Raw genomic sequence first — 48,596 nt, 5'->3', positions numbered from 1 at the left:
GACAGGGGCGATCAGTCATACCGGACCTGGCGACCAGGAACCCCCTCGACGAGGGAGCGCGAGGAAGGTAACGGGGGACGACCGCGAGGACGACCACGAGGGCGACCACGGGGACGCCGCGGGCCGCGGCCGGGGCCGGGAGGTCGGTCGCGACCTCGCGCTCGTCGTCGCCGGCGTCGCGCTCCTCGTCGGGGGCTCCCAGGCCCTCGTCACGTCGGCGGGCTCGATCGCCGCGTCCCTCGGCGTCAGCGACCTCGTCGTCGGCCTCACGGTCGTGGCGGTCGGGACGTCGCTGCCCGAGCTGGCGACGGCCGTCATCGCGATCGTCCGCGGACAGCGGGACCTCGGCATCGGCAACGTGGTCGGGAGCAACCTCTTCAACGTGGGCGGGGTCCTGGCGCTCACGGGCCTCGTGACGCCCGGGGGCGTCGCCGTGGAGGCCGGCGCCCGGACCGTCGACCTGCCGCTCATGCTCGCCTCGACGGTGCTGCTCCTCGCCCTGGCCCTGTGCGCCTCCCGGGTGTCGCGCCGCGACGGGGCCCTGCTGCTCGGCGGGTACGTCGCCTACCTCTCCTACGTGGTGCTCGACGCCACCGGCAGCGCCCTCCTCGAGCCCTACGTGCGGGCCGTCCTCGTCGCGCTCGCCGTCGTGGCGGTCGTCGTCGGGGCGTCCGTCGCCCGCGAGGTCCGGGGCCGGGTCCGCCCGGCCGCCGCCTGACGCCCGCCCCGACCTCCCGCCCCGAGCCACCCGCCCTGAGCCACCCGCCCGACCGGACGCCCCCCAGGAGCCCCCGTGGTCGCCCTCGTCGCCCTCCTCGTCCTCGGCGTCGCCCTGCTCGTGGCGGGCGGCGAGCTGCTCGTGCGCGGCGGCGGCGGCCTGGCGCGCGCCGCGGGCCTCTCCCCGCTCGTCGTCGGCCTCACGGTGGTCGCCGCCGCCACGAGCGCCCCGGAGCTGGCCGTCACCCTCGGGGCGGCGCTCGACGGGTCCCCCGGGCTGGCGGTCGGCAACGTCGTCGGCAGCAACATCGCCAACGTCCTGCTCATCCTCGGGCTCTCCGCCCTGGTGCTGCCCCTCCTCGTCGGCCGGCAGCTGCTGCGCGTCGACGTCCCGGTGCTCCTCGCCGTCAGCGCCCTCGCGTGGGCGCTGGCCCTCGACGGCGACGTCGGGCGCCTCGACGGCGCGCTCCTCCTCGTGCTCCTCGTCGCCTACGTGGCCCGCTCCGTCGTCGTCTCGCGGCGGGCGGACGCGGCGGGCCAGGCCCCGGCGCCTGACTCCACAGCACCGGACGGCGCAGCACCGGACGGCGCAGCACCGGACGGCGCGGCACCGGACGGCACGGGCGGCGGCGGGCGGCCCGAGGGCACCTCGGCGACCCGCGCCCACGGCGAGCTCCATGCGCGCGCCGCGGCGCCCCGCTCCCGGGTCCTGCGCGACGCGCTGCTCGTGGTGGCGGGCGTCGCGCTGCTCGTCGGGGGCGCGCAGGCCCTCGTCGGCGCGGCCAGCACCATCGCCGCCGACCTGGGCGTGAGCGACCTCGTCGTCGGGCTGACCGTCGTCGCGGTCGGCACCTCGCTGCCCGAGCTGGCGACGTCCGTCGTCGCCGTCGTCCGCGGCGAGCGCGACATGGCCATCGGCAACGTCGTCGGCAGCGGCGTCTTCAACCTCGGCGCCGTCCTCGGGCTGACCGCCCTCGTCAGCCCCGGGGGCGTGCCCGTGGAGGCGAGCGCCCGCACCGTCGACCTGCCGGTGATGGTGGGGGCGGCCGCCGTGCTGCTGCTCCTCGGCGCGCTCGCGGCCGACGTCAGCCGCCTCGACGGCGCGCTGCTCCTGCTCGGCTACGCGGCCTACACGACCCACCTCGTCCTCGGCGCCACGGGCGGCACCCCGCCCGTGGCGCTGGACCGTGTGCTGCTCGTGGGCGGCGCGCTCGCGCTGCTGCTCGTCGTCGCCGTCGAGGCGCGGCGCCGCCGCCGCGCCGCCGCCGGGTAGGTCCCACTCAGCCCCGGACGTCCCCACCCGGCGCGGGACGCCGCCGCACCCGGTCGGGCACGGCGGCACCGGGCCGCAGGTCGGGCGCGGGCACCGGGGCGCCCCAGGCGGTGACGAGCGGCAGGACGCCCGCCCAGTCGTGCTCGTCGGAGGCGAGGTCGGCCTCGTCGTCGGCCGGGCCGCCCTCCCGCACCTTCACCGCGGCCTCGGAGAGGTCCAGGGCGAGGACGGCCGTGGCCGCCAGCTCCTTGCCGGTGGGCCGACGGGTCGCCCTCCACGACCCGGGCGCGAGGTGCTCGGTGAGCGCCTCGAGCGCCCGCTCGCGCTCCGCGTCGTCCTCGACGACCCGGGCGGCGCCGTGCACGACGGCGCAGCGGTAGTCCACCGAGTGGTGGAACGCCGACCGCGCGTAGACGACGCCGTCGAGCAGCGTCACCGTGAAGCAGACCTGCGCCCCGGTGGCCTCGCGCAGCGAGCGCGCGCCCGTCGAGCCGTGGAGGTACAGCACCTCGCCGACGCGCCCGTAGCCCGTCGGGAGCACGCGCGGGGCCCCGTCCACGACGACGCCGAGGTGCCCGACGAGGCCCGCGTCGAGCACGGCGTGCAGCGCCGCGCGGTCGGGGCGGGCGCGGTGGGCGCCGCGCCGCACCGTGGAGCGCTCCGTGGGCGACAGCGGTCCAGGGGAGGTCGGGGGAGCCGCCGCGGGCGGGGCGGTGGCGCTGCTGGCGGTGTCAGGGCGGGCGGTGTCGTCGCGGGTGGGGGCGCTGCGGGGCGGGGCGTCGGCGGGGGTCACGACGACGAGCGTGTCGGGGCCAGTGGCATCCTGCGAGGGCCAGGACGCGAGGATCGCAGCAGGCCACCGGGAGGTCGCGTGGAGGTCCCACCGCTCGTCGTCGACCGCGGTGCGCCGGAGCCGCTCGCGGTGCAGGTGGCCTCGGGCCTGCGCGCCGCCGCGGCGCGGGGCGTGCTCGCGGCCGGCGCGCGGCTGCCCTCGACGCGCGAGCTGGCCCGTCTGCTCGGGACCAGCCGCACGGTCACGGCGGCGGCCTACGACCAGCTCCTCGCCGAGGGGTGGGTAGCCGCGCGGCGCGGCGTCGGCACCTTCGTCGTGGGCCTGCCGGCCGCTCCCAGGGGCGGGGAGCGGGTGGTCAGGGGCGCGGGAGGCCCGGGGAGGCCGCGAGGTGCGGGCGGGGAGGAGGTGCTCGGGGGAGCGGCCGGCGAGGACCTGCTCGACCTGCGGGCGGGGGCCCCGTGCACCGAGGCCCTCGACCGGACGGCGTGGCGCCGCGCCTGGCGGGCCGCGGGCGGACGGCCGCCCGACCACCTGCCGGACCCGCGGGGGGACGGCGCCTTCCGGGCGGCGGTCGCCGAGCACCTGCTCCGCCACCGCGGGCTGCCCGCCGGGCCCGACGACGTGACGGCCACCACGGGCACGTCGGCCGCCGTCGCCGAGGTGGCGGCCCTGCTGCCGCGGGGGGCGCGGGTCGCGGTCGAGGACCCGGGCTACCGCCGCTCCACCGGGGCGCTGCGGGCCGCCGGGCTCGTCCCGGTGCCCGTCCCCGTCGACGACGACGGCCTCGTCGTCGACGCCGTGCCGCCCGGCGTCGCCGCGGTCGTCTGCACCCCCGCGCACCAGTTCCCCACCGGGGGGCGGCTTCCCGTGGCGCGACGGGCGCAGCTCGTCGCCCGGGCGCGGGCCGAGGGCCTCCTCGTCCTCGAGGACGACTACGACGGCGAGCTGCGCTACGACGTCGCGCCGCTGCCGCTGCTCGCCTCCCTCGGCCCCGACGTCGTCGTCCACCTGGGCACCACGTCGAAGACGGTGAGCCCCACGCTGGGCGCCGGCTGGCTCGTGGCGCCGGAGGAGCTGCGGCACCGGCTCCTCGCGGCGCGGACCGAGGTGGGCGCCCGGCCCCCGCGGGCCGGGCAGCGCGTGCTCGCGGAGCTGGCCGCCTCGGGCGACCTCGCGCGCCACCTGCGGCGCCTGCGCCGCGAGCTGGTGGCCCGCCGCGCGCTCGTCCTGGCCGCCGTCGAGGCGGCCGGCCACCGGGCGCAGGGCGGGGCGGCCGGTGCCCACGTCGTCGTGCCGCTGCCCTCGCGCGAGGAGGAGGAGGACGTGGTGGCGCGGGCGCGGTCGGCGTCGGTCGCCCTCGGCGGCCTCGCCGAGAGCTGCCTCGCCTCGGACCGGGCGGGCGTCGTCGTCGGGTGGGCCGCCCCGCGCCGCAGCGACCTCGAGCGCGGGCTCGAGCGGCTCGTGGCCGCCCTGCGCCCGACCTGACCCGCTCGTGCGCGCCGGGTGCCGAGGTCGTCAGGGGGCGGGTGTCGTCACAGTGCGGGTGTCGTCGCGGTGCGGGTGTCGTCCCGGCGTCGTGCCGCCCGGGCGTCCTGCCGTCCGGGACGGTGGTCGTCAGGTGCGCCGGTCGTCGGGTGCGCTGGTCGTCAGCCTCCCGCGCGACGGGCTCGCTCGCCGCGGACGGCCGTCAGCTCGTCGCGCGACCAGGCCGCCTCCTCGTAGCGGCCCTCGGCGGCGAGAGCGCGCATCTCGGCGTCCAGCTCGGCCTCCAAGGCCTCGAGGCGGTGCGCGGTGGCCGCCGTGAGCTGCACGACGGAGGTGCGCGTCGTGCCGCGCGAGCCGTCCGGCCGCAGCACCGGCATGCGTTCCGGGACGGCGCCCATGTGGTGGCGGCGCCCGCCGGGGTCGGGGGAGCGGGCGGCGCGGCGGCGTCCGCGGACGAGGTCCCGCGCGCGCCCGGCTCCCGCGGACGGGCCGCTGCCGACGTCGTCTGCTGCCGCCTGCTCGTCGGGACCCGGCTGCTCCGGCCCCTGCAGCTGCTCCGGCCCCTGCAGCTGCTCCGGCCTGTGCGACTGCTCCGGCCCGTGCGACTGCTCCGGCTGCTCCGGCCCTCGCGGCTGCTCCGGCGACCCCGGTCCTCCCTCCGGCCCGCTCACGCGGCGCTCAGGGTGCCGGGGTGGCGGGCGCGGGAGTCGAGGGCGCGGGCGTCGCGGCGCCCGTCGGGCCCGGCGTCGCGCACCCCGGCGGCAGCGTCGCCGGGTCGGGTGTCACGACGGCCGTCAGCGGGACGTCGGCCGGGGCCAGCTCGGACCACGCCTCGCCGAGCACGAGGTCGACGGCCGGGCCGGCGCGCTGGTCGTCGCGGACGAGCTCCGCGCCCGGGGCGATGCTCGCGAGGCCCTCCGCCGCGCGGGCGCCCTCCGGGCCGTAGCGCACCTCGGCGGTGCCCGGCACCACGACGCCGTCGGGGGCGTTGGCGACCGCGCCCACGACGAGGCCGCGCGCGGTCAGCTCGTCGGCCACGCCGCCGGCCAGGCCGGGGCGGTCGGTCGAGTTGAGCACCGACACCTGCACCCCGGGGGCCTCGACGGGCACGGTCGTCGGCGTGGGGCAGGCCTGCGTCGGCGCCGGGGTGGCGGCGTCGTCCGCCGCGGCGAAGGGGCCCTCCCACCAGCCGCGGTTGACGCCCGCGGCGCCGATGCCGATGCCGACCACGACGAGGAAGATGGCGACGAAGACGAAGCTCTGGCGGGCGCGGGTGCGACGGCGGCGTCGCTCGGCGCGCAGTAGCGCCGCGACCTCGTCGTCGGGCGCCTCGCCCCCGGGCGGTCCCTGCGCGTCAGCCATCTCGCTCCTCCTCCGGCGCGAGCGCTCGTGACCCGGCGCCCGTGCCCGTCCCCGTCCCGTGTCCCGCGTCCGGCGTCGTCACGGCGCTCGGGCCGGGCGGGACCGCCACTGTAGGGCGCCCGCCCTCGGCGGCCCCGGAGGTCGCTGCTCGGGCGCGGGCGTCGAGGCGTCAGGTCCCGGGCTTCAGGTCTGGGTCGTCGCGGTCTGGGTCGTCGCGGTCTGGGAGGTCGGCGTGCGGCGCCGTCAGGCCGTGCGGCGCAGCGCCAGGGGGGAGGGCCCGACGACGACGACGGCGCCGCACGCGGTGCACACGCGGTCGGGGCACTCGTCCCCGTGGCCGTCGAGGCACTCGAGCAGCTCGTGCGGCACGGAGCGCCCGCAGACGGCGCAGTCGAGGTCGTCGAGCGAGGTGGAGGTCCACGGGTCACGGGGGGCCCGAGGGGCGGGGGAGGTGCGGGAGGCTCGAGAGGCGCGCGAGGTGGCCATGCGACGACGGTGCCACGGGGGTCCGACAGCGGCGCGGACCTCGCGCGGCGGGTCCCCTGGCCGGCCCGCCGACGCCCCCCGCCGACGTGCCCGGACGTGTCCCGCTGCCGTCGTCCGCTGCCGTCCCCCGCTGACCCGGCCCGCCGGAGACGCCGCAGGCCCCCGCCCGGTGGGCGGGGGCCTGCGGTCGGCCGGACGCTGCCGGCCGGCGGCGGAGGATGGGGGATTCGAACCCCCGAGGGTTTCCCCAACACGCTTTCCAAGCGTGCGCCCTAGGCCACTAGGCGAATCCTCCGTGGGCGAGCCTAGCGGAGGACGGTGGCGGGGGAGTGCACGGAGGGGGTGGCCCCCGGGCCGGTCGATGGTCGGGCCGGTCGGTGCTGGGGCGGGTCGGTCGTCGGGCGGGTCGGGCGCCGGCCGGCGAACGGGAGCGCGGGCGGCGACGGGCGCGGGGCAGTCCGCACCCGGTCGGGAGCCCGGTCGCCGTCCCCTACAGTGGTGGGCGGCCCCTCGCGCGGCGCCACCCTGCTGAACTCCCCCAGGGCCGGAAGGCAGCAAGGGTAGGTGGGCTCTGGCGGGTGCGCGGGGGGTCCTCGTCGTCTCCCGCCCCCTCGCGCCCATGCCCCCGGGGGTCCTGCGGTCGTGCGTCGGCGGCGTCGCCCGCCCCGGTGGGCGGGCGCGGCGGGGTGTCGGCGCTCGCGGCTACTGTCGTGGCGTGGCCGGACCGACGCTCGCGCTGTACCGCCGCTACCGGCCGGAGTCCTTCGCCGACGTCATCGGCCAGGAGCACGTGACCGACCCGCTGCGCCAGGCGCTGCGCACCGGCCGCGTCAACCACGCCTACCTCTTCTCGGGCCCGCGCGGCTGCGGCAAGACGACGTCGGCCCGCATCCTGGCCCGCTGCCTCAACTGCGCCGGGCCGGACGGCACGGCGGAGGGCCCCACCGACACCCCCTGCGGCGTCTGCCCCAGCTGCGTCGAGCTGGCGCGCGGCGGGCCCGGCAGCCTCGACGTCGTCGAGATCGACGCGGCCAGCCACGGCGGCGTCGACGACGCCCGCGAGCTGCGCGAGCGGGCGACCTTCGCGCCGGCGCGCGACCGCTACAAGGTCTTCGTCGTCGACGAGGCGCACATGGTGAGCCCCCAGGGCTTCAACGCGCTGCTCAAGCTCGTCGAGGAGCCGCCCGAGCACGTGATGTTCGTCTTCGCGACGACGGAGCCCGACAAGGTGCTGGGCACCATCCGGTCGCGCACCCACCACTACCCGTTCCACCTCGTGCCGCCGGAGGCGCTGCTCCGGTACCTCGAGACCCTCTGCGAGGCCGAGGGCGTCCCCGTGGGCAAGGGCGTCCTCCCGCTCGTCGTGCGGGCCGGCGGCGGGTCCGTCCGCGACTCGCTGTCGGTGCTGGACCAGCTCATCGCCGGTGCCGACGACGGCGGCGTCGACTACGAGCGCGCCATCTCCCTGCTCGGCTACACGCACGCCAGCCTCCTCGACGACGTCGTCGACGCCCTCGCCGCGGGCGACGGCGGCAGCGTCTTCCGGGTCGTCGATCGCGTCGTGGAGTCCGGCCACGACCCGCGCCGCTTCGTCGAGGACCTCCTCGAGCGGCTGCGCGACCTCGTCGTCGTCCGCGCCGTGGGGGAGGGGGCGCGGGCCGTGCTGCGCGCGGTCCCCGACGACCAGCTCACCCGCATGCGCCGCCAGGCCGACTCCCTGGGCGCCGCGGAGCTGAGCCGGGCCGCCGACGTCGCCAACGCCGCCCTCACGGAGATGGTCGGCGCGACGTCGCCGCGCCTCCACCTCGAGCTGCTGTGCGCGCGCCTGCTGCTGCCGGTCGCCGACGCGGGCGAGCGCGGCCTCGGGGCGCGCCTCGACCGCCTCGAGCGGCGCCTGGGCGTCCCGGCCACCGGCCCCGCGGGCGTCCGCCCCACGGCGGCGCCCGCAGGGGTCCCCGAGCCCGCGGCGCCTCCCGCTCCGACCCGCGGTCCCGAGACCGTCGCCGCCCCGCCGGAGGACGCGACGACCCGCGCGGCAGCCGGCCCGGCTGCCGCAGGTGCCGACGAGCACGTGCAGGACGCCCGCGGTTCCGTCGGTCCGGGCACCACGAGCCCCGCGACCGCCGGCCCGGCGAGCACCGAGCCCACCCGCACCGGGCCCACCAGCACCGGCCTCACCGGCCCCGCCCCGACGCGGGACGGCGACGGGCGTCCCGGTGGCGACCGGGCTCCGGTGGAGCACCCGCGCGCGGCGCAGGCGTCCGGGCGGCCGCAGCCGGGCGACGGCGCGGCGCCCGCCGGCGCGGACGTCGACACGGTGCGGCGGATGTGGGTCGACGTCCTGGAGCGCGTGTCGTCGCTGCGCCGCGCCACGTGGTCGCTCGTGAGCCAGCACGCGCGGGTCCACGAGGTCTCGGGCGGAGCCGTCCGGCTCGCCTTCTCCTCCTCGGGCCTCGCCGACGCGTTCCGCCGCGGCCCGCACGGCGACGTGGTGCGGCGCGCGCTCGTCGACGTCATCGGGCTCGACCTGCCCGTGGAGCCCGTCGTCGACGGCGGGGGAGCGCCCCCGGAGGCCCCGCGGGGCGGTGGTGGACCGGGACCCGCCTCCACGGCGCCGGCGGCCCCGCGGTCCGGCGGTCCGGCGGTCGCCGTGGGGCCGCCGTCCGACGCTCCCGCCCGGGACCGGTCCCCGATCCAGGACCGGCCCCGGAGCCAGGACCGGTCGCAGGGGCAGGAGCGCGAGCAGGGGCAGGACCGGCCCCGGAGCCGGGTGGAGGACCAAGGCCGCCCCGCCGCTCGCCGGCCGGAGCCGGCGGACGACGAGGACGACTGGCCCGAGCCCGCGACCCCGGGCGGCGGGCGCCCCAGCGGTGCCGCGAGCGTGCGCCCGGCGACCGACGAGCAGGACGGCGGTGCGCCCACGGGCGGGGAGGCCGGCGGTCCCGCCGGCGGTCCCGCCGGCGGTGCCGTGCCCGCTCGTGCGCGGGAGGCCGGGGCGCGCGCGGAGGACGGCCCGACCGCGGAGCCCGGGCGGCGGCAGGAGCAGCAGCGTGGCCAGGGCCGTGGCCGGGGCGGTGGGCGCGACGCCCGCGGGAGGGCGGCCGGCGAGGGCACCCCGGCGCCGCCGTCGGACTGGGACGACCTGCCGCCCGCGGAGCCCCCGGACGACGACGCGCCGCCCGAGCCGGACGACGCGCCGGCGCGGCGGCGACCCGCCGACGCCGCGGCTCGCCCGACGGTCCCGGACCGGTCGGAGGCCGCCCCGCCCCAGCGCTCCCCCGGGGAGCCGGGGTCGTCCGACCGTCCCGGGTCGGAGCGGGGGGCGTCCGGGCGCACTGCGGGGCGGGGACCGTCCGAGGGTCCCGCGTCGGAGCGGCCGTCCGAGCGCCCTGCGCCGGAGCGGTCCGGCGACGCCTCCGCGAGGGCTCGGGTCCCCGACGCCGCCGCTGCGCCGGCGCACGCCCCGGCTCCGAGCACGGGTCAGGGCACGAGTCAGGGCGCCGGGCCGGGCGCAGGACCGGGCGCGGGTCCGGGCTCCTCCGCCGCCCTGTCGGGCGCCGCGGCGGCGCGCGCCGCCGCGGCGGCGTCGCGGGCGCGGGCGGGTGCGGCACCGACCGGGGGGCGCTCGGCGGAGGCGCCGGCCGCGGACCGGGCCGGCGCTGACGAGGCGCCCGACCCGGAGGACCTGCCCAGCCGGGACGACGCCGACGCCGAGGACGAGGGCCTCGTGGGGGCGCGCCTCGTGGAGCAGCTGCTCGGCGGGCGCGTCATCGAGGAGACCGGGCGCTGAGGGCCTCGGCGCCATCCGCGGCGTGGCGCGGACGTCTCGGCGTCGCCGCGTGCCGGTGCTGCTGAGCGCCGACGACGTCGAGCGCCGACGACGTCGAGCGCCGACGGCGTCGCGTCCGTGTCGAGCGGACACGGGCTCGGCGGGCGTCTCGCGCGACTGGTCCGGGACGACCATGCCCACGACGACCGCCCCGGGACGACCGGGTCCACGACGGGCGCCCAGCGCGGGCGTCCGGGCGCCGTCGCCGCCGCGGCGTAGGCTCGCCGCGTGTACGAGGGAGCGGTGCAGGACCTGGTCGAGGAGCTCGGGCGGCTGCCCGGCGTCGGCCCCAAGAGCGCCCAGCGCATCGCGTTCCACCTGCTCGCGTCCGACGCCGAGGACGTGCAGCGCCTCGCGACGGCCCTCACCGAGGTCAAGCGCCGCGTCCGCTTCTGCGAGGTGTGCGGCAACGTCGCCGAGGCCGAGCGCTGCCGCATCTGCCGCGACGACCGCCGCGACGGCACGGTCGTCTGCGTCGTCGAGGAGCCGAAGGACGTCGTCGCGATCGAGCGGACCCGCGAGTTCCGCGGCCGGTACCACGTCCTCGGCGGCGCCATCAGCCCGATCGAGGGCGTCGGCCCCGACGACCTGCGCGTCCGCGAGCTCATGACGCGCCTGGCGTCCGGCGAGATCACCGAGCTCATCCTCGCGACGGACCCCAACCTCGAGGGCGAGGCCACGGCCACCTACCTCGCGCGGCTGTGCAAGCCCATGGGCCTGCGCATCACGCGCCTGGCCTCCGGGCTGCCCGTGGGCGGCGACCTCGAGTACGCCGACGAGGTCACGCTCGGCCGGGCCTTCGAGGGGCGCCGGCTCCTCGACGTCTGAGGCGCCTGGTCCCGGGCGTCCCCCCCCGGAGGCCCCCGGGCCCGGTCTCCAGGCCCGGGTCCTCGGCCCAGGACCCGCCCCCCGTCTCAGCGGCGGAAGCTGCCCACGAGGGCGCCGAGCTCGTCGGTCAGCGCGCCGAGGTCGCCGGCCGCCTGACGCGCCTGGGCGGCGCGCTCGTCGGTCGCGCTCGCGGCGCGCGAGACCTCGCGCAGCCGCTCCGCGATGTCCGCGGCCGCCCGGGCGGTTCCGGTGAGGCGCTCCTGCATCCCGCCGGTCGTCGCCGTCTGCTGCTCGACGGCGCCCGCGATGCCCGTCTGGTGCGAGCTGATGCCGGCGACGACGCCGGCGAGGCGCGACATCTCCGCGGTGACGTCGCCCGTGTCGTGGCGGATGTCGGCGACGCGGCGGCCGATGTCCTCGGACGCCTCGGCGGCCTCGCGGGCCAGCTCCTTGACCTCCCCGGCGACGACCGCGAACCCCTTGCCGGCCTCCCCGGCGCGCGCGGCCTCGATGGTGGCGTTGAGGGCCAGGAGCTTGGTCTGCTCCGCGACGGCGGAGATGACGGCGACGATCTCCTCGATGCGGGTGCTCGAGGTCGCGAGCTGCTGCGCCCGCGCCATGGCCTCGTCGAGGGAGCGCACGGCGTCCTCGGCCATGCCGGCGGCCTCGCCCGCGTTGCGCGAGATCTCCAGCACGGCCTCGGACATCTCCCGGCCGCCCGAGGCCAGCTCGGCGACGTCGCTGCTGATGCTGCCCGCGGAGCCGCCGGCGCTGCGCGCCTGCTCGCTCGCCGCGTGCGAGGTGGTCCCCAGCTCGTCGGCGATGGACGCGACCTGGCGGGAGGTGCCCTGGAGGCGGCCCGACACGCGGACGACGCCGTCCACCGTCGCCCCCACGCGGGCGGCGAAGGCGTTGAAGGCGCGGGCCAGGGCGCCCGCCTCGCCGGGCGCGTCCTCGTCGAGCCGGGCGGAGAGGTCGCCCGTGCCGGACGCGAGGTCGTCCATGCTGCGGCGCAGGTGCTCCAGGGGCCGGGTCATGCGGGCGCCCACGACGCCGGCGACGGCGGCGGCCGCCAGCAGGACGAGGAGCCCGGCGAGGGCGATCGTCAGCACGAGCTGGCGGGTCCCGTCGCCCACCCGCTCGGCCGCACCGGCGAAGTCGCCGTCCTGCGCGTCGACGGCGATGACCCAGTCCCACGGCTCGTAGTAGGCGAGCCGGACGGTGTGGTCGCCGGTGGCGGCGTCGCGGTAGGTGAGGGTCGCCGTCTCGTCGGGGCCCAGCGCGGTGGCGGTGGCCAGGGCGTCCACGAGGTAGGGGCGCCCGTCGGCGTCGAGGACGTCGGCGGCGCTCGTCGCGCCCTCGCGGTCGGTCACGAGGAGGGTGCCGGCGCGGTCGCCCGTCCCGGCGAGCACCTCGACGTGGCCGTTCTCGCCGGGGCGGGTGCTGAGCAGGGACTCGCGCAGCGCGGGCACGGTCTCCTGCTGGACGCCGACGTAGAGCATGCCGACGAGCTGGCCCTGCTCGTCGAGGACCGGCTCGTAGGCGGTGGCGTAGTAGGCGTTCACGACGAAGGCGGTGCCGCGGTAGGTCTCGCCGGACTCCACGGCCGCGATGACGGGGTTGGGAGTGCCGTCGGCCCCGACGGCGGGGATGTAGGTGCCGATGGCGCGCCGGCCCTCCGTGGTCTCCACGGTCGTGGCCACCCGCAGCATGCTGCCGTCGGGCATGCGCTGGAACAGCGTCGTGCTGCCGCCGACGAGGCGCACGACCGCGTCGACGACGGGCGTCGGGACGGCGGGGTCGGCGTTCTGCCCGAGCGGCGTCGCGCCGGCCAGCGCCGTGGGCAGGCGCACCGTCGTCTCCTCCTTCGTCACCTGGTCGACGGCCTCCCACGTGGTGGTGCCGCCGCCGGTGCGCAGGCCCCCGGCCCGCGTGAGGACGTCGCGAGCGACCTCGAGGTCGCTCGAGACCTTCTGGTAGACGGCGTCGCCCTGCGTGGAGACGACGTCGATAACGCCGTCGGTGACGCGGTCGAGCTGCTGGCCGGTGAGGGCGTCCACCTCGTCGCGGACGGCCGCGCCGGTGCGCTCGGCGGCGAGCGCCCCCACGCCGCCGACGACGAGGGAGGCGGCGCCGACGCCGCCGACGAGCAGGAGGGTCACGCGGGCACGGATGCCCCCGGTGCGGGCGCGCAGGGACGACATGCCCTCCTGTCGGCGGGAACGGCGGGGTGCTGAGGGGAGATCACCCGGACGCCCGGGGGCTGGACGCTCCCGGGGCGGCCGCAGCGGTCCCCCTAGACTCCGGCCCCGTGGCGCTCGTGGTGCAGAAGTACGGCGGCAGCTCCGTCGCGGACGCCGAGGGCGTCAAGCGGGTGGCGCGCCGCATCGCCGAGACCCGCCGCCGCGGTGACGACGTCTGCGTCGTCGTCTCGGCCATGGGCGACTCCACCGACGAGCTGCTCGACCTGGCCCGCCAGGTCTCGCCGCTCCCGCCGGCCCGCGAGCTCGACATGCTGCTCACCTCGGGCGAGCGCATCTCGATGGCGCTGCTGGCCATGGCCATCGCCAACCTGGGCCTCGAGGCGCGCTCCTTCACCGGCAGCCAGGCCGGCGTCATCACCGACTCCGTGCACGGCCGGGCGCGCATCATCGACGTGACGCCGGGCCGCATCCGCGACGCCCTCGACGACGGCCACGTCGCCATCGTCGCGGGCTTCCAGGGCGTCAGCCAGACCTCGAAGGACATCACGACGCTGGGCCGCGGCGGCTCGGACACCACGGCCGTCGCGCTCGCCGCGGCGCTCGAGGCCGACGTCTGCGAGATCTACACGGACGTCGACGGCGTCTTCACCGCCGACCCGCGGATCGTCCCTAGCGCCCGCAAGCTCGACACCGTCACGTACGAGGAGATGCTCGAGCTCGCCGCGTGCGGGGCGAAGGTCCTCATGCTGCGCTGCGTGGAGTACGGCCGCCGCTCCGGCGTGCCGATCCACGTGCGCTCCAGCTTCTCGAGCAAGACCGGCACCACCGTCACCGGATCGATGGAGGACCTCCCCGTGGAGCAGGCGATCATCTCGGGCGTCGCGCACGACCGCAGCGAGGCGAAGATCACGGTGGTGGGGGTGCCCGACAACCCGGGCAAGGCCGCCGAGATCTTCGAGGCCGTGGCCGCCGAGGGCGTCAACATCGACATGATCGTCCAGAACGTCGCCGCGACGACGGGGCGGACCGACGTGTCCTTCACCCTGCCCAAGGACGACGGCGCGCGCGCCGTCCAGCGCCTCACGGCCATCCAGGAGCGCGTCGGCTTCTCCTCCCTGCAGTACGACGACCAGATCGGCAAGCTGTCGCTCGTCGGGGCGGGCATGCGCAGCAACCCGGGCGTCTCGGCGCAGTTCTTCCGCGCGCTGAGCAGCGCCGGCATCAACATGGAGATGATCTCCACCTCGGAGATCCGCATCTCGGTCGTGACGCGCGCCGACGACCTCGACACGGCGGTCCGCGCGCTGCACACGGCCTTCGACCTGGACAGCAGCGACGGCGAGGCCGTCGTCTACGGAGGGACCGGCCGATGAGCCAGAGCACGGAGAGCACGCGCGCGGGAGGCACCAGCGGGCGGCGCCCCACCCTCGCCGTCGTGGGGGCCACGGGGGCCGTCGGCACCGTGATGCTCGGGATCCTGTCCCAGCGCCAGGACGTCTGGGGCGAGATCCGCCTCGTCGCGTCGGCCCGCTCGGCCGGCACGGTGCTGCGGGTCCGCGGCGAGGACGTCGTCGTGCAGGAGCTCACCGCCGAGGTCTTCGACGGCGTGGACGTCGCCATGTTCGACGTGCCCGACGAGGTCTCCGCGCGGTGGGCGCCGGTGGCCGTCGAGCACGGCGCCGTCGTCGTCGACAACTCGGGCGCCTTCCGCATGGACCCCGACGTCCCGCTCGTCGTGCCCGAGGTGAACCCCGCGCAGGTGCGCAACCGCCCCCGCGGGATCATCAGCAACCCCAACTGCACGACGCTGACGATGATGGACGCGCTCGGCGCCCTCCACCACGGGTGGGGCCTCACCGAGCTCGTCGTCGCCTCCTACCAGGCCGCTTCCGGCGCAGGTCAGCCCGGTGTGGACCGGCTCTACGACGAGCTCGCCGTCGTCGGCGGCGACCGGACGCTCGGGCAGCGCTCGGGCGACGTGCGCGGCGCGCTGGAGGAGAAGCTCGGCTCGGCGCCGTCGCCGTTCCCCGCGCCGCTCGCCCTCAACGTCGTGCCGTGGGCGGGCTCGCCCAAGGAGGGCGGCTGGTCGAGCGAGGAGCTCAAGGTCCGCAACGAGTCCCGCAAGATCCTCGGCATCCCCGACCTCAAGGTCTCGGCCACGTGCGTGCGGGTGCCCGTCGTGACGACGCACTCCCTCGCCGTGCACGCCGTCTTCCAGCGGGCGCTCACGGTCGAGGACGCCCGCCAGGCCCTCGTCGAGGCGCCGAGCGTCGTCGTCGTCGACGACCCCGAGCAGGGCGACTTCCCGACGCCGGCCGACGTCGTCGGCGCCGACCCGACCTTCGTCGGCCGGCTGCGCCAGTCGCTGGACTTCCCGCACGCCATCGACCTCTTCGTCTGCGGGGACAACCTGCGCAAGGGCGCGGCGCTCAACACGGCGCAGATCGCGGAGCTCGTGGCCGCGGAGCTGTCGGCCGCCTGACGTCGCGGACGCCCCGCCACCGGGTGTGCGGGGCACCCCCCGGCCTCGGCTAGGCTTGCCCCGCTCCACCGGGGTGTGGCGCAGCTTGGTAGCGCGCCTCGTTCGGGACGAGGAGGTCGCAGGTTCAAATCCTGTCACCCCGACCACCAGACGGCCGGTCTCCCACCAGGGAGGCCGGCCGTCGTCGTCCCCGGAGCGGTCGTCGGTCCCGGGGGCGGCGAGCGGCGCGGGTCTCAGCCGGCGCGCGGCACCAGCCGCAGCAGCGTGGCCTCCGGCGGGCAGGCGAAGCGGACGCGCGCGTACGGCGACGTGCCGAGGCCCGCGGAGACGTGCAGCCAGGTCTCGCCCGTCCGCTCGTCCGTCCCGACGCCGTCGGTGGCCGGGGGATCGACGGGCCCGGTGCCGGCGCGCCAGCGGTGCAGGCCGCTCGCGCAGCGGCGGGGGAGGTCGCAGTTCGTCACCAGCGCCCCGAGGAAGGGGACGCAGACCTGCCCGCCGTGCGTGTGGCCGGCGAGCAGCAGGTCGAGGCCGTCGCGCGCCATGGGGTCGAGCACGCGCCGGTAGGGGGCGTGCATCACGCCGAGCGAGAGGTCGGCGGAGGGGTCGGCGGGCGCGCGGACGACGTCGTAGTGGTCGAGGCCGATGTGCGCGTCGTCGACGCCGACGAGGTCGACGCGCAGGCCGCCCAGCTCGAGCGTCGTCCGCGCGTCGTCGAGGTCGACCCAGCCGCGGTCGACGAGGCCCCGCACGAGGTCCTCGGTGGGCAGGGGCTGCCGGCGCGGGGCGAGCCGGGAGGGGCCGCCGAGGTAGCCGAGCGGGTTCACGCGCCCCGGCACGTAGCGGTCGTTGCTGCCGAGGACGAAGACGCCCGGCCGGTCGAGGAGGCGGTCGAGGGAGCGCAGGACCGCCGGCACCGCGTCGAGCGCCGCCAGGTTGTCGCCGGTGTCGACGACGAGGTCGGGCTCGAGGTCGGCGAGCCCCGCCACCCAGCGGGGGACGGCGCGCTGGTCCGGCGTCATGTGCAGGTCGGACAGGTGCAGCACCCGCAGCGGCCGGGCCCCGGGCGGCAGGACGGGCACCTCGACGCGCCGCAGGCGCGGCGCCCGCACCTCGTACCCGGCGCCCCACGCCAGGGCGGCGACGCCCGCGCCCGCGACCCCGGCGAGCCCCAGGGCCGCTCCTCGCGCGGCGGCCGCCGCCCCGGAGCGGGGCCGGCCGGAGGAGAGGGGCATCGAGGAGGACGTCACGCGGGCCAGTGTGCTGTGATCACCACCATGAGCGCACCCAGCGAGGGGACCACCGGCGGCGCCGACGGCGGGGGCACGGCGGCGCGCCTCCGCGAGGACCTGACGACGTCGATGCGCGCCCGCGACGAGCTGCGGACGACGACGCTGCGCTCGGTCCTGACGGCCCTGCGGACCGCCGAGGTGTCCGGCACGAGCGCACGCGAGCTGTCCGACGACGAGGTGCTCGCCGTCCTGCGCTCGGAGGCCAAGAAGCGACGCGAGTCCGCCACCGCCTTCGCCGACGCCGGCCGGGCCGAGCGCGCGCAGCGGGAGGCGGCCGAGGAGGCCGTCATCGCCGAGTACCTGCCGGCGCAGCTCGACGACGCGGCGCTCAGCGCCCTCGTCGCCGAGGAGGTCGCCGCGGCGGCAGCCGCCGGTCGCACCGGCATGGGAGCCATGGGCTCCGTCATGGGAGCCGTGCGGCCCCGCGTCGGCCAGCTGGCCGAGGGCGGCCGGGTCGCCGCCGAGGTGCGGCGGCAGCTCCAGGGCCGCTGACGGCCCCCTCGGACGCCGTGAGGGCGCCCCACCCGTGGGTGGGACGCCCTCGGCGTGCCGGTCGGGCCCGGCTCAGTCGTCGCCCTCGTCGCCGGAGCTGCTGGAGGAGGACTGGTCCTCGCCGCCGTCCGAGGAGCTGCTCGAGCTGCTCGAGCTGTCGGAGCTCGAGAAGGTGCCCACGAGGTCCCACGCCGGCGGCCCGAAGTCCTCCTCGGGCAGGCCCTCGAGCGCCTGCTCCATGTAGTCGCGCCACATGGGCGCCGCGTAGGTGGACCCGTAGACGGTGCGCCGGACCCCCTTGATGCGCTCGTCGCTGAGCGACGTCGCGGTCTCGTCCGGGTGCCCCACCCACGCCGTGGTGGCCAGCTGGGGGGTGTACCCGGAGAACCAGGTCTGCACCATCTTGTTGGTCGTGCCGGTCTTGCCCGCCGCGGGCCGGCCGTCGGGACGGCCGACGCGCTCCGCCGTGCCACGGGTGAAGACGTTCTCGAGCGCGTACGTCACCGTGTTGGCGATCTGCTCGCTCGTGTGGTCGTCGCTCGCGAGGGGCTGGGTGCAGGACTCGACCGTGGGCTGGATCGGCTGGCCGTCGCGGTCGACGACGCTCTCGATCGGACGCGGCGGGCAGTAGGTGCCGCCGCTGGCGAAGGTGGCGTAGGCCGCTGCCATGGTGAGCGGGGCGACGGGGTCCGAGCCGAGGACGTTGGCGGGGTTCACGCCCAGTCGCCCGTCCTGCGACGCGGGCACCGACTCGGGGGACGCCGGGTGGGCGCCCAGGCTCTCCCCCGTCGCGCGGATGTCGCAGAGGTCGAGCTCCGTCGCCATCGAGGCGTAGGCGGTGTTCACGGAGTCGTAGGTGGCCTGCAGCACCGTCATCCGGCCCGTGCCCGTGCCCTCGCTGTTGCGGACCTCCCAGTCGTCGACGAGGCGGTTGCCGCACGCCCGGAAGTCCGAGGCGGGGAACACGGTCCGGCGCGGGGCGGCCGTCACGGACTCCCGGAGGGTGTTGTCCTCCTTCAGCCACGTCGCGAGGGTGAAGGGCTTCCAGTTCGAGCCCGGCTGGAAACCGCGTCCGCCGCCGAGGTCCTCGTCGACGTTGTAGTTGATGTTGGTGTAGCCGCGCTCGTCGGTGGGGGCCGTCGTGTAGATCCGGTTCTGCGCCATCGCCCGCACCTTCCCGGTGCCGGGCTCGACGGAGACGAGGGTGGCGCCGACCTGCGAGGAGTCGTCGACGGGGACGGTGTCCTGGACCTGCTGCCACGCGGCGTACTGACGGCCGCTCTCGAGGGTCGTCGTGACGTCGATGCCGCCGCGGTACAGGGCGCGCACGCGGGCGTCGCGGTCCTCGCCGAAGGCGGGGTCCTGGAGGATGGTCTGGACGACGTAGTCGCAGAAGTAGGCCGTCGCCCCCGCCGGCGCGCACCCGTTCGCGGGCTTGTCGATCCGCAGCTGGTCGGCGATGGGCACCGCGACGGCGGCGTCGTGCTGCGCCTGGTCGATCTTCCCCAGCTCGAGCATGCGGCCGAGGACGACGTCGCGCCGGTCCTGCGCGTCCTGCGGGTTCGTCGTCGGCTCGTAGAACGAGGGGTTCTGGATCATCCCGGCGAGGAGCGCCGCGTCCGGGAGGGCCAGCTCGGAGGCGGGCTTGCTGAAGTAGTACTCGGACGCCGCCTCGACGCCGTACGTGTTGGCGCCGAAGAGGGCGATGTTGAGGTAGTTCTCGAGGATCTGGTCCTTCGAGTACTCCTCCTCGGCCGCGATGGCGAGGCGGATCTCGCGGACCTTGCGGGCCTCGTTGGGCGTCGTCAGCGCGGTGACGGCGTCCTCGTCGCCGGCCTCGCGGGCCTGCTGCAGGAGCACGTTCTTGATCCACTGCTGCGTCAGCGTCGAGGCGCCCTGGGTGCCGCCACCGGTGACGTTGTTGACGAAGGCGCGCGCGATCCCCTGCGGGTCCGCGCCGCCGTGCTCGTAGAAGCGCGAGTCCTCGATGGCGACCACGGCGTCGCTCATGACCGGGGCCACGGCGTCGAGGGGCACGATGACCCGGTTCTCCGCGTAGAAGCCGGTCATGGGGGAGCCGTCCGCGTAGCGGATCGTCGACCGCACCGGCAGCGCGGAGGGGTCGAGCTGCGTGGGCAGGTCCTCGAACATGTCCACGGCGGCGTCCGCGCCGGCGCCCGCGGTGGCGACGACGGGGACGGCGAGCCCGGCGACGAGCAGGCCCGCGACGACGCCGCCGCCGACGAGCGTGGCCAGGCCGGTGCCGACCGAGCCGGCCGACCCGGCGGCGGTGGCGCGGGCGGAGCGGGTGCGGCGGGGAGGGCGCGCGTCGGGGGTCTCCCGGGGCGCGTCGGCCCCGGGCGGGCTGCTCGGTCGTCCTGCCATACCACCGAGGGTACGTGGCCGCCGCACGGGCCCGGGCAGCGGCGCTCCCGCGTCGGGCGCCGACCTCCTCCCGTGCTCGCGCCGTCGCCCGTACGGACGAGGCGGGACCGCGTGAGAAAGCCAGGCGCCGTGCGGTGACTAGTCCGTCCTGACTAGCCCGCGACCCGTGGGGGACCGTGCAGATCTGGTCCCCAGGTGGTCCCCCGGCACCCTGTCGCCGCGCCCCGCGCCGCGCCTACCGTCGCCGTGCGGCGCCCGCCCAGCAGCGGGCCGGGGACGCCGCGGCACCGAGGGGGAGGGGTGTGGCGATGACCGCCATGACGAGCGCGGCGCAGGCCGTGACCGGCACGACGTCCGTGGACCGCAGCTGGATGGACGAGGGCGCCTGCCGTGGCGGCGACCCGGACGCCCTGTTCGTCCGCGGTGCGGAGCAGAACGTCGCCAAGCTCGTCTGCCGCTCCTGCCCGGTGCGCACCGAGTGCCTCGCCGACGCCCTGGACAGCCGCACGGAGTTCGGCGTCTGGGGCGGGATGACCGAGCGCGAGCGCCGCGCCCTGCTGCGCCGCCGCCCCGACGTCACCTCGTGGACCCAGGTCCTGCTCACCGCGCGCGACGAGCACCGCGCTGCCGCCGGCGTGCCGGCGCCGCGGCTCGCCGTCGTCCGCGGCTGACCGGCGCGGACGTCTCTGGGGCGGCTCCGGCGCCGGAGCCCTCTGGGGCGGCTCCGCCGCCGGAGCCCTCTGGGGCGGCTCCGCCACCGGAGACCTCTCAGGCGGCCCCGCCGAGGTCGACGCCGACGGCGCGCAGGCCCTCGAGGTCGTGCACGTCGCGGGGGCGCGCCGGCACCTGCGCGACCGCCACGTCCGGGTGCTCGCGGCCGAAGCGCGCCGCGAGCTCCTGCTCGCGCTCCAGCCGGAACATGCGCGCCGCGTGCAGGCGCAGCAGCCCGGCCGCGAGGGCGTGCTCGCCGCGCGAGAGCGCCTCGGGCGCCGTGCCGTCCTCCTCGTCGTCGGCCGTGCGCCCCTCGAGGTGCACGACCGCGGCCCAGGAGCGCTCGGCGGACAGGCGGGGGAGCGCCGTCGTCTGCACCCGGTTGAGCACCAGCCCCGCCAGGGGCATCCCGTCGGCGCCGAGCCGCTCGACGAAGTAGGCGGCCTCCCGGAGCGCGTCCTCGTCCGGCGTCGCGACGACGAGGAAGGCCGTCCCCGGGCCGGCGAGCATCGCGTAGGTGCGCTCGGCGCGGTCGCGGAAGCCGCCGAAGACGGCGTCCAGCCCCGTGACGAAGGACTGCAGGTCGTCGAGGAACTGCGCCCCGAGGATCCGCGACAGGGCGCCGGTCACCGAGCTCACCGCCCCCGACAGCACCCGCACGTAGGCGCGCCCGCCCGCGCGCGCCGGCGCGAGCAGCAGGCGGATGAAGCGCCCGTCGAGGAAGCTCGACAGGCGGCGCGGGGCGTCGAGGAAGTCCAGCGCCGACCGGCTCGGCGGCGTGTCGACGACGACGAGGTCCCACGGCTCGCTGCCGTCGCCGCCGGGCACGCTCGCCCGGGCCCGCAGCTGGCCGAGCTTCTCCATGGCCATGTACTCGCTCGTGCCCGAGAAGGACGACGACATGGCCTCGTAGAAGGGGTTGTCGAAGATGGCGCGGGCGCGCTCCGGGCTGGCGTGGGCCTCGACGACGTCGTCGAAGGTCCGCTTCATGTCGAGCATCATCGCGTCGAGGCTGCCGCCGGCCGCCGCGCCGACGTCCTCCACGCGCCGGGGCGTGTTGTCGAGCTCCGCCAGGCCGAGCGACTGCGCGAGCCGCCGCGCCGGGTCGATCGTCAGCACGACGACCCGGCGCCCGCGCTCGGCGGCGCGGACCGCCAGGGCGGCCGCCGTCGTCGTCTTGCCGACCCCGCCGCTGCCGCAGCACACGAGCACCGAGGTCGAGCGGTCGTCGAGGAGCGCGTCCACGTCGAGCACCGGGCCGGCGGGCCCCGACGCCGCGCGCCCGGGAGCGGCGCTCACGCCAGCCCCTGCTCGACGAGGCGGTCCGCGAGGACCTCCAGCCCGCGGGCGTCCACGCCGCCGGGCAGCAGCGGCAGCTCGACGAGCGGTCGCCCGGTGGCGACGAGGGCCTCCTGCTCGCGGTCCTGCAGCGCCAGGCGCTCGTCGTGCTCGGCCGCCTCGGCGAGCAGCCCCTCGACGACGCCGGCCCCCGACGCGTCGCGGCGCACCACGCGCGCCTCCACGAGCCCGTCGCGCACCGCCGAGGCCGGCACGCGGCCGGCGAGGGCGTCGTCGAGGAGCTCCAGCGGCAGGGTGTCCGAGCGCACCTGGTCGACGACGACGGCGCCGACGGGCAGCCGCGCCGCCTCGAGCTCGGCGACGCCGTCCACGGTCTCCTGCACGGGCATCTCCTCGAGCAGCGTGACGAGGTGCACCCGGGCCGCCGCCGAGCGCATCACCCGCATGACCGACTCGGCCTGCGTCGCCACCGGCCCCACGCGGGCGATGCCGGACACCTCCGAGTTGACGTTGAGGAACCGGCCGATGCGCCCCGTCGGCGGCGCGTCGAGGACCACGGCGTCGTAGGCGTGCTCGCGCTCGGCGCCCCTCCCGCGCCCGCGGCGGCGCACCGCCTCGTAGACCTTGCCGGTGAGCAGGACGTCCCGGACGCCGGGGGCGACCGTGGTGGCGAAGTCGATGGCGCCCACCCGGTCCAGCGCCCGCCCGGCCCGGCCGAGCTTGTAGAAGAGGTCGAGGTACTCGAGCAGCGCCGCCCGCGGCTCGATCGCCAGCGCCACGACCTCGCCGCCCCCCGGCGTGGCCGCGATCGTGCGCTCCTCGTACGGCAGCGGCGGCAGCCCGAACAGGCGCGCGACGCCCTGGCGGTCCTCGACCTCGCACAGGAGCACCCGTCGACCGCCGCGCGAGAGCGCCAGCGCCAGCGCGGCCGCCGTGGTCGTCTTCCCCGTGCCGCCCTTGCCGGTGACGACGTGCAGCCGCGTGCCGGGGAACAGCAGCGGCGGCCCCTCGCGCCCGTCGCCTCGCCGGTCGCCGGTGTCGGGGGCGGCGTCGGGCGCGGACGACATGGCCGTCAACCTACGCACGCCGTGGCGCCGCCGCAGACCGTCGCCCGACCGCCCGCTCGCCCGCCGGTGCGGGGGGCGCACGGTCACCTCCCCGCCACCGACGGGACACCTGCGACCAACCGGACCGACCGGTCAGACGGGTTACGGTGCCGCCGCCCTGGCGCCGCGCTCCTCGCGCCTTCGTCGGGGACGTCGTCCGCCGCCGGCGGACGACGGCAGCGGCCGGTCGGGCCCACGAGGCCCGCCGCAGCCGTGGAGGAGTCGTGGCCCGAGCGGGCCCGACCGGACCAGGAGGACCCGTGGGCAGTCAGACAGCACCGGCAGGACGACGTCGGGCGCGCGCCGGCTCGGTGGCGGCGCTCGCCGCCGCCGCGCTCGTCGCCGGGACGGCACCGATGGCGGCGGCCGCGCCGGGCGACGGGCCGGGCCGCGGCGCCGAGGGCGCCCGCAGCGCCACCTTCACGCTCGTCTCGACGACGGACCTGCACGGCAACGTCCTCGACTGGGACTACTTCCGCTCCCAGCCCTACGCCGCCGGCTCCGAGCAGGGCCTCTCGCACGTCGCCTCCGCCGTCGAGGCCGTCCGCGAGGACCGCGGCGAGCGCTCCGTCCTCGTCGTCGACAACGGGGACTCCCTCCAGGGCACGCCGCTCACCTACGTGGCCGCCCGCGGGTCGGCCACGACCGGTCCGGTCACCGCGACCGGCGAGGAGCACCCGATGGCCACGGCGCTCGACGCCATCGGCTACGACGCGCAGGTCGTCGGCAACCACGAGTTCAACTACGGCCTGGACCTCCTGCGCGCCTACGAGCGGGACCTCGACGCCCCGCTGCTCGGCGCCAACGTCACCGACGTCGCCACCGGCGAGCCGGCGCTGCAGCCCTGGACGATCCAGCGGGTGCGCCCGACCGGCGGCGGCAAGCCCGTCCAGGTGGGGATCGTGGGCCTCACCACGCCGGGCTCGCAGGTGTGGGACGAGCAGAACGTGGAGGGGCGCCTGGCCTTCGGCGACATGGTCGAGGCCGCGCGGCGCTCCGTGCCCGAGGTCCGCGCCGCGGGCGCCGACGTCGTCGTCGTCCTGTCCCACTCCGGCCGCTCGGGCGCCTCCTCCTACGACGACACCGTGCTGCCGCCCGAGAACGTCAGCGACGCCATCGCCGCGCAGGTGCCCGGCGTCGACGTCGTCGTCGCCGGCCACAGCCACCAGGACCTCCCCGAGGCGTGGGTCGACTCCGCGGTCGAGCCCGGCAAGCGGGTCCTCGTCACCCAGCCCTACCGCTACGGCGCCTCGGTGACGGCCTCGGACCTCCACCTCGAGCGCGTGCGCGGCGAGTACCGCGTCACCGGCGCCGACGTCGAGGAGCTGCGCGCGGGCGACTTCCCCGAGGACCCGGCCTTCACCGCGCTGATGCAGCCCTGGCACCAGCGCACCCTCGACTACGTCGACACGGTCGTCGCCACCTCGGCCACCGAGCTGAGCGCCCGCGACGCCCGCTGGCGCGACACGGCGATCATGGACTTCGTCCACGACGTCCAGCGCGACGCCGTCCGCCAGGGCCTCGCGGGCACGCCCGACGCCGACCTGCCCGTCGTCTCGGTGGCCGCCCCGTTCCGCGCCGACGCCGTCTTCCCGGCCGGCGAGGTGACGATCCGCGACGTCGCCGGCCTCTACATCTACGACAACACCCTGCAGGCCGTGCGCATGACCGGCGCCGAGCTGCACGACTACCTCGAGTACTCGGCGCGCTACTACGCGTCCGTGCCGCCCGGCGACCCCGCCGACCCGACGTCCCTGTCGGCCGGCACGACGCCGGACTACAACCTCGACCAGCTCGCGGGCGTCTCCTACGAGATCGACCTCGCGCAGCCGGCGGGCTCCCGGGTCGGGCCGCTCAGCATCGACGGCCAGGCCCTCGGCGACGACGACGAGGTCGTCCTCGCCGTCAACAACTACCGGCGCTCCGGCGGCGGCGGCTTCCCGCACGTCGCCTCCGCGCCGCTCGTCCACGACCGCCAGCAGGACATCCGCCAGCTCCTCATCGACCGCGCGCAGGAGACGGGCTCCATCGACCCCGCCGACTTCGCCGCCGTCGACTGGCGCCTCGTCGCCGACGGCGAGCCGCTGTTCGGCTGAGCCGCGACCAGGCCTCGCCGCGCCCCCGTCCGCAGACCTGCGGGCGGGGGCGCGGTGCATCCCGGGGGCTCCACCGGCCACGAGCGAGCCGGTCGGGCGCGTACGGCTGGGTCCGTGGGCGGGGCCGGGCGCGCTCCGGCACTGGCTCGGCGCTCTGCGGCCGGGTGCCGCAGGGGTCCGGGCGCCGGCCTGACGTGCTCTCCGCGCGCCCGTCCCCGCCCGCTCGGGCGGACGCTCGCCGTGGGCGGTCGGCCACAGGGCCGGTGAGTCGGCCCAGGTGCGGGTGACCTGCCTCGCGCGGGTGGTGGGGCGGACGCGGAGAGCACGTCAGGCCGGCGCCCCGACCCCCGTCTGCGGTGACCACCGCGCGCCGAGCCAGTGCCGGAGCGTGCGCGCCACCACCCGCACCCGGCCCCCCGCGACAGTCCCCACGCCCGACCGCGCTCGTGCCCGCACACCTCCCAGGGCCCACCGGCGGTCTCGGACCAGCGCGGGATGCCGGTCGACGCGTCACGGGTCACGATCTCCAGGTGCCGGAGGGGGACAGCGTCTACCTCGTCGCGCGGACGCTCGACGCCCGGCTCGCGGGGACGACGGTCCAGCGCAGCGACCTGCGGGTGCCGCGGCACGCGACGGCCGACCTGTCGGGACGGGCGGTGCTGGGGACGGCGTCGCGCGGCAAGCACCTGCTCACGCGCTTCTCGGGGGGCCTCACGCTCCACACCCACCTGCGGATGGACGGGTCCTGGACCGTCCTGGGGCCGGGGAAGGTGCTGCCGCGGCGGGTGCAGCCGGACGTGCGCGTGCTGCTCGCGACGACGGGAGGGCCCGGCGTGGCCGAGGGGGCGCCCGGCCCGACGGCGGTGGCGCTGTCGATGCCCGTCGTCGAGCTCGTGGAGACGGCGGCCGAGGGCGACGTCGTCGGGCACCTGGGCCCGGACCTGCTCGGCGGCGACTGGGCCGACGGCGGCGCCGAGGAGGCGCTGCGGCGGCTGTCCGCGCGACCGGAGCGGGCGGTGAAGGTGGCGCTGCTCGACCAGCGGAACCTCGCGGGCGTGGGCAACATGTGGGCCGACGAGACGTGCTTCCTGCGCGGGCTGGACCCGTGGACGCCCGTCGGCGAGGTGGACCTGCCCCCGCTCGTGGCGCTCGTCGCCCGGATGCTGCGGCACTCGGTCGAGGTGCCGGGCGCCTACCAGGTGACGACGGGGGACACTCGGCGCGGGCGCTCGCACTGGGTCGTCGGGCGGGCCGGCAAGCCGTGCCTGCGCTGCGGGACGACGGTGCGGGTGCGGGCGGAGGTCGCGGGCGACCCCGAGCAGCGCCGCACGTGGTGGTGCCCCCGCTGCCAGCCCGAGCCCGCCGTCCGCGCCGTGCCGGGGCGCGGAGCCCGGGGCTAGGGTCGCGGCCATGCAGCAGTGGGAGTACATGACGGCGCCGCTCATCATCCACGCGACGAAGCAGATCCTCGACAACTTCGGCGAGGACGGCTGGGAGCTGGTGCAGGTCGTGCCGGGGCCCGACGGCAACGGCCTCGTCGCCTACCTCAAGCGCCCGAAGGGCTGAGGCGCGTGGGTGCGCTGGAGCGCCTCGCGGAGCTCGGGCTCGAGCTGCCCGACGTCGTGCCCCCGCTGGCGGCCTACCAGCCCGCGGTGCGGGCGGGCGACGTCGTGTGGACGTCGGGGCAGCTGCCGATCCGCGACGGGTCGCTCGTCACCACGGGCAAGGTCGGCGACGGCGTCCCCGACCCGCAGGGCCCGGCCCTCGTGCCGCCCGGCGACGCGGCGGAGCTGGCGCGCCTGTGCGCGCTCAACGCGCTCGCCGCCGTCGCGTCCCAGCTGCGCGACGGCGAGACGCTCGACGACGTGCGCGTCGTCAAGGTCGTCGGCTTCGTCGCCAGCGACCCCGCCTTCACCGGGCAGCCCGCGGTCGTCAACGGGGCCAGCGCCCTGCTCGGCGAGGTGCTGGGCGAGGCCGGCACGCACGCGCGCAGCGCCGTGGGCGTCGCCGTCCTGCCGCTCGACGCTCCCGTCGAGGTCGAGCTCCAGGCGCTCGTCACCTCCCGCGACCGCTGACCCGACCGGCTGGCCCGCCGGCCGGGCCCACCCGGTCGGAGGCCGCCCCGCACCCCTCGAGAGGTCGTCCGTGCTCCGCCGCTTCCCCCTGCCGACCGACCTGCGCGACGCCGTCGAGCGGGGCGTCCCGCAGCCGCCCGCCGAGCCGGTGACGGCGGCGACGGTGATGCTCGTGCGCGAGCCGCCCCTCGCCGGCACCGGCGTGGAGGTCTGGGTGCTGCGCCGCGCCGACGGGCTGCCGGCGGCGCCCGGCGCCACGGCGTTCCCCGGTGGCGGGCTCGACGAGCGGGACGCCGACCCGGACGTCCCGTGGCGCGGCGCCCCCGTCGAGGGCTGGGGCCGGCGGCTCGGCCTACCGGACGAGGACGCTGCCGCGCTGCTGTGCGCCGCCGTCCGGGAGACGTACGAGGAGTGCGGGGTGCTCCTCGCCGAGGTCGACGACGTCGCGCCCGACCCGGGCGCCACCGTCCTGCCGGTCTCCGCGGAGGACGAGGACGCCGAGCGGGCCGCCCTGGCCCGCCGGGAGCTGGCGCTCTCGGACCTGCTGCGCCGCCGGGGGCTCGCCCTGCGCAGCGACCTGCTGCGCCCCTGGGCGCGCTGGACGACGCCGGAGCCGGCGGCCCGCCGCTTCGACACCTGGTTCTTCGTCGCCGCGGTGCCGGCGGGCGCGCGGGCCCGGCACCAGGGGCACCCGGGCCACGAGCAGGAGGCCGTCGGGGGCGCCTGGTGGCGCCCCGCGGCGCTGCTCGACGCCGAGGCCGAGGGCCGGGTGAGGCTCCTGCCGCCGACGCGGGTGGCGCTGGAGGAGCTGGCCGCCGCGGAGGACCTCGCCGGGCTGCTCGGCACGCGCCGCTCGCTCGAGGAGGTGCTGCCGCGCGTCGCCGGCGCGCCGGACGACCTGCACCTGCTCGCGGACCTGCCCGAGCACCCCGACCCCGTGGGTCTCGTGTGAGCAGGGGGTGTCCTGTGAGCAGCCGGTGCCCTGCGGGCCGTCGTCGTCGTGCGGGCGGGTCGGCGTGAGCGGCGCCGCGGACGAGGCCGCGGAGGGGAGCGTCGGGGCGGCGGCGCACCGCGTGCTGGCGCCCAACCCCGGGCCCATGACGCTCGAGGGCACGAACACGTGGGTGCTGGGGCTCGGCGGCGGCGCCGTCGTCGTCGACCCCGGGCCCGACGACGGGGGTCACCTGCGGCGGGTGCTCGACGTCGCCGACGGCCTGGGCGGGACGCGCCTGGTGGTCCTGACCCACCACCACGACGACCACCGCGCCGGGGCGCCGCGCCTCGCCGCCCTCGCCGGGGCGCCCCTGCGCGCGGCCGACGCCGACCTGCAGGGCGGCGCCGCGCGGGGCACGCCCGGGCTCGGCGACGGCGACGCGCTGGACCTGCCCGGCGCCCGGCTCGCCGTCGTCGCCGCGCCGGGGCACACGGGCGACTCCGTGGGCCTGCTCCTCGAGGTGCCCGGCGAGGGCGCGCTGCTGCTCACCGGCGACACGGTGCTGGGGCGGGGGACGAGCGTCGTCGCGCACCCCGACGGCGACCTGGCCGCCTACCTGGGGACCCTCCAGCGGCTGGCCGCGCTCGTGGACGAGCGGGGCGTCGTCGCCCTGCTGCCCGGCCACGGGCCGGTCGTCCGTCGGCCGGGCGAGGTCCTGGCCGCGCTGGCGGCGCACCGCCGGGCCCGCCTGGAGGAGGTGCGCGCCGCCGTCCGCGCGGGCGCTCGCACGCCCGCCGAGGTGGTGGCGCGGGTCTACCCCGACCTGGACGCCGCGCTGCGGCCGGCGGCGACGCGCTCCAGCGCGGCGGCGCTCTCCCTCCTCGCCCACGAGCCCGTCGGCGGTGGCGCGCCCTAGCGGCGCGCCGGCTCTCAGCGGGCCCGGCGGCGCAGGCGCTCGACGTCGACCAGGACGACGGCGCGGGCCTCGGGGCGCAGCCACCCCCGGCCGCTGAAGTCCGCGAGGGCCTTGTTGACCGTCTCGCGGGAGGCGCCCACGAGCTGGGCGATCTCCTCCTGCGTGAGGCCGTGGGGGACGCGGACGGAGCCGTCGGCGGCGGGCTGCCCGAAGCGGTCGGCGAGGTCGACGAGGGCGCCCGCCACGCGCCCCGGGACGTCGGTGAAGACGAGGTCGGCGACGGCGTCGTTCGTGCGGCGCAGGCGCTGGGCCAGCGCCCGCAGGAGGTGGCGGGCGACCTCGGGACGCCCGGAGAGCCAGCTGTCGAGCTCCTCGGGGCCGAGGCCGGCCAGCACCACGGGGGCCACGGCGGTCGCCGTCGCGGTGCGCGGGCCCGGGTCGAAGAGCGACAGCTCGCCGAGCATCTCCGAGGGGCCGAGGACGGCGAGGAGGTTCTCGCGGCCGTCGGCGGCGCGACGCCCGAGCTTCACGGTGCCGGAGACGATGACGTAGAGGCGGTCGCCCGCGTCCCCCTCGCGGAAGAGGACGGCGCCCCGGGGGAGCTCCACGCGACCCATGGAGGCGAGCAGCGCGCCCGCCGCCGTGTCGCCCACCCCGCGGAAGAGCGGGGCCCGCCGGACGGCGTCGTCCACCGCTGACCTCCTCCTCGACCGGCCCGGCGCCGGTCGACCTCAGCCGGGAGTGTGGCAGGTCCCGGACGCGCGGCCGGGTCCGGCGAGCGGCAGCGCGGGTCCGCCGCCGGGGACGGGGTCCACGGGCCGGCGCTGGGCCGGTGGGCGGGGCGGCGACGACGGGCGGAGCGGGGCCGACGGGCGGAGCGGGGCCGGCGGGCGCACCGCGGCGGGCGGGCGCTCCGGGGCTTCGGCCGCGAGCGGCACGGCGGGGCACGGGGGCGTCGCGACCGGCGACGGCACCACGGCGAGCGCCCGTCCGGGGCCGGGGGCGCCCGGCGCGGCCGCCGCCAGCAGCAGCTCGGCGGTGGCCCAGCAGACGAGGTCGTCGAGGTGCTCGCGGCGGCGCACCAGGTCGTGGCGGGCCCGGCGGAGGTCGACGAACGCGGCCGCCGGGTCCTCGCCGCCGCCCGGGGCGGGCGCCGAGCCGAGGACGAGGTCGGCGATCTCGGCCAGCCCGTCCTCGCGGAGCTCCTCCGGGGTCGAGGGCGGGCACAGGCGGGCGGTCAGCAGGTCGGTGCGGGCCCGCACGAGGCGCGACCACAGGCGCAGCCGCTCCGAGCGCGCGACGAGCCCGGCGCGCAGGCGCCTCAGCTCGTCCAGGTCGTCGTCCATGCCCGTGGTTCGTCGGCGGGCCGAGCGCCCTTGAGCGCCCCGGGCACCGGTCGCGGCGCTCTCACCCGTGCGACGCGGTCGGCGGCGCCCGGGCGAGCCGCCCCGCAGGGCCGGAGGAGGGACCGCTCCCAGTGCGCCGTCAGGGGGCGTGCCTATCGTCGTCGCGTGCTCCCGCCCGCCGCCCTGCCCGTCGTCCCCGCGCCGCCGCGCCGCGCCCCCGGGGCGGCGTCGGGGCCGGGGTCGCGGCTGGCGCTCGTGCGCCGCGCCCGCCGCGTGCACCGCGCGCTGGCGGAGCGGTACCCGGACGCGCGGTGCGAGCTGGACTTCTCCTCGCCCTTCGAGCTCCTCGTCGCCACGGTGCTCTCGGCGCAGACGACCGACCAGCGCGTCAACGGGGTGACGCCGTCGCTCTTCGCGCGCTGGCCCGACCCGGCCTCGCTCGCGGGGGCCGACCGCGCCGAGCTCGAGGCCGTGCTGCGGCCCACGGGCTTCTACCGGGCCAAGGCCGGCACCCTGCTGCGCCTGGCCGACCAGCTCGTCGTCGAGCACGACGGGCGGGTGCCCGCCCGGCTCGAGGAGCTGGTGACCCTCCCGGGCGTCGGGCGCAAGACGGCGAACGTCGTCCTGGGCGACGCCTTCGGCGTGCCCGGCACCACCGTCGACACGCACGTCGGCCGCCTCGCCCGGCGGCTCGGGTGGACGGAGGAGACCGACCCGGTGGCCGTCGAGCGCGACGTCGACGCCCTCTTCGAGCGGCGCGACCTCACGCTGCTCTCCCACCGCCTGATCTTCCACGGGCGCCGCACGTGCCACGCGCGGCGCCCGGCGTGCGGCGCCTGCCCGGTCCAGCGGGACTGCCCGTCGGGCTCCTCCGGCGAGCTCGACCCGGTGCGGGCCGCCGCCCTCGTGCGCGACCGGGGGCGCGCGTGAGCGCCGGGGCGGCGTCCGCGGACGGGTCGTCGGCGCCGTGGTGGGTCCAGCGCCTCGTGGACGGCGCACCGGACGCGGCCCGGCGCCTGGCGGCGCTCGGCGGCGCCGCGCGGCCCGTCGGACCCCCGGGGCGCCGGGAGGGCCGGCGCGCCGCCGTCCTCGTGTGCCTCTCGCCGGGCAGCACGGCCGCGCCTGCCGCCGCCGACCCGGTCGCCGGCGGCGCCGACGCGCTCCCCGGCGACGTCCTGCTCCTCGAGCGGGCGGCCGGCCTGCGCGCGCACGCCGGGCAGCCGGCGCTGCCGGGCGGGGCCGTCGACGCCGGGGACGCCGACGAGGTCGCCGCCGCCCTGCGCGAGGCCCGCGAGGAGACGGGCCTCGCCACCGCGGGCGTGCAGGTGCTGGGGCGCATGCCCGTCCTCCGGGTGCCGCCCGAGGGCTTCGCGGTCACCCCGGTCCTCGCCTGGGAGCCGGTGCCCTCGCCCGTGGCGCCCGGCGCGGCCGAGGAGGTCGCGCGCGTCCTGCGCGCGCCGCTGGCCGAGCTCGTCGACCCGGCGCGCCGCGTCGTCGTCACGTGGGAGCGCCCCGCGGCGCCCGGTCGCGGGCGCCTGCGCGGCGAGGGGCCCGGCTTCGAGGTCGGGGGTCTGCTCGTCTGGGGCTTCACCGCCGCGCTCCTCGCCGCCCTGCTCGACGCCGCGGGGCTCTCGCGGCCCTGGGACGGCGCGCGCCGGGTCGCCGCGCCCCCACCGCCGCCCTCCCGCCCCCGGAGTGAGGTGCCCGCGTGAGCGGCGCGCTGCGGGTGGCGCACGAGCTCGTCGTCCCCGCGCCGGGCGCCGCGGGCGGCGGGCTCGGGTCGGTCGTCGGCGCCGGTGGCGTCGTCGTCGACGTCGTCGTCGTCCTGCTGGCGCTCGTCTACGCGCTGTCGGGCTTCCGGCGCGGCCTCGTCGTCGGCCTGCTCTCGCTCGTGGGCTTCCTCGGCGGGGGCGCCGTCGCCGCGGCCCTCCTCCCCGGCGCGCTGGCCGGGTGGGAGCCGCCCTGGCAGCGGGTCGTCCTCCTGCTCGGCGGCGTCCTCGTGGCCGCCCTGCTCGGGCAGGCGCTGCTCGTGGCGGTCGGGGCGAGGCTGCGCGACCTCGTGCCCTGGCGCCCCCTCCGGCTGCTCGACGGGCTGCTGGGCGCCGCGATGTCCGTCCTCCTCGTCGGGGCGCTCGTGTGGTTCGCCGCGGGCGCCCTGCGCACCGCGCCGGTCCCGACGGTCTCCCGGGCGGTCGAGGACAGCACCATCGCGTCCGCGCTCGAGCGCGCCGTGCCGGTGGAGGCGGGCACCGTCTTCGCCGAGCTTGGGTCGGCCCTCGACGCCGGCGGCTTCCCCCGCGTCTTCACGGGTCGGGAGGAGCCCATCGCGCCCGTCGACGCCCCGGACGCCGAGGCGGGCGCCGAGGCCGTCGCCGTCGCCGAGCGGGTCCGGGGGAGCGTCCTCAAGGTCACCGGGGTGGCCGAGGCGTGCGGTCGGGGCGTCGAGGGCAGCGGCTTCGTCGTCGCGCCCGGTCGGGTCGTCACCAACGCCCACGTCGTCGCGGGGGTCACGGCCCCCGCCGTCCAGGTGGGCGGCCAGGGGCCGCGCCTGCCCGCGGAGGTCGTCCTCTACGACCCCGAGCGGGACCTCGCGGTCCTGTCGGTGGACGAGCTGGCCGCGCCGGCCCTCCCGCTGGGGGAGGAGCTGGCGCCCGGGGACGCGGCGGCCGTCCTCGGCTTCCCCCTCGACGGGCCCTACGACGCCGAGGCGGCGCGCGTGCGCCAGGTCGTCACCGCCCTCGGCGAGGACGTCTACGGGCAGCCCGGGGTGACCCGCGAGGTCTACTCGCTGCGCGCCGACGTGCAGCCCGGCAACTCCGGTGGACCCCTCGTCGACCTCGACGGGCGCGTCGTCGGCGTCGTCTTCGCCCGGTCCGTCGACGACCCGTCCACCGGCTACGCCCTGACCCTCGACGAGTCCGCCGAGGTCCTCGACGCGGCCGCGGGCGCGTCGGCGCCGGTGAGCACGCAGGAGTGCGTGCCGGCCTGACCCGCCCGTTCTCCCCCGGCCAGCGGGCGGCGGGGACGTGCGCCCGGGGAGCAGGTCAGGCCGGCGCCCGTCAGGTGGGCAGGTCCGCCAGCCACCGGAGGAGCTCGTCGGTCACCTGCTGCGGCGCCTCCTCGGCGAGGAAGTGGCCGACGCCGGGCAGGACCTCGAGGCGGTGCTGCGCCGGGGCGCGCCGCGGGCGCGCGCTCGCGAGGGGCACCAGGCCGTCGAGCTCGCCGTGGAGCTGGAGGACCGGCACGTCCACCGGCCGCTCCAGCGCCGCCCGCAGCCGCCGCCCGTCGCGGCGCAGCGGCGAGCGGAGCTCCCAGCGGTGCCGCTCGACGGCCGCCCGGGCCGCCCACGGCGCGGCCATCGCCTCGGCGTAGCGGCGCGCCTCCGCCGGGCTCGGCCAGCCGGGGCCGGCCCAGCGGGCCAGCAGCTCGGGCACGAGGTCGCCCTGCAGCCGGTGACCGCCGACGAGCCGCGTCTGCAGCCCCAGCGCGTGGCGGTGGCTGACGACGTGGCGGGGGGACAGCGCTCGCAGGGCGGTGGTCGGCGGGGCGGGAGCCGACAGGGCGGCGACGGCGCGGGTCGTGGCGGGCTCGAGCGCCGGCATGGCCCACGCGACCGACCCGCCGAGGCCCTGGCCGACGACGACCGCCCGCGAGGCGCCCAGCGCGCGCACGACGCCCGCCACGTCGGAGGCGAGCGTGGGCGTGTCGTAGCCGCGCGGGGTCTTGTCGCTCGCGCCCGCCCCCCGCAGGTCCATCGCAGCGGTGCGGTGGCCCGCGGCGGCCAGTGCGACGAGCTGGTGGCGGAAGGCCCACCAGTGCTGGGGGAAGCCGTGGAGGAGGACGACGAGGTCGGCGCGCCCTGCCCTGCCCGTGGCGGGCGGGCCGGGGGGCTCGCAGAGCGCCACGTGGAAGCGGGCGCCGCCGGCCGGCACGAGCCGGTGCTGCCAGGGGCCCGGGACGAGGACGGGGTCGGCGCCCGGCTCGGGCGCCGACCCGTCGTCGGTGGTGGGGAGGTGCGTCGTCAGCGGGTGCCCTTGAGCGCCTGCACGGAGCTCTTCGCCGTCGCGATGGTCCGCTCCGGCGCCTTGACCTTGGAGATGCGGCCCTTGCCCACGAGCGCCAGGACGCCGGCGAGGAGCACCAGCACCCCGCCCACGATGAGGAAGGACGCCCAGGTCGGCAGCACGAGGGCGAGCGCGAGCGCACCGCCGACGAGCAGGAGCATGAGCGCGAAGAAGCCGAAGAGCGCGGCGCCCGCGAACAGGCCCGCGCCGATGCCGGCGGCCTTGGCGTCGTCGGCGAGCTCGGCCTTGGCGAGCGCCACCTCCGTCCTCACGAGGTCGGTCAGGTCGCGCTTGATGTCGACGACCAGCTGGCCCACGGTCTTGTCCTCTGCCACTGCGTTTCTCCCGCTGCTCGTCGTGCCGCCGCGTGGTGCGGCGATCGTGGTGGCCGCGCCCGGCGCGGGCTCTGCTCCGCCCCGAGGTGTGCCCGGAGGCCTGCCCCGTGGGCCCGCCCGACGTCCGACCGCGGTGGCCACCGATCGGTCGGCGAGCCTACGCACGTGATCGCCCCCTCGCCCCTCGGGCGGGCGGCCCCGGGGTCGCCGCGCCGGGCTGGTCGTCCCGGGGCCGCCGCCCGCCCCCGGCCGACGACGAGGGTCGGTCGGCGAGGGACGGGCGGTGGGGTCGGGCCGGTCAGTCCTCGGTCGAGGTCCGCATCCCTGAGCGGATCGTGCTCATCACCGAGCTGTCGGCGAGCGTCGTCACGTCGCCCGTCTCGCGGCCCTCGGCGACGTCGCGCAGCAGCCGGCGCATGATCTTGCCCGAGCGGGTCTTGGGCAGCTCGGCCACGACGAGCACCTGCCGCGGCTTGGCGATGGGGCCGATCTCCCGCGCCACGTGGTTCCTCAGCTCGGCGACGAGGGCCTCGCCGTCCGCGGCGCCGGCGCCGTCGGCCCCGTCCGAGCGCAGGATGACGAAGGCGCAGACGGCCTGCCCCGTCGTGTCGTCCGCCGCTCCCACCACCGCGGCCTCGGCGACGCGCGGGTGGCTCACCAGCGCCGACTCGATCTCGGCGGTCGACAGGCGGTGGCCGGAGACGTTCATGACGTCGTCGACCCGCCCGAGCAGCCACACGTCGCCGTCCTCGTCGAGGCGCGCGCCGTCCCCGGCGAAGTACCGGCCCGGGAAGCGCGACCAGTAGGTCTCGACGTAGCGGTCGTCGTCGCCCCAGATGCCGCGCAGCATCGAGGGCCAGGGCTCGGTGAGCACGAGGTAGCCGGAGCCGCCGGGGGCCACGGGCTCGCCCGCGTCGTCGACGACCGCCGCGCCGACGCCCGGGAGCGGGCGCTGCGCCGAGCCGGGCTTCGTCGTCGTGACGCCGGGCAGCGGCGAGATCATGATCGAGCCGGTCTCCGTCTGCCACCACGTGTCGACGACGGGGGTGCGGCCCGAGCCGACGTGCGTGCGGTACCAGGTCCACGCCTCGGGGTTGATGGGCTCGCCCACGCTGCCGAGCAGGCGCAGGCTCGACAGGTCGTGGCCCTCGAGGAGCTCCGCGCCCCACTTCATGAAGGTCCGCACCGTCGTCGGCGCCGTGTAGAGCAGCGTGACGCCGTAGCGCTCGACGACCTCCCACCAGCGCTCGCGCGTGGGGGTGTCGGGCGTGCCCTCGTACATGACCTGCGTGACGCCGTTCGCGAGCGGCCCGTAGACGATGTAGCTGTGCCCGGTGACCCAGCCGATGTCGGCGGCGCACCAGTACACGTCGCTCTCGGGGCGCACGTCGAAGACGTTGCGGTGCGTGTAGGCGGCGCCGGTGAGGTAGCCGCCGCTCGTGTGGAGGATGCCCTTGGGCTTCCCCGTCGTCCCGGACGTGTAGAGGATGAAGAGCGGGTGCTCGGCCTCGAGCGCCGGGGCCTCGTGCTCCTCGCTCGCGCCGTCGACGACGTCGTGCCACCAGACGTCCCGGTCGTCGTCCCAGGCCACGTCCTGGCCGGTGCGGCGCACGACGAGGACCTTGCGGACGGACCCGCCGCCGCGGGCCGGGTCGCCGAGGGCCTCGTCGACGTTGGCCTTGAGCGCCGAGGGCGCCCCACGGCGGTACCCGCCGTCGGCCGTCACGACGACGACCGCCTCCGCGTCGTCGACGCGGCTGCGCAGCGCGTCCGCGCTGAAGCCGCCGAAGACGACGCTGTGGGGCGCACCGATGCGCGCGCACGCCAGCATGGCGACGACGGCCTCGGGGATCATCGGCAGGTACAGCGCCACGCGGTCGCCCTGGCGGACGCCGAGGGAGAGCAGCGCGTTGGCCGCCCGCCGCACCTCCCGGCCGAGCTCGGCGTAGGTGATGGTGCGCCGGTCGCCGGGCTCGCCCTCCCAGTGGATCGCCACCCGGTCGCCGTTCCCGGCGTCCACGTGCCGGTCGACGCAGTTGTGGGCGACGTTGAGCCGGCCGTCGCCGAACCAGCGGGCGAAGGGCGCGCGGCTCCAGTCGAGGACCTCGGTGGGCTCGGTCTCCCAGTCCAGCAGGGTGCGCGCCTGGTCGGCCCAGAAGGCCAGGCGGTCCTCCGCCGCCCGCTCGTAGAGCTCCGGCTGCGCGACGGCGTCGCGCGCGAGCTCCGGCGGCGGCGGGTAGGTCTCGGGGCGGCCCGCCCCCTGCGGGGCGTCGGGGGTGCTGGCGTCCTGCTGGTCGGCCATCGCCGTCCTTCCTCGAGGGTGCGTCGTCGTCACGGGTGCGGCCGCCGGCCCCCCGGGGAGGGGACCGGCGGCCGTGGCCTGGAGCTGCTGGACCTCAGTGCTGCACGGCCTTCTCCGATCCTGCCCCCGTGAAGGCCCGGACCTCCATCTGCGCGGCCTTCGCGTCGTGGTCGGCCTCGGGCCGGCTCGTGACGGTGCCCAGCCAGCCGAGGAAGAAGGCGAGCGGGATGGTGACGATGCCGGGGTTCTCCAGGGGGAACCACGAGAAGTCCACGCCGGCGTCCTTGATCATCGACGTGCTCGCGCCGGTGACCGGGTCGACCCGCCCGCTGACGACGGGGGAGAAGACGATGAGCACGATGGTGCTCACCAGACCGCCGTACATGCTCCACAGCGCCCCGCGGGTGGTGAAGCGCCGCCAGAAGAGCGAGTAGAGGATCGTCGGGAGGTTGGCGCTCGCGGCGACGGCGAAGGCGAGGGCCACGAGGAAGGCGACGTTCTGGCCGATGGCCGCCATGCCGCCGAGGATCGCGACGACGCCGATGACGACGACCGTGCGGCGGGCGACCTTCAGCTCGCCGTCCGGGCTGACCGTCCCGTTCTTGAGGACGCTGGCGTACACGTCGTGGGCGAAGGACGTCGCCGCCGTGATGGCGAGCCCGGCGACCACCGCGAGGATCGTCGCGAAGGCGACGGCCGCGATGAGGCCCAGCAGCACCGTCCCGCCGAGCTGGAAGGCGAGCAGCGGGGCCGCGGAGTTGACGCCGCCGGGGGCGGACAGGATGTCCTCCCGGCCCACGAGCGCCGCGGCGCCGTACCCGAGCACCAGGGTCAGCAGGTAGAAGATGCCGATGAGCCAGATGGCCCACACGACGCTCCGGCGGGCCTCCTTGCCGCTGGGCACGGTGTAGAAGCGCATGAGGACGTGCGGCAGGCCGGCCGTCCCCAGCACGAGGGCGAGGGAGAGCGACCCGAAGTCGAGGAGCGTCAGCGCGCTGGAGCCGTAGCGCAGGCCCGGGCCCAGGAGGGCCTCGGGGTCGGCCAGCCCCTGCGCCGCGGAGGTGTCCACCGCGCCCTGGAGGACGGCGGTGAGGCTGAAGCCGTAGCGGGCGAGGACCCACACCGTCATGACGACGGCGCCCGCGATGAGCAGGACGGCCTTGACCATCTGGACGTACGTGGTGCCCTTCATGCCGCCGATGAGCACGTAGGCGATCATGATCACGCCGACGACGGCGACGACCACGTACTGGCCGGCCTGGCCCTCGATGCCGAGCAGGAGGGCCACGAGGCCGCCCGCGCCCGACATCTGCGCGATGAGGTAGAAGAAGCAGACGGCCAGCGTCGCGAGGGCCGCGGCCATCCGGACCGGGCGCTGGCGCAGGCGGAAGGACAGGACGTCCGCCATCGTGAAGCGCCCCGTGTTGCGCAGGAGCTCGGCCACGAGGAGCAGGGCCACGAGCCAGGCGACGAGGAAGCCGATGGAGTAGAGGAAGCCGTCGTAGCCGTAGACGGCGATGGCGCCGGCGATGCCGAGGAAGCTCGCCGCCGAGAGGTAGTCGCCCGCGATGGCGAAGCCGTTCTGCGGGCCGGTGAAGCTGCGACCGCCCGCGTAGTAGTCGGCGGCGGTCCGCGTGCTGCGGCTCGCCCGCAGGACGATCGCGAGCGTCACGACGACGAAGACGACGAAGATCGCGATGTTGAGGACGGGCGAGCCGACGTCGAGGGTGCTCGGCGCGGACGCCAGCACGGCGGCGGCGCTCACGCGACGCCCTCGATCCGCTCGCGGAGCGCGCTCGCCTCGGGGTCGAAGCGCTTGTCCGCCCAGGAGCGGTAGACCATCGTGATGGCGAAGGTGGACACGAACTGCCCGAGCCCCAGCAGGAGCCCGACGGTGATCGTGCTGCCGCCGACGCGCTGCGCCATGAAGTCCGGCGCGAGCGCCGCCAGGAGCACGTAGAGGGCGTACCAGGCCAGGAACGCCCCGGCCATGGGGAAGATGAAGCGCCGGAAGCGGCGCTGGAGGGCCGCGAACTCGGGGGACTCGCGCACCTCCTCGGCGGTGGCGAGACCGGGGGCGGCTGCCCCCGGGTCGGGCCGGTGCTGCGCGGGGTCGTGTCGTGGCACGTCGGGCCTCCTCGCGCCCGGCGTCGGTGCCGGGCGTGGCAGCCGGGCTCCACCAGCCCGGGACGAGCGGAGCCTGCCACAGCGCCGTGTGTCCGGTGTGCACGTTTCCACAGCCCGTCCCGGCGCGTCGCCGGTCCGCGGTGACGACCCGTCGTCCACAGGGCTCCAGCGGGCCGGCGCCCGCGGCCCTAGCGTCGCCGCCGGTCGAGCGGCCCGCCCGGTGCGGTGCCGGGGCGGAGGGGCGCGGATGGGTGCGGCGGCGGTCGACACGGAGCAGATGGCGGTGGTGCGCGCGCGGCTCGAGCACGTCGCGGCGGACCTGGAGGCGGTCGCGGCGTCCGTGGTCGCCGCGCCCGCCCTGGCGCTCGGGGCGCGCCGTCTCGTGGTCGCCCTCGAGCGGGCGCAGGAGGACTGGGCGCTGCACGCCAGGGCCCTGCGCCGCCTCGCCGACGTCGCGGCGCTCGACCTCGGCCGGGCCGCTGCGGCCTACGACGACTGCGAGCGGGAGGCGCTCGCCACCGCCCGGGCCGCCGCGACGGGGACGACGCCGGTGACCGCCCCCACGCAGCTCGGACCTCCCGTCCCGCTGGCTGTACCCCTCGTGGGGCCGCCCGTGCCGCCGCTCGCACCGCTCGGGGGGCTCCTCGGGGCGCCGGGCCCGGTGCGGACGACGGGCCCTGCCCCCTCCTCCGCCGGGGCGGCCCCGGCGGCCGTCGCGCCGGGCGGGGCCGGCTCGTGACGGCGACCTCGGCCGCCCGGCCCCTGCCGGCCCTCGGCTGGGACCCCTGCCCCGGGGACCCGCCCGGCGTGCGGGCCCTGGCCGACGAGCTGCGGCGCCTCGCCGGCCGGCTCCGCTCGGCGCAGGCGGACGCCCGCGCCGACGCGCCCGCCTGGACCGGCCCCGCGGCCACCGCCCACCGGGAGCGCGTCGCGGCGCTGCCGGGGGCGCTGGGCGTGCTCGCCCGGTCCGTCGACGCGCTGGCCGACGTCCTCGGCGCGTGGGCGGACGAGCTGGTGGCCCTGCAGCGGCGGGCGGACGACGTCGAGCGCCGGATGGTCGTGGCGCGCGACGAGCTCCGCGACGCCTCGGGGGTCCTCGCGCTCGCGGCGCGCGGGACCTCCGGCGTCGACCTCCTCGTCGGGCGCCCGCCCGGCTGGAGCGCCCACGTCGACCACCGCCGCGCCGTGGAGGCCGCCGCGACCGGCCGGGCCGAGGTCGAGGCGGCGGCCCGGCGGCTCCACGAGGAGTACCTCGACGCCGCCGAGCGGGCCCACGGCGCCGTCGCCCGGACCGTCGACGACGGCCTCCGCGCCGGATGGAGCGGGCGCGAGGTGACCGACCTCGGGGGCGCCGACGCGTCGTGGGCGGAGCGGCCCCGGCCGGTGCCGACGGTCCTGCGGCGGACGCTCGTGGAGGACGGCTACGCCGAGGGCGTCCGACGCCACACCGACGACCTCGCCGCCTACGCCGGGGGCAGCGGCGACGCCGCGGCGGTGCTGGGGTGGGTCTCCCTGCCGCACGCGCAGGTCGTCGCCCGCGGCGCCGACGTCAGCGGCTCGCTCGCCACGGCCTCGCTCGAGCTCGTCGTCGCGGAGGACCCGGTGGCCGCCCTCGGCGCCGTGGGCGCGGCCGGGGCGAGCCTCGTGGCGGGACCGGCGGTGCGCCGCGCCGTCGGCCAGCCCGGGCGGGCTCTGCCGCTGCTGGAGCCGTCGTCGACCTCCCTCCTCGCCGGGGCGCCGCAGCCGCCCCCGTCCCCGAAGGCCTGGGAGGTCCCCGGCCGCGTCGGGACGGCCCGCCGTGACGGGCGGGAGGTCGACGAGCTGGAGGAGCGGCGGCGACGGGCCGCCGCCGACCGCGAGCGCGCGGCCGACGTGCTGCGCTGCACCGGAGGGTGAGCCGCCGGTCGCCGGGGTCGGCCGTCCCCAGGGCCGGCCGCCCCGAGGTCGGGGACCCGGATCAGAGGCCCGGGTCGACGGTCCCCGTCCGAGCGGCGCGAGGTGCCTCCAGGTCGGCCCACACGGCGCGGTGGTCGGTGCCGGGCACGTGCTCCGCGCCCCCCGCCCTCACGCGCAGGCCGTGGACGAGCACGTGGTCGAGGGCGAGGAGGGCGCTGGCCGGCCCGACGTCCGGCCACGTGCGGGGCCGGCCGCCCCCGAGGCGCCGCCCCGCCAGGACGAGCGGTCCGCGCGGGGCGAGCAGGCGCCGCAGGGGTGGGTGGTCCGCCGTGGCGTTGAGGTCGCCCAGGACGACGAAGGGCGCGGCGGGCGCCTCCGCGGCCTGCTCGCGGGCCCACCGATCGAGGGAGCGCAGCTGCCGGCGCCAGGGGCCGACGTCCCGAAGGGCGGGGTAGTAGGGGTGCACCGCCCGCACGAGCACCGGCGGCGCGCCCGGCGGCCGGAGCCGGACGACGGGGTTGTCGCTGGTCCGCTCACCCCCCTCCGGCGGCTCCGCGGACCCGCGCGCGGGCAGGGACCCGAGGCGCTCGTCGGCGACCTCCTCGAGGGGCCAGCGGGACAGCACGAGCGTCCCGACGCCGTCGTCGGCCGCGCGCCCGGCCCGGTGGGGCAGGGCGGCGGCGACCCCCGCGCGCTCGAGGGCGGGCAGCGCGGCCGGGGGCACCTCCACGAGCGCGAGCACGTCCGGGTCCAGCCGTCGGACGAGCGCCGCGGTCGCCGCCGCGTCGGCCCGCCCGTACCAGGTGTTCACGGCGGCCACCCGGACCCGCACCCGCCCTCGCTCGCCGTCCGGCGCGCCCGGGGCCACCCACCAGCCGGGCAGGGCCAGCGCGGCGTGGACGGCGAGCAGCGCCCCGGCGGCCGCGGCCGGCCCGGCGGCGCCCGCGACGAGGGCCCGCAGGAGGAGCAGCAGCGCCAGGGGTCCCACGAGGGGGACGAGCGCCTGGGCCCGCACGACGAGCGGGGCGAGCGGCCGGGCGGGGTCGACGTCCCACCAGCGGAGGGCGGTGACCGCCGCGCCGAGGGCGAGGACGACGAGCTCGAGCACCGTCACAGCCCCTCGTCCGCGCAGGCGCGGCCCACCGCGAGACCGACCGCCGTGCCCGCGGCGTAGGGGTCGAGGTCGAGCCGGACGCTGGCGGCACCGTCGTCGCCCTCGCGGCGGACGGCCTCGAGCGCCACGTCGACGACGAGGTCCGGCGCCTCCAGCGCGACCCGGCAGCTGGGCGGGTCGGCCCGCAGGAGCACCTCCGTCGTCGTCGAGGGCTCGACGACGACGCCCGTCCCGGTGAGGGCGAGCCCGGCCGCGCCGCCCGAGAGCACCCGCACCTCGTAGGAGGCGTCGGCGTCGTTGCGCACGCGCAGGACGATGCCCTCCTCGGTGCTGCGCTGGTCCACGACGGCGGGCGTGAAGGCGGGGGAGGCGACGGCGTAGGAGCAGGCCTCCGCGAACGCGCCGTCGGGGACGTCCGCGCCCTCGGCGGGCGCGATGTCGGGCGAGCGCAGCACGGTGACGGGCACCCGCGCCGTCCCGGACTCCGTGCGGACCACCAGCCACGGCTCCCACGGCGGCGGGTCGCCGCAGGTGCCGGGCACCACGACGCGGACCTGGGCGGTGCCCCCGGCCGGGAGCTCCGCCACCGGCTCGGCCCCCTCGCGGCGCACGACGGGCGTCCGCCCGTCCGGCACGACCTCGCCGAGCAGGCGCCCCTGGCCGTCGCGCGTGCCCCCGCCGAGCACGAGGACGTCCTCGTCGCCGGTGTTGCCCACGACCATCGTCAGGGACAGGTCCTCGCCCTGGCCCCACGACGCCCCGTAGCCCACGGGGTAGGCGCCGAGGGAGACGAGGCGCGCACCCCCCGGGTCCGAGCCGCGGGAGGCGAGGGCGACGCCGCCCGCCCCGACCGCCGCGGCGAGCAGGAGCGCGGCCGCCCGCCGCGGCGCGCCGCCCGCGCCCCCGCGCGACCCGCGGGGGTGGGCGAGGGCGCGGGCGCCGCCCGGCCGGTCCGGCGGTGCGTCGAGGTCGTCGCCCTCGCCGTCGAGGTCGCCCGCGGGACCCGGGCGGCCGGGAGGCGGCGCCCCGCCGTCCCACCGCGCGCCCCGCGACCAGCGGTCACCGGGGGCGCCCGCGGCCTCGCCCGGTCCTCCTCGTGGGGGGCCGTCGCCGAGGGCGTCGCGGCTCACGCCGCCCCCGGCGCCGCGGCCGGGCCCGGTGCGTCGCCGGACGGCGGCGACCCGCGCCGTCCGCGGCGCGACGGCGGCCGGAACCGCAGCACCGGCCAGCCCCGCGCGCGGGCCACGCGGCGCAGCGCGCGGTCGGGGTTGACGGCGTGGGGCCGGCCGACCAGCTCGAGCAGGGGGAGGTCGGTCACCGAGTCCGTGTAGGCCGCGCTCGTGGCGAGGTCGTAGCCGTGCTCGGCCGCGAGGGCGCGCGCGAGGACCGCCTTCTGCTCGCCGTAGGCGTGGACGTCGAGCACCCCCGTCCACCGGCCCCCCTCGACGGCGAGCCGTGACGCGAGCACGTGGTCGGCCCCGAGGAGGCGCCCCAGCGGCTCGGCGACCTCGTGCGCCGCCGTCGTCACGAGCGCGACGGCGTCCCCCCGCTCCTGGTGGCCGCGGACGAGGGCCCGAGCCTCGGCGAACAGGAGCGGCGCGAGGTGCGTGTGGAGGGCCTGCTCCACGACGGCGCGGACGGCGGTGACCTCCCAGCCCGTGACCTGCGCCACGAGCAGCGCGCGCCCTCGCTCCATGCGGCGGTGGTCGGCGCCCGCGAGCGTGAAGGCCGCCTGCTCCCGCAGCGCGCGGGCGACGGCGCGCAGCGGCAGCAGCCCCGCCGCGTGCATCGGCCGGGCCAGCGCCAGCACGGTGGAGCGCGCGACGAGCGTGCGGTCGACGTCGAAGAGCGCCACCCGGCGGGGGCCCCGCGCCGTCGCGTCCACGCCCGCCAGCCTAGGCGCCGCCCTCCGGGCCCGGCGGGGCGGCGACCGGTGACGGCGTCCGGCCCGAGCGGCGAGCCGCGGTCCGTCGTCCCGGTCGTCGGTGCGGGTCCGCCGTGCGGGCTCGCGTCCTCGGGCTCGGGTGTCCGGGCGCCGCGCACAGGCGCGTCGGACGTCTCCGTCGTCCCCTGCCGCCGGGCGCGGCCTCCCGGACCGGCGGCCGCTCCGCTTGCCTGCGGCGCAGGGGACGCGCGGCGCGCCCCCGGAGGAGGGCGTCGTGGGCAGCAGCGGCCGTGCGGGCGGCCCCGGGGGCGGGTGGGACGTCGAGACCGGGGCCGGGATGAGCCCTCGGGCCGGCGCCCGGTCCGCGGCGGGGCAGGAGCCGCCGGGTGCGGGCGACCGCGGGGAGGAGGCGCCGCCGGCGGTCGTCCTCGTCGCGGCCTCGGCGTGGGTCGTCGAGCAGGTGGGGCGCTGCGCCGCCGCCACGGGGGCGCTGGTCCACGTCGTCGACCCGCGCGCCCCGGTCGCGCCGCCGGCGGGCGCCCGCCTCGAGCTCTGGGACGCCGGGGCGCTCGCCGGCGCGGGTGACCAGGGCCCGCCCGCGGGGGTCCGCCGCCTCGTCGTCGCCGACGCGACGGCGCCCGAGGCGCTGTGGCGCCGGGCGATGGCCGCGGGGGCCGTGGCCGTGCTGCTGCTCCCGCAGGACGAGGAGGCGCTCGTCGACGCCCTCCTCGAGGCCGCCGACCCGCGCCCGGCGGACGCCCTCGTCGTCGGCGTCGCCGGTGGCTGCGGCGGTGCCGGGGCCTCCGTGCTGGCGCTCCTGCTCGCGCTGGCCGCCGCACGGGGGCCGGGCCCCTCTCCGTCCCCGGACGCGCGCAGCGGCGGGGCCGGCCGGCGGGCGCGGGTCCTGCTCGCGGACCTCGACCCGCTGGGCTGCGGCGCGGACGTCCTCGTCGGGGCCGAGGGGCGCGAGGGCCTGCGCTGGGAGGACCTGCACGGCGTGCGGGGCGCCCTCGCCGCGCACGTGCTCGACGGCGCGCTGCCGCACCGGGCAGGGGTCGACCTCCTCGTGCCCGGTCGCACCGGGGGGTGCGTCGGCGGGTCGCGGGCCGCGGGCGTCCCGGCCGAGGCCTCGGCCGCCGTCCTCGCGGCGGCGCGCCGCTCGCACGACGTCGTCGTGCTCGACCTCCCGCGGGCCGGGCACGGGGCCGAGCACCTCGTGGCCGCCTGCTCGCCGCTCCTGCTCGTGGTCCCCGCCGACGTGCCGTCGACCCTGGCGGCCGCGCGGGCGCTCGCCCGCCTCGGCCCGCGGACGGGCGGGACGCTCGGCCCGGCGGACGTGCGGCTCGTCGTGCGGACCGGCCCCGCCGGCTCCGAGGCGCCGCGCGCCCGCGACGTCGGGGCCGCCCTGGCCCGGCCCGTCGCGGCGGTGGTGCCGCACGACCCGGTGGTCGCCCGGCGCGCCGCCGCGGGCTCCCTGCTCGCGCACCGGTCCCGCCGCGGCGCCGCCGCAGCAGCCGCCGAGCTGCTCGCGGGTCTCGTGGACCGCTCGGCCGGCCCTGCGGGCGCGCGGCGCGCCGCACCCGCCGCTGCGTCCTCGCCTGCCCTGGTGTCCGTGCGGGCGTCCGTGCGGGGGCCCGCGGCGTCCGGCCCGAGGTCGTCCGGCCCGGTCCCGTCCGACCCGACCCCGTCCGGCGCTGGCCGGGCCACCACGCCCGGCGGGTCGTCCGCGCCGTCCGGGGGGTGGCGCCCCGTCCCGGCCGGGCCGGTGCCGTGCTGAGCCGGGACCGGTCGGGAGGGCCCGTGGGCGACGGGCGCAGGGACGACGGGCGCAGCGGCGACGGGAGGAGGGGCGACGCGAACAGTGACGAGCAGGCGTCCGGGAGAGGTGCGGACGGCCGGGCGGGACGGCGCGAGGAGGTCGACGAGCAGCTCCTCGCGCGGGTGCGGGCCGCGCTCAGCCGCAGCCGCGACCCCCTGACGGGCCCGGCCCTCGTGGCGGCGGTCCACGCGGGCGGCGACCCCCTCGGCGCGGTGGGGGCGCTGCGCGCCGCCCCCGCCCTCGGCGCGGCGCTCGTCGGGGCGGGGCCCCTGCAGGTCCTGCTCGACGAGCCGGGCGTCACGGACGTCCTCGTCAACGGGCCGGAGGAGGTCTGGGTCGACCGCGGCCGCGGACTGCGCCGGGCTCACGTCGCGCTCGGCGACGAGGTCGCCGTCCGCGCCCTCGCCGTGCGCCTGGCGGCCGGCGCCGGTCGCCGTCTCGACGACGCGAGCCCCTGCGTCGACGCCCGCCTCCCCGACGGCGTCCGGCTGCACGCCGTCCTGCCGCCGGTCTCGCCCGCGGGGACGCTGCTCTCCCTGCGCGTGCCCCGCCGCGACGGCCTGGACCTCGACGAGCTCGTGGCCGGCGGCTGCGTACCGGCCGGGTGGGCCGTCGTCCTGCGCCGCGTGGTCCAGCGCCGCCTCGCCTTCCTCGTCAGCGGCGGCACGTCCTCGGGCAAGACGACCGTCCTCGGCGGCCTGCTCGGCGAGGCCGACCCGCGCGAGCGCGTCGTGCTCGTCGAGGACGCGGGCGAGCTGAGGCCGCGCCTCCCGCACGTCGTGCGGCTCGAGGCCCGGCACGGCAACGTCGAGGGTGCGGGCGCCGTCGACCTCGCCGAGCTGGTCCGCCACGCGCTGCGCATGCGGCCGGACCGGCTGGTCGTCGGCGAGTGCCGCGGGGCGGAGGTCCGCGACCTGCTCGCCGCGCTGAACACCGGTCACGAGGGCGGGTGCGGCACCGTCCACGCCAACACCGCCGCCGACGTCCCGGCCCGCCTCGAGGCGCTCGGGGCGCTCGCGGGCCTCGACGCCCGCGCGCTCACGGCGCAGGCGGCCAGCGCGCTCGACGTCGTCCTGCACCTGCGCCGCGACGCCCGCGGGCGCCGGATGGAGGAGGTCGGCCTCGTCGGTCGGCGGGGCGACCGGCTCGTCGTCGTCCCCGCGCTGACGGCGGCCGGCGCCGGACCGGGGTGGCCCGCGCTCGCGGAGCGGCTCGAGCTGGACCCGGGCCGCCCGCCCGTGGCACCGGGCCGGGCGGCCGGGTCCTCGCCGGTGGAGGGCGCGACGGCGGGGGAGCGGCCGGGGGGCTCGGCGCGGGACGCGTCGTCGTGACCGGCGTGGTCGTGGGTCTCCTCGTCCTCGCGGCCCTCGCGGCGGCCTCCCCGGTGACCGGCGCGCGCCGGCTGCGACGCCTCGTCACCGGTGGGGCGGGCGACGGGCGGGGTGGGCGTGCGCCGGGGGCGGGCGCCGGGCCGGACGGTGACCTGGCGGGTGGCACGGGTGGCACGAGCGGCGTCGGGGGCGCGGGCGGGCACGGCAGCGGGGCGGCGCCCTCCGTGGAGGCGGTGGCCCAGGACGTCTCACGCCTCGCCGTGCTGCTGCGCGCGGGGCTCGCGCCCGGCCCCGCCTGGGCGCACCTGGCCGGGGCGGCGGGGCCGGGGCCCGGCGGGGCCTGGACGGCCGCCGCCCGCGCCGCGGCGGCGGGGGCGCCGACCGCCCCCGCGCTGCACGCGGTCCTGCGTGACGGCGGGCTCCCCGCCGAGGCGCGCGGGGCGACGTCGGCGCTGGCCGCGGCCCTCGACGTCTGCGAGCGGACGGGTGCGCCGGCCGCGCTGGTGCTGCACCGCCTGGCCGGCGCGCTGCGCGAGGAGGCCGACGCGCGCGACGCGCGGGAAGCCGCCCTGGCCGCCCCGCGGGCGACGGCGCGCGTCCTGCTCGCCCTGCCGGTGCTCGGCCTCGCGCTGGGCCACGCCGTCGGGGCGGCGCCCCTGGCCGTCCTCGTCGGCACGGGGCCGGGGCGGCTCGCCGCCGTGGTCGGCGCGGTGCTGGCCGCCACGGGGTGGTGGTGGACGCGACGGCTCGTCGCGTCGGCGACGGTGGCTCCGGGGTCGGCCCGTCGGCGCGACCGCGCCGCCCGGGCGGGGCGGGCGGCGTGAGCCCGGCCCTGATGGTGGCCGGACTCGTGCTCGCCGCCGTGCTCTTCGGCGGCCCGGGCGCCTCCGCCCGCCGGCTGCGCGCAGTGCTGCTCCCGGGACCGGTCCACGGCGCGAACGGCGGTCGGGCGCGCGGCCGGGGGCGGCACGGCCGGTGGGCGCCCGACGGAGGAGGTGACGGCGCGGGACGTGACGGCGAGGGGCCGGACGGCCCTCGGGGCCGCCTCGCGTCGCGGTGGCTCCCGCGCACGCGGTCACGCCCGGGTCCCGCGGACGCGGCGCCGGACCCGGCCCTGCTCCTCGACCTCGTGGCGGCCGCCCTCGAGGCGGGCAGCCCACCGCTGGCCGCGCTGGAGGCCGCCGCCGCGGCCCTGGGGCGTGCCCGGCCGTCGCCGCACGACGAGGACCTGCGCCAGCGGTGCGCCGCCCTGCGCCTCGGCGCGGGCTGGTCGAGCGCCTGGGAGGGCGCCGGGCCCGAGCTGGCGCCCGTGCGCGACGCCCTGGGCCTCGCCGTCGGTGCGGGAGCTCCCGGCGCCGCCCTGCTGCGGGACGCCGCGAGCGAGGAGCGCCGGCGTCGCGCACGGGAGGCCCAGCGCCGCGCCTCCGCCCTGGGGGTCCGCCTCGTCCTGCCGCTGGGGCTGTGCGCGCTGCCCGCCTTCGCGGCGCTCGCGGTCGTGCCCGTCGTGCTCTCCCTGGCCGCGCAGGTCCTCGAGCGCTCCTGAGCCCTGATCCACCGATAGGTCGCGGTGCCTGGTCGGTGGCGGGCCTGGAGTCGTCGTCGGGCGGGTGGGCGT

At 78.6% G+C, this 48,596-nt stretch carries 42 protein-coding genes, 2 tRNA genes, 1 other RNA gene and 1 pseudogene; 26 read left to right on the top strand and 20 right to left on the bottom strand.

Features of this window, described 5'->3' with window-relative positions:
- Positions 1-718 (top strand): annotated as a pseudogene (locus Q0789_RS14480) (sodium:calcium antiporter); the annotation flags it as partial.
- 75 nt (positions 719-793) lie between these two features.
- Complete coding sequence (locus tag Q0789_RS14475; RefSeq protein WP_298806417.1) at positions 794-1,990, top strand: calcium/sodium antiporter; 1,197 nt, start codon at positions 794-796, stop codon at positions 1,988-1,990.
- Positions 1,991-1,997: 7 nt separating this feature from the next.
- Here Q0789_RS14475 and Q0789_RS14470 read toward each other — a convergent pair whose 3' ends face one another.
- Positions 1,998-2,663 (bottom strand): pyridoxamine 5'-phosphate oxidase family protein, encoded by a 666-nt coding sequence (locus Q0789_RS14470; RefSeq protein WP_363325911.1) that lies wholly within the window; start codon positions 2,661-2,663, stop codon positions 1,998-2,000.
- A gap of 198 nt (positions 2,664-2,861) precedes the next feature.
- Here Q0789_RS14470 and Q0789_RS14465 point away from each other — a divergent pair, with 198 nt between their 5' ends.
- On the top strand, positions 2,862-4,268 hold the full coding sequence (locus Q0789_RS14465; protein ID WP_298806413.1) for a PLP-dependent aminotransferase family protein: 1,407 nt from the start codon (positions 2,862-2,864) through the stop codon (positions 4,266-4,268).
- Between the two features lie 161 nt (positions 4,269-4,429).
- Here the strand turns inward: Q0789_RS14465 and Q0789_RS14460 are convergent, their stop codons facing one another.
- From Q0789_RS14460 to Q0789_RS14445, 4 genes are all read right to left on the bottom strand, one after another.
- Complete coding sequence (locus Q0789_RS14460) at positions 4,430-4,939, bottom strand: hypothetical protein (protein WP_298806412.1); 510 nt, start codon at positions 4,937-4,939, stop codon at positions 4,430-4,432.
- A gap of 7 nt (positions 4,940-4,946) precedes the next feature.
- Positions 4,947-5,630 (bottom strand): LytR C-terminal domain-containing protein, encoded by a 684-nt coding sequence (locus Q0789_RS14455; RefSeq protein WP_298806411.1) that lies wholly within the window; start codon positions 5,628-5,630, stop codon positions 4,947-4,949.
- 243 nt (positions 5,631-5,873) lie between these two features.
- The gene (locus Q0789_RS14450) at positions 5,874-6,116 is read right to left on the bottom strand and encodes a hypothetical protein (RefSeq protein WP_298806409.1); all 243 of its coding nucleotides are present in this window, start codon (positions 6,114-6,116) and stop codon (positions 5,874-5,876) included.
- Between the two features lie 212 nt (positions 6,117-6,328).
- A tRNA-Ser gene (locus Q0789_RS14445) sits at positions 6,329-6,411 on the bottom strand.
- A gap of 206 nt (positions 6,412-6,617) precedes the next feature.
- On the opposite strand from Q0789_RS14445, the gene ffs reads away from it, so the two are divergent.
- The 3 genes from ffs (at position 6,618) to recR (ending at position 10,773) form a co-directional block, all read left to right on the top strand.
- Positions 6,618-6,714: signal recognition particle sRNA small type (gene ffs / locus Q0789_RS14440), an RNA gene on the top strand.
- Positions 6,715-6,831: 117 nt separating this feature from the next.
- Positions 6,832-9,906, top strand: a complete 3,075-nt coding sequence (locus Q0789_RS14435) for a DNA polymerase III subunit gamma and tau (protein ID WP_298806407.1) — start codon at positions 6,832-6,834, stop codon at positions 9,904-9,906.
- A 267-nt stretch (positions 9,907-10,173) separates the two neighbouring features.
- A complete protein-coding gene (recR, locus tag Q0789_RS14430; protein WP_171202567.1) occupies positions 10,174-10,773 on the top strand; it encodes a recombination mediator RecR in 600 nt (199 codons plus the stop codon).
- An 86-nt stretch (positions 10,774-10,859) separates the two neighbouring features.
- Here the strand turns inward: recR and Q0789_RS14425 are convergent, their stop codons facing one another.
- On the bottom strand, positions 10,860-12,977 hold the full coding sequence (locus Q0789_RS14425; RefSeq protein WP_298806405.1) for a methyl-accepting chemotaxis protein: 2,118 nt from the start codon (positions 12,975-12,977) through the stop codon (positions 10,860-10,862).
- Between the two features lie 107 nt (positions 12,978-13,084).
- Here Q0789_RS14425 and Q0789_RS14420 point away from each other — a divergent pair, with 107 nt between their 5' ends.
- From Q0789_RS14420 to Q0789_RS14410, 3 genes are all read left to right on the top strand, one after another.
- A complete protein-coding gene (locus tag Q0789_RS14420; protein WP_171202569.1) occupies positions 13,085-14,350 on the top strand; it encodes an aspartate kinase in 1,266 nt (421 codons plus the stop codon).
- Positions 14,347-15,459: an aspartate-semialdehyde dehydrogenase gene (locus Q0789_RS14415; RefSeq protein ID WP_298806404.1), complete on the top strand. Its 1,113-nt coding sequence runs from the start codon at positions 14,347-14,349 to the stop codon at positions 15,457-15,459. Before Q0789_RS14420 ends, Q0789_RS14415 begins: the two co-directional genes overlap by 4 nt.
- Positions 15,460-15,528: 69 nt before the next feature.
- Positions 15,529-15,605 (top strand) — tRNA-Pro (locus tag Q0789_RS14410).
- Between the two features lie 87 nt (positions 15,606-15,692).
- Here Q0789_RS14410 and Q0789_RS14405 read toward each other — a convergent pair.
- Positions 15,693-16,706, bottom strand: a complete 1,014-nt coding sequence (locus Q0789_RS14405; protein WP_298806403.1) for a metallophosphoesterase — start codon at positions 16,704-16,706, stop codon at positions 15,693-15,695.
- A gap of 27 nt (positions 16,707-16,733) precedes the next feature.
- Between Q0789_RS14405 and Q0789_RS14400 the strand changes: the two genes are divergently transcribed.
- On the top strand, positions 16,734-17,240 hold the full coding sequence (locus tag Q0789_RS14400; protein WP_298806402.1) for a GatB/YqeY domain-containing protein: 507 nt from the start codon (positions 16,734-16,736) through the stop codon (positions 17,238-17,240).
- A 72-nt stretch (positions 17,241-17,312) separates the two neighbouring features.
- Here Q0789_RS14400 and Q0789_RS14395 read toward each other — a convergent pair whose 3' ends face one another.
- Positions 17,313-19,625: a transglycosylase domain-containing protein gene (locus Q0789_RS14395; RefSeq protein WP_298806401.1), complete on the bottom strand. Its 2,313-nt coding sequence runs from the start codon at positions 19,623-19,625 to the stop codon at positions 17,313-17,315.
- A gap of 371 nt (positions 19,626-19,996) precedes the next feature.
- Here Q0789_RS14395 and Q0789_RS14390 point away from each other — a divergent pair, with 371 nt between their 5' ends.
- Positions 19,997-20,296, top strand: a complete 300-nt coding sequence (locus Q0789_RS14390) for a WhiB family transcriptional regulator (protein ID WP_363325910.1) — start codon at positions 19,997-19,999, stop codon at positions 20,294-20,296.
- Between the two features lie 97 nt (positions 20,297-20,393).
- Here the strand turns inward: Q0789_RS14390 and Q0789_RS14385 are convergent, their stop codons facing one another.
- Both Q0789_RS14385 and Q0789_RS14380 read right to left on the bottom strand, forming a co-directional pair.
- Positions 20,394-21,635, bottom strand: a complete 1,242-nt coding sequence (locus tag Q0789_RS14385; RefSeq protein ID WP_298806399.1) for an ArsA-related P-loop ATPase — start codon at positions 21,633-21,635, stop codon at positions 20,394-20,396.
- Positions 21,632-22,702 carry an ArsA-related P-loop ATPase gene (locus tag Q0789_RS14380; protein ID WP_298806398.1) on the bottom strand — a complete coding sequence of 357 codons (1,071 nt, stop codon included), beginning with the start codon at positions 22,700-22,702 and terminating at the stop codon, positions 21,632-21,634. Before Q0789_RS14380 ends, Q0789_RS14385 begins: the two co-directional genes overlap by 4 nt.
- A 299-nt stretch (positions 22,703-23,001) precedes the next feature.
- Between Q0789_RS14380 and Q0789_RS14375 the strand changes: the two genes are divergently transcribed.
- The 6 genes from Q0789_RS14375 (at position 23,002) to Q0789_RS14350 (ending at position 28,762) form a co-directional block, all read left to right on the top strand.
- On the top strand, positions 23,002-24,837 hold the full coding sequence (locus tag Q0789_RS14375) for a 5'-nucleotidase C-terminal domain-containing protein (protein ID WP_298806397.1): 1,836 nt from the start codon (positions 23,002-23,004) through the stop codon (positions 24,835-24,837).
- A 530-nt stretch (positions 24,838-25,367) separates the two neighbouring features.
- Positions 25,368-26,237 carry a DNA-formamidopyrimidine glycosylase family protein gene (locus tag Q0789_RS14370; protein WP_298806395.1) on the top strand — a complete coding sequence of 290 codons (870 nt, stop codon included), beginning with the start codon at positions 25,368-25,370 and terminating at the stop codon, positions 26,235-26,237.
- A 10-nt stretch (positions 26,238-26,247) separates the two neighbouring features.
- Positions 26,248-26,403 (top strand): hypothetical protein, encoded by a 156-nt coding sequence (locus Q0789_RS14365; RefSeq protein WP_171203742.1) that lies wholly within the window; start codon positions 26,248-26,250, stop codon positions 26,401-26,403.
- A 5-nt stretch (positions 26,404-26,408) separates the two neighbouring features.
- Positions 26,409-26,912, top strand: coding sequence for a RidA family protein (locus tag Q0789_RS14360; RefSeq protein ID WP_298806391.1), 504 nt, complete (start codon positions 26,409-26,411; stop codon positions 26,910-26,912).
- 70 nt (positions 26,913-26,982) lie between these two features.
- Positions 26,983-27,864 (top strand): hypothetical protein, encoded by an 882-nt coding sequence (locus tag Q0789_RS14355; RefSeq protein WP_298806389.1) that lies wholly within the window; start codon positions 26,983-26,985, stop codon positions 27,862-27,864.
- Positions 27,865-27,928: 64 nt separating this feature from the next.
- Complete coding sequence (locus Q0789_RS14350; RefSeq protein WP_298806388.1) at positions 27,929-28,762, top strand: MBL fold metallo-hydrolase; 834 nt, start codon at positions 27,929-27,931, stop codon at positions 28,760-28,762.
- Positions 28,763-28,776: 14 nt separating this feature from the next.
- On the opposite strand, the gene Q0789_RS14345 is transcribed toward Q0789_RS14350, so the two are convergent.
- The gene (locus Q0789_RS14345) at positions 28,777-29,454 is read right to left on the bottom strand and encodes a Crp/Fnr family transcriptional regulator (protein ID WP_298806387.1); all 678 of its coding nucleotides are present in this window, start codon (positions 29,452-29,454) and stop codon (positions 28,777-28,779) included.
- A 39-nt stretch (positions 29,455-29,493) separates the two neighbouring features.
- The gene (locus tag Q0789_RS14340; protein ID WP_298806385.1) at positions 29,494-30,108 is read right to left on the bottom strand and encodes a hypothetical protein; all 615 of its coding nucleotides are present in this window, start codon (positions 30,106-30,108) and stop codon (positions 29,494-29,496) included.
- Positions 30,109-30,354: 246 nt separating this feature from the next.
- On the opposite strand from Q0789_RS14340, the gene nth reads away from it, so the two are divergent.
- The 3 genes from nth to Q0789_RS14325 are packed head-to-tail and all read left to right on the top strand — an operon-like array spanning position 30,355 to position 33,097.
- Positions 30,355-31,038, top strand: coding sequence for an endonuclease III (gene nth, locus Q0789_RS14335; RefSeq protein WP_363325909.1), 684 nt, complete (start codon positions 30,355-30,357; stop codon positions 31,036-31,038).
- On the top strand, positions 31,035-31,820 hold the full coding sequence (locus tag Q0789_RS14330; RefSeq protein ID WP_298806381.1) for a CoA pyrophosphatase: 786 nt from the start codon (positions 31,035-31,037) through the stop codon (positions 31,818-31,820). Before nth ends, Q0789_RS14330 begins: the two co-directional genes overlap by 4 nt.
- Positions 31,817-33,097, top strand: coding sequence for a MarP family serine protease (locus Q0789_RS14325; protein WP_298806380.1), 1,281 nt, complete (start codon positions 31,817-31,819; stop codon positions 33,095-33,097). The genes Q0789_RS14330 and Q0789_RS14325 overlap by 4 nt, the downstream gene beginning before the upstream one ends.
- 70 nt (positions 33,098-33,167) lie before the next feature.
- Here Q0789_RS14325 and Q0789_RS14320 read toward each other — a convergent pair whose 3' ends face one another.
- From Q0789_RS14320 to Q0789_RS14300, 5 genes are all read right to left on the bottom strand, one after another.
- Complete coding sequence (locus Q0789_RS14320) at positions 33,168-34,040, bottom strand: alpha/beta hydrolase (protein WP_298806378.1); 873 nt, start codon at positions 34,038-34,040, stop codon at positions 33,168-33,170.
- Between the two features lie 89 nt (positions 34,041-34,129).
- Positions 34,130-34,507, bottom strand: coding sequence for a phage holin family protein (locus Q0789_RS14315; protein WP_298806376.1), 378 nt, complete (start codon positions 34,505-34,507; stop codon positions 34,130-34,132).
- A 298-nt stretch (positions 34,508-34,805) separates the two neighbouring features.
- Entirely contained in the window at positions 34,806-36,809 is a 2,004-nt protein-coding gene (gene acs, locus Q0789_RS14310; protein WP_298806374.1) for an acetate--CoA ligase, read from the bottom strand.
- Positions 36,810-36,903: 94 nt separating this feature from the next.
- On the bottom strand, positions 36,904-38,574 hold the full coding sequence (locus tag Q0789_RS14305; protein ID WP_298806372.1) for a cation acetate symporter: 1,671 nt from the start codon (positions 38,572-38,574) through the stop codon (positions 36,904-36,906).
- Positions 38,571-38,861 carry a DUF485 domain-containing protein gene (locus tag Q0789_RS14300; RefSeq protein WP_344554341.1) on the bottom strand — a complete coding sequence of 97 codons (291 nt, stop codon included), beginning with the start codon at positions 38,859-38,861 and terminating at the stop codon, positions 38,571-38,573. The genes Q0789_RS14305 and Q0789_RS14300 overlap by 4 nt, the downstream gene beginning before the upstream one ends.
- A 322-nt stretch (positions 38,862-39,183) precedes the next feature.
- On the opposite strand from Q0789_RS14300, the gene Q0789_RS14295 reads away from it, so the two are divergent.
- Both Q0789_RS14295 and Q0789_RS14290 read left to right on the top strand, forming a co-directional pair.
- A complete protein-coding gene (locus Q0789_RS14295) occupies positions 39,184-39,675 on the top strand; it encodes a hypothetical protein (RefSeq protein ID WP_298806370.1) in 492 nt (163 codons plus the stop codon).
- A complete protein-coding gene (locus Q0789_RS14290; protein WP_298806368.1) occupies positions 39,672-40,832 on the top strand; it encodes a hypothetical protein in 1,161 nt (386 codons plus the stop codon). Before Q0789_RS14295 ends, Q0789_RS14290 begins: the two co-directional genes overlap by 4 nt.
- Before the next feature lie 61 nt (positions 40,833-40,893).
- On the opposite strand, the gene Q0789_RS14285 is transcribed toward Q0789_RS14290, so the two are convergent.
- The 3 genes from Q0789_RS14285 to Q0789_RS14275 are packed head-to-tail and all read right to left on the bottom strand — an operon-like array spanning position 40,894 to position 43,831.
- A complete protein-coding gene (locus Q0789_RS14285; protein WP_298806366.1) occupies positions 40,894-41,946 on the bottom strand; it encodes an endonuclease/exonuclease/phosphatase family protein in 1,053 nt (350 codons plus the stop codon).
- Positions 41,943-43,076, bottom strand: a complete 1,134-nt coding sequence (locus Q0789_RS14280) for a hypothetical protein (RefSeq protein WP_298806362.1) — start codon at positions 43,074-43,076, stop codon at positions 41,943-41,945. The genes Q0789_RS14285 and Q0789_RS14280 overlap by 4 nt, the downstream gene beginning before the upstream one ends.
- Positions 43,073-43,831 carry an HAD family phosphatase gene (locus Q0789_RS14275; RefSeq protein WP_298806360.1) on the bottom strand — a complete coding sequence of 253 codons (759 nt, stop codon included), beginning with the start codon at positions 43,829-43,831 and terminating at the stop codon, positions 43,073-43,075. Before Q0789_RS14275 ends, Q0789_RS14280 begins: the two co-directional genes overlap by 4 nt.
- Positions 43,832-44,105: 274 nt before the next feature.
- On the opposite strand from Q0789_RS14275, the gene ssd reads away from it, so the two are divergent.
- Genes ssd through Q0789_RS14255 form a run of 4 tightly spaced genes read left to right on the top strand, consistent with a single transcriptional unit; the run spans position 44,106 to position 48,524 of the window.
- Positions 44,106-45,608, top strand: a complete 1,503-nt coding sequence (gene ssd / locus Q0789_RS14270; RefSeq protein WP_298806359.1) for a septum site-determining protein Ssd — start codon at positions 44,106-44,108, stop codon at positions 45,606-45,608.
- Between the two features lie 23 nt (positions 45,609-45,631).
- Positions 45,632-46,981 (top strand): TadA family conjugal transfer-associated ATPase, encoded by a 1,350-nt coding sequence (locus tag Q0789_RS14265; RefSeq protein WP_298806358.1) that lies wholly within the window; start codon positions 45,632-45,634, stop codon positions 46,979-46,981.
- Entirely contained in the window at positions 46,978-47,805 is an 828-nt protein-coding gene (locus Q0789_RS14260; protein ID WP_298806357.1) for a type II secretion system F family protein, read from the top strand. Before Q0789_RS14265 ends, Q0789_RS14260 begins: the two co-directional genes overlap by 4 nt.
- Positions 47,802-48,524 (top strand): type II secretion system F family protein, encoded by a 723-nt coding sequence (locus Q0789_RS14255; RefSeq protein WP_298806356.1) that lies wholly within the window; start codon positions 47,802-47,804, stop codon positions 48,522-48,524. The genes Q0789_RS14260 and Q0789_RS14255 overlap by 4 nt, the downstream gene beginning before the upstream one ends.
- Positions 48,525-48,596 lie beyond the last annotated feature (72 nt).

This window comes from uncultured Pseudokineococcus sp. (assembly GCF_947499845.1).
GTDB lineage: Bacteria > Actinomycetota > Actinomycetes > Actinomycetales > Quadrisphaeraceae > Pseudokineococcus.
Note: the sequence above shows the minus strand (reverse complement) of the source record. Positions and strands in the feature narration are given on the sequence as shown.

Excerpts from the sequence above, each read along its gene's own strand:
- Q0789_RS14455 (WP_298806411.1), bottom strand. The coding sequence starts at position 5,630 with ATGGCTGACGCGCAGGGACCGCCCGGGGGCGAGGCGCCCGACGACGAG.
- Q0789_RS14450 (WP_298806409.1), bottom strand. The coding sequence starts at position 6,116 with ATGGCCACCTCGCGCGCCTCTCGAGCCTCCCGCACCTCCCCCGCCCCT.
- Q0789_RS14425 (WP_298806405.1), bottom strand. The coding sequence starts at position 12,977 with ATGTCGTCCCTGCGCGCCCGCACCGGGGGCATCCGTGCCCGCGTGACC.
- Q0789_RS14415 (WP_298806404.1), top strand. The coding sequence starts at position 14,347 with ATGAGCCAGAGCACGGAGAGCACGCGCGCGGGAGGCACCAGCGGGCGG.
- Q0789_RS14400 (WP_298806402.1), top strand. The coding sequence starts at position 16,734 with ATGAGCGCACCCAGCGAGGGGACCACCGGCGGCGCCGACGGCGGGGGC.
- Q0789_RS14395 (WP_298806401.1), bottom strand. The coding sequence starts at position 19,625 with ATGGCAGGACGACCGAGCAGCCCGCCCGGGGCCGACGCGCCCCGGGAG.
- Q0789_RS14390 (WP_363325910.1), top strand. The coding sequence starts at position 19,997 with ATGGACGAGGGCGCCTGCCGTGGCGGCGACCCGGACGCCCTGTTCGTC.
- Q0789_RS14380 (WP_298806398.1), bottom strand. The coding sequence starts at position 22,702 with ATGTCGTCCGCGCCCGACGCCGCCCCCGACACCGGCGACCGGCGAGGC.
- Q0789_RS14365 (WP_171203742.1), top strand. The coding sequence starts at position 26,248 with ATGCAGCAGTGGGAGTACATGACGGCGCCGCTCATCATCCACGCGACG.
- Q0789_RS14340 (WP_298806385.1), bottom strand. The coding sequence starts at position 30,108 with ATGGACGACGACCTGGACGAGCTGAGGCGCCTGCGCGCCGGGCTCGTC.
- acs (WP_298806374.1), bottom strand. The coding sequence starts at position 36,809 with ATGGCCGACCAGCAGGACGCCAGCACCCCCGACGCCCCGCAGGGGGCG.
- Q0789_RS14295 (WP_298806370.1), top strand. The coding sequence starts at position 39,184 with ATGGGTGCGGCGGCGGTCGACACGGAGCAGATGGCGGTGGTGCGCGCG.